This is a genomic window from Paraburkholderia sp. J67 (assembly GCF_905220265.1).
Lineage (GTDB): Bacteria > Pseudomonadota > Gammaproteobacteria > Burkholderiales > Burkholderiaceae > Paraburkholderia.
In genome coordinates this window covers 55,644-113,314 of sequence record NZ_CAJMZK010000009.1, presented here as the reverse complement: position 1 = coordinate 113,314, position 57,671 = coordinate 55,644, and the positions used below count along the sequence as shown (strand labels likewise).

General features: G+C 64.5%; 48 protein-coding genes and 2 pseudogenes (2 of these 50 cut by a window edge). 26 read left to right on the top strand and 24 right to left on the bottom strand.

Annotation, left to right across the window (positions count from 1 at the left end; all coding sequences use genetic code 11):
- On the bottom strand, positions 1–1,120 hold the 5' portion of the coding sequence (gene betB / locus U5782_RS18595; RefSeq protein WP_322045330.1) for a betaine-aldehyde dehydrogenase. It extends 350 nt beyond the left edge of the window; the window shows 1,120 of its 1,470 coding nt (coding positions 1–1,120); it begins with the start codon at positions 1,118–1,120; the stop codon falls past the left edge of the window.
- A gap of 17 nt (positions 1,121–1,137) precedes the next feature.
- Positions 1,138–1,758 (bottom strand): transcriptional regulator BetI, encoded by a 621-nt coding sequence (gene betI / locus U5782_RS18590; protein ID WP_322045329.1) that lies wholly within the window; start codon positions 1,756–1,758, stop codon positions 1,138–1,140.
- A 272-nt stretch (positions 1,759–2,030) separates the two neighbouring features.
- Here betI and U5782_RS18585 point away from each other — a divergent pair, with 272 nt between their 5' ends.
- From U5782_RS18585 to fdhA, 8 genes are all read left to right on the top strand, one after another.
- Positions 2,031–3,173: a porin gene (locus U5782_RS18585; RefSeq protein ID WP_322045328.1), complete on the top strand. Its 1,143-nt coding sequence runs from the start codon at positions 2,031–2,033 to the stop codon at positions 3,171–3,173.
- Between the two features lie 786 nt (positions 3,174–3,959).
- Positions 3,960–5,345 (top strand): L-serine ammonia-lyase, encoded by a 1,386-nt coding sequence (locus U5782_RS18580; protein WP_322045327.1) that lies wholly within the window; start codon positions 3,960–3,962, stop codon positions 5,343–5,345.
- A 28-nt stretch (positions 5,346–5,373) separates the two neighbouring features.
- Positions 5,374–6,618: a sarcosine oxidase subunit beta family protein gene (locus U5782_RS18575; RefSeq protein WP_103706664.1), complete on the top strand. Its 1,245-nt coding sequence runs from the start codon at positions 5,374–5,376 to the stop codon at positions 6,616–6,618.
- A gap of 31 nt (positions 6,619–6,649) precedes the next feature.
- A complete protein-coding gene (locus tag U5782_RS18570; RefSeq protein WP_322045326.1) occupies positions 6,650–6,955 on the top strand; it encodes a sarcosine oxidase subunit delta in 306 nt (101 codons plus the stop codon).
- Entirely contained in the window at positions 6,952–9,960 is a 3,009-nt protein-coding gene (locus U5782_RS18565; protein WP_322045325.1) for a sarcosine oxidase subunit alpha family protein, read from the top strand. The genes U5782_RS18570 and U5782_RS18565 overlap by 4 nt, the downstream gene beginning before the upstream one ends.
- Positions 9,950–10,594, top strand: coding sequence for a sarcosine oxidase subunit gamma (locus U5782_RS18560; RefSeq protein WP_322045324.1), 645 nt, complete (start codon positions 9,950–9,952; stop codon positions 10,592–10,594). The genes U5782_RS18565 and U5782_RS18560 overlap by 11 nt, the downstream gene beginning before the upstream one ends.
- Complete coding sequence (locus U5782_RS18555; protein ID WP_322045323.1) at positions 10,591–11,037, top strand: dihydroneopterin aldolase; 447 nt, start codon at positions 10,591–10,593, stop codon at positions 11,035–11,037. The genes U5782_RS18560 and U5782_RS18555 overlap by 4 nt, the downstream gene beginning before the upstream one ends.
- A gap of 37 nt (positions 11,038–11,074) precedes the next feature.
- On the top strand, positions 11,075–12,271 hold the full coding sequence (gene fdhA / locus U5782_RS18550) for a formaldehyde dehydrogenase, glutathione-independent (protein ID WP_322045322.1): 1,197 nt from the start codon (positions 11,075–11,077) through the stop codon (positions 12,269–12,271).
- Positions 12,272–12,347: 76 nt separating this feature from the next.
- Here the strand turns inward: fdhA and U5782_RS18545 are convergent, their stop codons facing one another.
- Positions 12,348–13,370 (bottom strand): GlxA family transcriptional regulator, encoded by a 1,023-nt coding sequence (locus U5782_RS18545; RefSeq protein ID WP_322045321.1) that lies wholly within the window; start codon positions 13,368–13,370, stop codon positions 12,348–12,350.
- Between the two features lie 475 nt (positions 13,371–13,845).
- On the opposite strand from U5782_RS18545, the gene U5782_RS18540 reads away from it, so the two are divergent.
- The 14 genes and pseudogenes from U5782_RS18540 (at position 13,846) to U5782_RS18480 (ending at position 29,588) form a co-directional block, all read left to right on the top strand.
- Positions 13,846–15,120, top strand: coding sequence for a serine hydroxymethyltransferase (locus U5782_RS18540; RefSeq protein WP_322045320.1), 1,275 nt, complete (start codon positions 13,846–13,848; stop codon positions 15,118–15,120).
- Between the two features lie 22 nt (positions 15,121–15,142).
- Positions 15,143–16,114 (top strand): dipeptidase, encoded by a 972-nt coding sequence (locus tag U5782_RS18535; RefSeq protein WP_322045319.1) that lies wholly within the window; start codon positions 15,143–15,145, stop codon positions 16,112–16,114.
- 34 nt (positions 16,115–16,148) lie between these two features.
- Positions 16,149–16,691, top strand: a complete 543-nt coding sequence (locus U5782_RS18530; protein ID WP_322045318.1) for a DUF5943 domain-containing protein — start codon at positions 16,149–16,151, stop codon at positions 16,689–16,691.
- Between the two features lie 123 nt (positions 16,692–16,814).
- Positions 16,815–18,878, top strand: a complete 2,064-nt coding sequence (locus tag U5782_RS18525) for an NADH:flavin oxidoreductase (protein ID WP_322045317.1) — start codon at positions 16,815–16,817, stop codon at positions 18,876–18,878.
- A 3-nt stretch (positions 18,879–18,881) separates the two neighbouring features.
- Complete coding sequence (locus tag U5782_RS18520; protein WP_322045316.1) at positions 18,882–20,816, top strand: (Fe-S)-binding protein; 1,935 nt, start codon at positions 18,882–18,884, stop codon at positions 20,814–20,816.
- A 4-nt stretch (positions 20,817–20,820) separates the two neighbouring features.
- Positions 20,821–21,990: an electron transfer flavoprotein subunit alpha/FixB family protein gene (locus U5782_RS18515; protein ID WP_322045315.1), complete on the top strand. Its 1,170-nt coding sequence runs from the start codon at positions 20,821–20,823 to the stop codon at positions 21,988–21,990.
- Positions 21,987–22,775 carry an electron transfer flavoprotein subunit beta/FixA family protein gene (locus tag U5782_RS18510; RefSeq protein WP_322045314.1) on the top strand — a complete coding sequence of 263 codons (789 nt, stop codon included), beginning with the start codon at positions 21,987–21,989 and terminating at the stop codon, positions 22,773–22,775. Before U5782_RS18515 ends, U5782_RS18510 begins: the two co-directional genes overlap by 4 nt.
- Before the next feature lie 93 nt (positions 22,776–22,868).
- Positions 22,869–24,146: an aromatic ring-hydroxylating dioxygenase subunit alpha gene (locus tag U5782_RS18505; protein WP_322045313.1), complete on the top strand. Its 1,278-nt coding sequence runs from the start codon at positions 22,869–22,871 to the stop codon at positions 24,144–24,146.
- 1 nt (position 24,147) lies between these two features.
- A pseudogene (locus U5782_RS18500) lies at positions 24,148–24,982 on the top strand (FAD-binding oxidoreductase); the annotation flags it as partial.
- Between the two features lie 56 nt (positions 24,983–25,038).
- A pseudogene (locus U5782_RS41650) lies at positions 25,039–25,287 on the top strand (2Fe-2S iron-sulfur cluster-binding protein); the annotation flags it as partial.
- Between the two features lie 136 nt (positions 25,288–25,423).
- On the top strand, positions 25,424–26,281 hold the full coding sequence (locus tag U5782_RS18495; protein WP_322045311.1) for a glycine betaine ABC transporter substrate-binding protein: 858 nt from the start codon (positions 25,424–25,426) through the stop codon (positions 26,279–26,281).
- Positions 26,282–26,397: 116 nt separating this feature from the next.
- Complete coding sequence (locus tag U5782_RS18490) at positions 26,398–27,567, top strand: glycine betaine/L-proline ABC transporter ATP-binding protein (RefSeq protein ID WP_322045310.1); 1,170 nt, start codon at positions 26,398–26,400, stop codon at positions 27,565–27,567.
- Entirely contained in the window at positions 27,560–28,456 is an 897-nt protein-coding gene (gene choW / locus U5782_RS18485; RefSeq protein ID WP_322045309.1) for a choline ABC transporter permease subunit, read from the top strand. The genes U5782_RS18490 and choW overlap by 8 nt, the downstream gene beginning before the upstream one ends.
- A 121-nt stretch (positions 28,457–28,577) precedes the next feature.
- Positions 28,578–29,588 (top strand): GlxA family transcriptional regulator, encoded by a 1,011-nt coding sequence (locus U5782_RS18480; protein ID WP_322045468.1) that lies wholly within the window; start codon positions 28,578–28,580, stop codon positions 29,586–29,588.
- 23 nt (positions 29,589–29,611) lie between these two features.
- Here U5782_RS18480 and U5782_RS18475 read toward each other — a convergent pair whose 3' ends face one another.
- Entirely contained in the window at positions 29,612–30,694 is a 1,083-nt protein-coding gene (locus tag U5782_RS18475; protein WP_322045467.1) for a GlxA family transcriptional regulator, read from the bottom strand.
- 309 nt (positions 30,695–31,003) lie between these two features.
- On the opposite strand from U5782_RS18475, the gene U5782_RS18470 reads away from it, so the two are divergent.
- On the top strand, positions 31,004–31,279 hold the full coding sequence (locus tag U5782_RS18470) for a hypothetical protein (protein WP_322045308.1): 276 nt from the start codon (positions 31,004–31,006) through the stop codon (positions 31,277–31,279).
- A 22-nt stretch (positions 31,280–31,301) separates the two neighbouring features.
- Here U5782_RS18470 and U5782_RS18465 read toward each other — a convergent pair whose 3' ends face one another.
- The 6 genes from U5782_RS18465 to U5782_RS18440 form a co-directional block, all read right to left on the bottom strand.
- Positions 31,302–32,183, bottom strand: a complete 882-nt coding sequence (locus tag U5782_RS18465; RefSeq protein ID WP_322045307.1) for a formyltetrahydrofolate deformylase — start codon at positions 32,181–32,183, stop codon at positions 31,302–31,304.
- Positions 32,184–32,489: 306 nt separating this feature from the next.
- Positions 32,490–33,011 (bottom strand): hypothetical protein, encoded by a 522-nt coding sequence (locus U5782_RS18460; RefSeq protein WP_322045306.1) that lies wholly within the window; start codon positions 33,009–33,011, stop codon positions 32,490–32,492.
- A gap of 874 nt (positions 33,012–33,885) precedes the next feature.
- Entirely contained in the window at positions 33,886–35,028 is a 1,143-nt protein-coding gene (locus U5782_RS18455) for a hybrid sensor histidine kinase/response regulator (protein ID WP_322045305.1), read from the bottom strand.
- Positions 35,029–35,042: 14 nt separating this feature from the next.
- Positions 35,043–35,693, bottom strand: coding sequence for a chemotaxis protein CheB (locus tag U5782_RS18450; RefSeq protein WP_322045304.1), 651 nt, complete (start codon positions 35,691–35,693; stop codon positions 35,043–35,045).
- Between the two features lie 55 nt (positions 35,694–35,748).
- Positions 35,749–36,633 (bottom strand): CheR family methyltransferase, encoded by an 885-nt coding sequence (locus U5782_RS18445; protein WP_322045303.1) that lies wholly within the window; start codon positions 36,631–36,633, stop codon positions 35,749–35,751.
- A gap of 4 nt (positions 36,634–36,637) precedes the next feature.
- On the bottom strand, positions 36,638–40,246 hold the full coding sequence (locus U5782_RS18440) for a response regulator (protein ID WP_322045302.1): 3,609 nt from the start codon (positions 40,244–40,246) through the stop codon (positions 36,638–36,640).
- A gap of 388 nt (positions 40,247–40,634) precedes the next feature.
- Here U5782_RS18440 and U5782_RS18435 point away from each other — a divergent pair, with 388 nt between their 5' ends.
- Positions 40,635–41,048 (top strand): lysozyme inhibitor LprI family protein, encoded by a 414-nt coding sequence (locus tag U5782_RS18435; protein WP_322045301.1) that lies wholly within the window; start codon positions 40,635–40,637, stop codon positions 41,046–41,048.
- 28 nt (positions 41,049–41,076) lie between these two features.
- On the opposite strand, the gene U5782_RS18430 is transcribed toward U5782_RS18435, so the two are convergent.
- From U5782_RS18430 to U5782_RS18370, 13 genes are all read right to left on the bottom strand, one after another.
- Positions 41,077–42,132, bottom strand: a complete 1,056-nt coding sequence (locus U5782_RS18430; RefSeq protein ID WP_322045300.1) for a methyl-accepting chemotaxis protein — start codon at positions 42,130–42,132, stop codon at positions 41,077–41,079.
- A gap of 243 nt (positions 42,133–42,375) precedes the next feature.
- The gene (locus U5782_RS18425; RefSeq protein WP_322045299.1) at positions 42,376–44,226 is read right to left on the bottom strand and encodes an alpha/beta hydrolase family protein; all 1,851 of its coding nucleotides are present in this window, start codon (positions 44,224–44,226) and stop codon (positions 42,376–42,378) included.
- The gene (gene pqqE / locus U5782_RS18420; RefSeq protein ID WP_322045298.1) at positions 44,192–45,376 is read right to left on the bottom strand and encodes a pyrroloquinoline quinone biosynthesis protein PqqE; all 1,185 of its coding nucleotides are present in this window, start codon (positions 45,374–45,376) and stop codon (positions 44,192–44,194) included. Before pqqE ends, U5782_RS18425 begins: the two co-directional genes overlap by 35 nt.
- Positions 45,369–45,653 (bottom strand): pyrroloquinoline quinone biosynthesis peptide chaperone PqqD, encoded by a 285-nt coding sequence (pqqD, locus tag U5782_RS18415; RefSeq protein ID WP_322045297.1) that lies wholly within the window; start codon positions 45,651–45,653, stop codon positions 45,369–45,371. Before pqqD ends, pqqE begins: the two co-directional genes overlap by 8 nt.
- Complete coding sequence (pqqC, locus tag U5782_RS18410; RefSeq protein ID WP_322045296.1) at positions 45,650–46,399, bottom strand: pyrroloquinoline-quinone synthase PqqC; 750 nt, start codon at positions 46,397–46,399, stop codon at positions 45,650–45,652. The genes pqqD and pqqC overlap by 4 nt, the downstream gene beginning before the upstream one ends.
- A gap of 70 nt (positions 46,400–46,469) precedes the next feature.
- Entirely contained in the window at positions 46,470–47,381 is a 912-nt protein-coding gene (gene pqqB / locus U5782_RS18405) for a pyrroloquinoline quinone biosynthesis protein PqqB (protein ID WP_322045295.1), read from the bottom strand.
- Between the two features lie 86 nt (positions 47,382–47,467).
- Complete coding sequence (pqqA, locus tag U5782_RS18400; RefSeq protein ID WP_084162062.1) at positions 47,468–47,539, bottom strand: pyrroloquinoline quinone precursor peptide PqqA; 72 nt, start codon at positions 47,537–47,539, stop codon at positions 47,468–47,470.
- Between the two features lie 298 nt (positions 47,540–47,837).
- Positions 47,838–49,133, bottom strand: coding sequence for a citrate synthase family protein (locus U5782_RS18395; protein WP_322045294.1), 1,296 nt, complete (start codon positions 49,131–49,133; stop codon positions 47,838–47,840).
- A 172-nt stretch (positions 49,134–49,305) separates the two neighbouring features.
- On the bottom strand, positions 49,306–50,748 hold the full coding sequence (locus tag U5782_RS18390; RefSeq protein ID WP_415914367.1) for an amidohydrolase family protein: 1,443 nt from the start codon (positions 50,746–50,748) through the stop codon (positions 49,306–49,308).
- 17 nt (positions 50,749–50,765) lie between these two features.
- The gene (locus U5782_RS18385; RefSeq protein WP_322045466.1) at positions 50,766–51,551 is read right to left on the bottom strand and encodes an ABC transporter permease; all 786 of its coding nucleotides are present in this window, start codon (positions 51,549–51,551) and stop codon (positions 50,766–50,768) included.
- Positions 51,552–51,619: 68 nt separating this feature from the next.
- Positions 51,620–52,420, bottom strand: coding sequence for an ABC transporter ATP-binding protein (locus tag U5782_RS18380; protein WP_322045292.1), 801 nt, complete (start codon positions 52,418–52,420; stop codon positions 51,620–51,622).
- Between the two features lie 2 nt (positions 52,421–52,422).
- The gene (locus tag U5782_RS18375; protein WP_322045291.1) at positions 52,423–53,457 is read right to left on the bottom strand and encodes an aromatic ring-hydroxylating dioxygenase subunit alpha; all 1,035 of its coding nucleotides are present in this window, start codon (positions 53,455–53,457) and stop codon (positions 52,423–52,425) included.
- A gap of 41 nt (positions 53,458–53,498) precedes the next feature.
- A complete protein-coding gene (locus U5782_RS18370) occupies positions 53,499–54,515 on the bottom strand; it encodes an ABC transporter substrate-binding protein (protein WP_415914359.1) in 1,017 nt (338 codons plus the stop codon).
- Positions 54,516–55,188: 673 nt separating this feature from the next.
- Here U5782_RS18370 and U5782_RS18365 point away from each other — a divergent pair.
- Together U5782_RS18365 and U5782_RS18360 are read left to right on the top strand one after the other, a co-directional pair.
- Positions 55,189–56,046 carry a transporter gene (locus tag U5782_RS18365; protein ID WP_322045290.1) on the top strand — a complete coding sequence of 286 codons (858 nt, stop codon included), beginning with the start codon at positions 55,189–55,191 and terminating at the stop codon, positions 56,044–56,046.
- A 193-nt stretch (positions 56,047–56,239) separates the two neighbouring features.
- The gene (locus tag U5782_RS18360) at positions 56,240–56,530 is read left to right on the top strand and encodes a DUF4148 domain-containing protein (RefSeq protein ID WP_322045289.1); all 291 of its coding nucleotides are present in this window, start codon (positions 56,240–56,242) and stop codon (positions 56,528–56,530) included.
- A 130-nt stretch (positions 56,531–56,660) separates the two neighbouring features.
- Here U5782_RS18360 and U5782_RS18355 read toward each other — a convergent pair whose 3' ends face one another.
- Positions 56,661–57,671, bottom strand: the 3' portion of a protein-coding gene (locus U5782_RS18355) for a porin (protein WP_322045288.1). 168 nt of this gene lie beyond the right edge of the window; the window shows 1,011 of its 1,179 coding nt (coding positions 169–1,179); the start codon falls outside the window, past its right edge; it ends in the stop codon at positions 56,661–56,663.

Here is a 57,671-nt window from a genome sequence, read left to right as displayed (position 1 = left end):
TGAACACCGTGGGCTGCACGAACTGGCCGCGTGCAAACGCGCCATCTTCGAGTCGTGCGCCCCCGGCGAGCAGCCGTGCGCCTTCGCGCTTGCCGCTGTCGATGAAACCGAGCACCTTGTCGAGCTGCGCGGCGCTTGCGAGCGGCCCGAAGTTGGTCGCGGGATCGCTCGGCAGGCCGACACGGATACGCGCAACACGTTCGATCACGCGGGCTTCGAACGCGTCGCGCACCGCACGATGCACGAATACGCGCGTGCCGTTGGTGCAGACCTGGCCGGCGCTGAAGAAGTTGGCCGTGACGGCGATATCGGCGGCGCGGTCGAGATCGGCGTCCTCGAACACGATGAGCGGCGACTTGCCGCCCAACTCCATCGTTACTTCCTTGAGCGATGAAGCGCCCGCGGCGGCCATGACCTTCTTGCCCGTTTCGACACCGCCCGTGAACGAAATCTTTTCGATGCCGGGATGCGTGCTGAGCAGGGCGCCCACGCGCGCATCGCCTTGCACGACGTTGAAGACGCCTGGCGGCACGCCCGCTTCGATATAGATCTGGGCGAGGCGGGACGCGGACAGCGGCGTGACTTCGCTCGGCTTGAAGATCATCGCGTTGCCAGCGGCGAGCGCGGGCGCGGACTTCCAGCAGGCGATCTGCAACGGATAGTTCCAGGCGCCGATGCCCGCCGTCACACCCAGCGGCTCGCGCCGCGTATAGACGAACGAGCTTTCGCGCAGCGGAATCTGCTGGCCTTCTAGTGCGGGCGCGAGACCCGCGTAGTACTCGATCACATCTGCGCCGGTGACGATGTCCACGCTGCGCGTTTCGGCGATCGGCTTGCCGGTGTCGCGCATTTCGAGTTCGGCGAGTTCATCGTTGCGCTCGCGCAGCAACTCGACGGCGCGACGCAAAATGCGCGAGCGCTGCATGGCCGTCATGGCGGCCCAGACACGCTGGCCCGCACGCGCGGACGCGACCGCGCGATCGATATCGGCGGCGCTGGCCTGCTGCACGGTGGCGAGCGTTTCGCCCGTGGCCGGATCGCGCGTGTCGAAGGTTTCGCCGCTGGTGGCGTCGGTATAGGCGCCGTCGATGAAGAGGCGTTCGAGGGAGAGGGAAGTCATGCGGGTGTCGCTCCGGATCAGGCGCGCTGGCGCGCACGCGGTTTGGCGGATGAGGCGTGCGTGTCCAGCAAAAGGTCGATGTAGTCGTTGGCAAGGCGCAATGCGGCTTGAGTGTCGAACGGCTCGCCGGTGGTCGCGCCGCGCAGCCACAGACCGTCGATCATGGCGGCGAGACCACTGGCGGCTCGGTGCGAGGCCGCGTGCGGCATGACCTTGCCGAATTCCGCGCAGAGATTCGAATAAAGCCGCCGCGTGTTGACATGCTGTAAGCGCCGCAGCGCAGGCACATGCATGCTTTCGGCCCAGAACGCGAGCCAGGTTTTCATCACGGGACCGCTGACCTGCGAAACGTCGAAATTCGCGGCGACGATCGCACGCAGACGCGCACGCGCCTGCGGCCGGGCCGCCTTCAGACGACGCTGCGCGGCCGCGCCGAGATCGCGCAGCACGTGACGCATGGTGGCTTCGAGCAGCGCATCCTTGCCGCCGAAATAGTGGCTGACGATGCCGGTGGAAATCCGCGCGCGCTGCGCAACGGTGGCGAGCGTCGTGCCGGACAACCCCGCCTGATCGATGGATTCGAGGGTCGCATCGATGAGCTGGGCGCGGCGGATTTCGCGCATTCCTAACTTGGGCATGGTGACTCTTGGGGCATGCGAACAGGGCTTCACTCTAGGTTTTTTTTATTGAACGATCAATCAATAAAAAACCTGGTACGCCCTTTATGACGGATTTGGGCAGATGCGCGACGGATTCGCGATGATCGAGACCACCCATGTCGCATCAAGCCTGGCGCCCGTCGTTTGCGCGCAAGTCGGGGGAGATTTGGACTTATACGTTTTGCAGGACCGTGCGCTGTATGCAGCACGCGGCCCTTCAACCGTAGTGCGAGTCTGGAGAGACCGACACCATGAAAAGAACGAAAACGGCGGCACTGAGCGCCATTGCACTGGCGACGATGTTGATCTCGAGCGCGAGCCATGCACAGAGCAGCGTGACCCTCTACGGCATTATCGACGGTGGTGTGACGTGGGTGAACAACGCTGGCGGCTCGCATCAGGTGAAGTTCGATGATGGCATCTCGTATGCGAACCGGTTTGGCCTCAAGGGTACTGAAGACCTGGGCGGTGGCCTCAAAGCCGTGTTCGAACTGGAGAGCGGTTTTCACCTGGGGAATGGGCAGATCGCCAATGGGGGATCGTTGTTTGGGCGCGCGGCTTATGTGGGGTTGCAGGGCGATTGGGGTACGCTGACCCTCGGCAATCAGATCGACATGACACAGGAGATGGTTTATCTCTACAACATCTCGGCGTGGGCGAGCGGTTATGCCATCAATCAGGGCGACTTCGACCGCATGAACGGGGATCATCTGCCCAATGCCATCAAGTTCATGTCGAACACGTATGGCGGCTTCCAGTTTGGCGGCATGTATTCGTTCAGCAATACGCCTGGGGATTTTCATACTGGCAGTGCCTGGAGCGTGGGCGCGCAGTATCAGAATGGGGCGTTTTCCATGGGGACCGCCTATACCCAGTTGAATAATCCATCGGGGATCTATGCGTTCGATCCTTATGCCATGCTCGGTGTGCACACGTTCTTTGGTCGGCCTACCGTGAGTGTGGACTCCTCTACGGGTGCTGTTACCGATCTCTATTCAAGCGAGTCTTTTCCTGTCGATAAGCAGGGGACTTTCGGCGTTGGCGCGAGCTATGTGATTAATACGGTTACGCTTTCTGGTGATTTCACTTATACGCAAATCAAGGCGTTTGGGGAGAGCGAACATATGCTCGTCGCCGAAGGCGGTGTTAACTGGCAAGTCACGCCTGCGTTTAGTGCGATTGGCGGCTACCAGTACACCCATTTCGATGGGCATCACTGGAATCAGCTTTCCGCTGGGCTTCACTATCTGCTTTCCAAGAATACCGATGTTTATATCTCCGGGGATTGGCTCAAGGCTTCGCAAGGTGTCGATGCTGTGATTGGTTATAGCTTCACGCCTTCTTCTACGACTACCCAAGCCGATGTGCGGATCGGGATGCGGCATTCGTTCTGATTTTCTTTTGTTGTTTTTTTGTTGGCATTTTCTTGTTTTCTCGTCGGTCTGCCAGCGTTGCCCCTGTGCGGGGCGGCACCTACTTTTCTTTGCCGCGGCAAAGAAAAGTAGGCAAAAGAAAGCCGCTCAAACCGCTAGTGTGACGAAGTCGGCAAACCGCCTTTTAGGGGGAAAGGTATAGGAGCATCCGTCACATCGCACCACTAAACAAAGTGACAAAGCCATCATACCTCAGGGGGCGCTACGCGCCCCGTGGGGCATAACCGGCAAACCGCAGGTTTGCCAGAACTCACGGGTAAGCCCTGAGTACCGTTGTTTTCCCTCGCAGACCCGACCGCTGTGCGCGTAGCGCGCAGCGGGATGAATGAGTCCTTTGTCACTCCGCTTTGTGGTGCGAGGTGGCAGACGCCCCTATACCTTTCCCCCTGTACGGCGGTTTGCCGACTTCGTCACACTGGCGGTGTGAGCGGCTTTCTTTTGCCCACTTTTCTTTGCCGCGGCAAAGAAAAGTGGGTGCCGCCCCGCACAGGGGCAACCCTGGCATACCGACACCAAAACAAGGAAATGCCAACAAATCAAGCCCCGCCAAAAAAAACAAACCCCCAACCCCCGACTATAAGAAAACCGCCAAAAACCATCGCCAACCCGCACAGAAAAAGCGCCGCGAGGCGCCCATGACGCCACTATCCCGCGACGATGCCGCTTTTGTTCTATCAGCCGAAGGCCCAATTTTGATCTACTGCTGACATCGCCGCACCAAAGCGGCCCCCTTCAAAAGGAAGCCAGATGAACGTCAGCGTCTTCGACCTGTTCAAGATCGGCATTGGACCGTCGAGCTCGCACACGGTTGGCCCGATGATTGCCGCTTGCCGCTTCGCATCGCATATCGAGGACGCCAATCTGCTCGGCTTCGTGCGCCGGGTGAAGGTGGAGCTGTACGGTTCGCTCGGTGCCACCGGAAAAGGCCACGGCACAGACAAGGCGGTGCTGCTCGGCCTGGAAGGCCACCTGCCGCACGCGATCGACCCCGACAGCATCGAACCACGCCTCGCCGCAATCCGCAGCGAGCGCACACTCGTGCTACTCGGCAAGCAGCAAGTCCGCTTCGACGAGCGTGAATGCATCGCCTTCTATCGCAAGACGATGGGCGGCGCAAACACGCTGCACTCGAACGGCATGCGCTTCCAGGCCTTCGACGAGCAGGGCCAGTTGCTGGTGGAGAAGGAGTATTACTCGGTGGGCGGCGGCTTCGTCGTGAACCGCGAGGGCGATCGTGTCAACGGCGTGCGCGGCGCGCAAGAAGTGCCCTGGCCGTTCCGCACCGGCGACGACTTGCTGCGCGTCTGCCGCGAAAGCGGTCTCTCGATCGCAGAAGTGGTATTCGCCAACGAATGCGCCTCGCGCTCGCCGGAATCGGTTCGTGAAGGGCTGATGGCGATCTGGCACGCCATGGCCGCCTGCGTCGAGCGCGGTTGCCGCATGCACGGCCAATTGCCCGGCCCCATGCAGGTGCGCCGTCGCGCCGCCGATCTCTGCGCAAATCTGCGCGCCCGCTCGGAAGAGTCGCTGCGCGATCCGCTCTCGATGCTCGACTGGGTCAATCTCTACGCAATGGCCGTGAATGAGGAGAACGCCGCGGGCGGGCGTGTCGTTACGGCGCCTACCAACGGTGCCGCAGGCGTGATTCCCGCGGTGCTTCATTACTACGTGAAATTCACGCCAGGCGCGAACGACAAGGGCATCGTCGACTTTCTGCTCACGGCCGCCGCCATCGGCATCATCTATAAGGAAACCGCCTCGATTTCCGGTGCCGAGGTGGGCTGCCAGGGCGAGGTGGGCGTGGCCTGCTCGATGGCCGCCGCCGCGCTCGCCGCCGTGATGGGCGGCACGCCCCTGCAAGTCGAAAACGCCGCCGAGATCGGCATGGAACACAACCTCGGCATGACCTGCGATCCGGTGGGCGGCCTCGTGCAGATTCCCTGCATCGAGCGCAATGCGATGGGTGCAATCAAGGCGCTCAACGCTTCGCGCATGGCGCTCAAGGGCAACGGCGAACACTACGTCACACTCGACAACGTCATCAAGACCATGCGCGAGACCGGCGCGGATATGAAAACCAAATACAAGGAAACGTCACGCGGCGGTCTGGCCGTGAACGTCATCGAATGCTAATGGAAACGCGCAACGAAGGAACCGTGAAATGAGCCGCTATTCGATATTCAGTCTGTTCCGCAACGGGTTGTCGTATCACGAGAACTGGGAGCGGCAATGGAAGAGCCCGGAGCCGAAGAAGGAATACGACGTGGTGATCGTCGGCGGCGGCGGGCATGGTCTGGCCACGGCCTATTACCTCGCGAAAGAACACGGCGTGAAGAATATCGCCATTCTGGAGAAGGGCTGGATTGGCGGCGGCAACACGGCGCGTAACACCACCATCGTGCGCTCGAACTATCTCTGGGACGAATCGGCCGCGCTCTACGAGAAGGCCATGAAGCTCTGGGAAGGGCTCTCGCAGGACCTCAACTACAACGTGATGTTCAGCCAGCGCGGCGTGCTGAATCTCGCCCACACGCTCCAGGATGTGCGCGACACCGAACGGCGCGTGAACGCGAACCGCCTGAACGGCGTCGATGCCGAATTCCTCACGCCCGCACAGATCAAGGAAATCGAGCCGACGATCAACCTCAACAGCCGTTACCCCGTGCTGGGCGCATCGATCCAGCGCCGTGCCGGCGTGGCGCGCCACGATGCCGTCGCTTGGGGCTTCGCACGCGGCGCGGACCGCCTGGGTGTGGACATCATTCAGAACTGCCAGGTGACGGGCATTCGTCGCGACGGCGCGCGCGTCACGGGCGTGGATACGGTGAAGGGCTTCATCAAGGCGAAGAAGGTCGCCGTGGTGGCCGCAGGCAACACGTCCACGCTCGCGGATATGGCGGGTGTACGTCTGCCGCTCGAAAGCCATCCGCTTCAGGCGCTGGTGTCCGAGCCGATCAAGCCGGTGGTCAACACGGTCATCATGTCGAACGCCGTGCACGCGTACATCAGCCAGTCCGACAAGGGCGATCTGGTGATCGGCGCGGGCGTGGACCAGTACACGGGTTTTGGCCAGCGCGGCAGCTTCAACATCATCGAAGGCACCTTGCAGGCGATCGTCGAGATGTTCCCGGTGTTCTCGCGTGTGCGCATGAACCGGCAGTGGGGCGGTATCGTCGATGTCTCGCCCGACGCCTGCCCGATCATCAGCAAGACCGACGTGAAGGGGCTGTATTTCAACTGCGGCTGGGGCACGGGCGGCTTCAAGGCCACGCCGGGATCGGGCTGGACGTTTGCCCACACTATCGCGAACGACGAGCCGCACCCGCTGAATGCGCCGTTCTCGCTCGACCGCTTCTATACGGGCCATCTGATCGACGAACACGGCGCAGCCGCTGTTGCGCACTGAATCCCACACGGACCTGCAAGGAGAACACATCATGTTGTTGATCGAATGTCCGTGGTGCGGCCCGCGTGCCGAAGCGGAATTTAGCTGTGGCGGCGAGGCGGAAATCGCCCGCCCGCTGGAGACCGAAAAACTCTCGGACAAGGAATGGGGCGACTACCTGTTCATGCGCCATAACCCGCGCGGCGTGCACAAGGAGCAATGGCTGCACACGCAGGGCTGCCGCCGCTGGTTCATGGTCACGCGCGACACCGTGAGCTACGAGATTCACGGCTATGAGACTTTCCGCACGGGCGCTACGGGCGCAAACGAAAAGACCACACAAGGGGGCAAGGCATGAGCCAGAAAAATCGTCTGGGCGCAGGCGGGCGCATCAACCGCGCGATTCCCTTGACCTTTACGTTCAACGGGCGCACGTATCAGGGCTATCAGGGCGACACGCTGGCTTCGGCGCTGCTCGCCAACGACGTGCATTTCGTCGCGCGCAGCTTCAAGTACCACCGTCCGCGCGGCATCGTCACGGCGGATGTGGCCGAACCGAACGCGGTCGTGCAACTGGAGCGCGGCGCACATACGGTGCCGAATGCACGCGCGACCGAAATCGAGCTGTATCAAGGCCTCGTGGCAACGAGCGTGAACGCCGTGCCGAACCTGGAAAACGACCGCATGGCCGTGAACCAGAAGTTCTCGCGCTTCATGCCTGCGGGCTTCTACTACAAGACCTTCATGTGGCCGCGCAAGTTCTGGCCGAAGTATGAAGAAAAGATCCGCGAGGCAGCGGGTCTGGGCAAGGCGCCCGAAGCGCTCGACGCCGACCGCTACGACAAGACCTTCGCGCATTGCGACGTGCTGGTGGTGGGCGGTGGCCCGGTCGGTCTGCTCGCAGCATTGACCGCAGGGCGCAGCGGCGCGCGCGTGATCCTCGTCGACGACCAGCGCGAACTCGGCGGCAGCCTGCTCTCGGGCAAGACCGAGATTGAAGGCCGCCCCGCGATTCACTGGGTCGAAAAGATCGAAGCCGAACTCGCGAAATTGCCCGACGTACAGATTCTTTCGCGCAGCACGGCGTTTGGTTATCAGGACCACAACCTCGTGACCGTGACGCAGCGCCTGACCGATCATCTGCCGGTCTCCACGCGTCAGGGCACGCGCGAGTTGCTCTGGAAGATCCGCACGAAGCGCGTGATTCTCGCAACGGGCGCGCACGAGCGGCCCATCGTCTTCGGCAACAACGATCTGCCGGGGATCATGCTGGCCTCGGCGGTGTCGAGCTATATCCATCGCTACGGCGTGCTGCCGGGCCGCAACGCCGTGGTGTTCGCGAACAACGACGCGGGCTATCGTTGCGCGCTGGATCTGAAGGCTTGCGGCGCGGCCGTCACGGTCGTCGATCCGCGTGGCCAGGGCACGAGCGAGTGGCAGTCCGCCGCGCGCCGTCAGGGCGTGAAGATCATGAACAACGCCGCAATCATGAGCGCACGCGGCAAGCTGCGTGTGAATTCGGTCGAAGTCGTCGCCTGGAACAAAGGCCAGACCGGCGCGAAGCAGGCCGATCTGCCCTGCGATCTGGTGGCGATGTCGGGCGGCTTCAATCCGGTGCTGCACCTGTTCGCACAGTCCGGTGGCAAGGCTGCATGGAGCGAGGCGAAGTCGTGCTTCATTCCGGGCAAGCGCGTGCAGCCCGAAGTGAGCGCGGGCGCGGCAGTGGGCGAGTTCAGCCTCGCGCGAGGCCTCACGCAGGCTGTGGACGCAGGCGTCGATGCCGCGCAGTCGCTGGGTTTTGCGGTGACGCGTCCGGCCGTGCCGAAGGTCGTCGACCACGCTGAAGCGCCGCTGCAACCGCTCTGGCTGGTGGGCAGCCACGCGGCGGCGGCGCGCGGGCCGAAGCAGTTCGTCGACTTCCAGAACGATGTGGCGGCGGCGGACATTCTGCTGGCCGCACGCGAAGGGTTCGAATCGATCGAGCACGTCAAGCGCTACACGGCGATGGGCTTCGGCACCGACCAGGGCAAGCTCGGCAACATCAACGGCATGGCGATCCTGGCCAACGCGCTCGGCAAGTCGATTCCCGAAACGGGCACCACGACGTTCCGCCCGAACTACACGCCGGTCACGTTCGGCACCTTCGCGGGCCGTGAGCTGGGCGACTGGCTCGACCCGATCCGCAAGACCTGCGTGCATGAATGGCATGTGGAGCATGGCGCGCTGTTCGAGGACGTGGGCAACTGGAAGCGTCCGTGGTACTTCCCGAAGAAGGGCGAGGATCTGCACGCGGCGGTCAAGCGCGAATGCCTGGCGGTGCGCAATAGCGTGGGCATTCTCGATGCCTCGACGCTTGGCAAAATCGACATCCAGGGTCCCGACGCCGCGAAGCTGCTCAACTGGGTCTATACGAACCCGTGGAGCAAGCTCGAAGTAGGCAAGTGCCGCTACGGCCTGATGCTCGACGAAAACGGCATGGTGTTCGACGACGGCGTGACGGTGCGCCTTGCCCCCGAGCACTACATGATGACGACCACGACCGGTGGCGCTGCGCGCGTGCTCACGTGGCTCGAACGCTGGTTGCAGACCGAGTGGCCGGACATGAAGGTGCGTCTCGCCTCCGTGACCGACCATTGGGCGACGTTTGCCGTGGTCGGCCCGAAGAGCCGCAAGGTGCTTCAAAAGGTGTGCGCCGACATCGACTTCGCCAATGCGGCGTTCCCGTTCATGTCGTATCGCAACGGCACGGTGGCGGGCGCGAAGGCGCGCGTGATGCGCATCAGCTTCTCGGGCGAACTGGCCTATGAAGTGAACGTGCCGGCCAATGCGGGCCGCGCCGTGTGGGAAGCGATCATGGCGGCGGGCGCGGAATTCGACATCACGCCCTACGGCACGGAAACGATGCACGTGCTGCGCGCGGAGAAGGGCTACATCATCGTCGGTCAGGACACCGATGGATCGGTCACGCCGTTCGATCTGGGCATGGGCGGGCTGGTTTCGCAGACCAAGGACTTTCTGGGCAAGCGCTCGCTCTCGCGCTCGGATACGGCGAAGGAAGGGCGCAAGCAGTTCGTGGGCTTGCTGACCGAGGACGCGCAATACGTCCTGCCCGAAGGCGGCCAGATCGTGGCCCCCGAGACGCGCACCGGCGCGGACGGCACGACGGCGATGATCGGCCACGTGACGTCGAGTTATTACAGCCCGATCCTCAAGCGCTCGATTGCGCTCGCGGTGGTGAAGGGTGGTTTGGGCAAGATGGGCGAAAAGGTGGTGGTGCCGATGGCCGATGGCCGTCGCGTGACGGCCACGATCGCCAGCCCGATTTTCTATGACACGGAAGGGGTGCGTCAGCATGTGGAATGAAACGAGAGAACCGATGCCCCTCGCTGAGCGCGTGGCCACTGTGAAACTGGAGTCGCCGTTCGTTGGCTCGGCGGACGTGATGAAGCCGCACACCGCGCGCACGTCGAAGGCGTTTGCGATGCGCGAGTTGCCGTTTCGCGATCTGGTCAACGTGCGCGGGGAACCGGGCAATGCGGGCTTCGCCAGCGCGTTCGCGCAGGCCGTGGGTTGCGGCCTGCCCTTGAAGCCGAACACGCGCTCGCAAGGTGCGGACTACGACGTGCTCTGGCTCGGCCCGGACGAATGGCTCGTGCGTTCGGCTGGCCCGGTCGAAGCCGGCGTGCTCGAAGCGAAGCTCACGGGTGCATTGAGCGGCAATAGTGACGCGTGGGCGTCGGCGGTCGATGTCGGCAGCGGCTTTACGGTGGTCGAGTTGACCGGTACGCGCGTGCGTGAAGTGCTCGCGCGCGGCTGCCCGCTGGATCTGCATCCGCGCCTCTTCAACGAAGGCCAGTGCGCCCAGAGCTTCTTTTTCAAGGCCTCGATCGTGCTGATCCCGACCGGCGCGGATCGCTATGAAGTGGTCGTGCGGCGCAGCTTCGCCGATTACTTCTGCCGCATCCTGCTCGACGCCGCCGCGCCGCTGATGTCATGAAGATCGTCGACGAAGGCATCGTCCAGGCCTATGCGCCGCGAGACGCATGGGCCGGCCGGGGCCGCGGCTGGAGCGTGTTCGTCGAAGCGTTGAGCGTGCCGGTGCGCGTGGGTATCCATGCGCACGAGCATGGCGCACCGCAGCCCGTCGTGATCGACGCACAACTGGGCTACCGTTGCGCGCCCAACGAAAGCGGCGAGTGGATCGATTACGACGGCTACTGCACGCGCGTCGCCGACTGGCTCGCACACAAGCCGCATACGCGGCTGCTCGAAACGCTGGTCGCCGATCTCGCGGCGCTGTCGTTCCGCGAGTGGCCCGCGCTCGAAACGCTCACGCTCGCCGTGCACAAACCCAAGATCCGCCCCGGCACGCGCCGCGTGGGCGTGGCGCTCGACTGGACGCGCGCCGACTACCTCGCATGGAGCAGTGACATGAAGTAGCAGCAAGACATAACCCATCACAAAGGAGACAGCAGCGATGAGCAACAATCGAGGCGTGGTGTATCTCGGAGCGGGCAAGGTCGAAGTACAGAATATCGACTACCCGAAGATGGTCGATCCTTCGGGACGCGCGATCGGTCACGGTGTGATTCTCAAGGTTGTCAGCACCAATATTTGCGGCTCGGACCAGCACATGGTGCGCGGCCGCACGACGGCGCCGGTCGGTCTGGTGCTCGGCCACGAGATTACGGGCGAAGTGGTCGAAGTGGGCCGTGACGTCGAAACGCTCAGGATCGGCGATCTCGTGTCCGTGCCGTTCAATGTGGCATGCGGGCGCTGCGCGATGTGCCGCGAGCAGAACACGGGCGTGTGCCTCAACGTCAATCCCTCGCGCGCGGGCGGCGCGTATGGCTATGTGGACATGGGCGGCTGGATCGGCGGACAGGCCGAGTACGTGCTCGTGCCTTACGCCGATTTCAACCTGCTCAAATTCCCCGATCGCGATCAGGCCATGTCGAAGATCCGCGATCTCACCTGCTTATCGGACATCCTGCCGACGGGCTATCACGGTGCCGTCACAGCAGGCGTGAAGCCTGGTTCGACCGTCTATATCGCGGGGGCGGGGCCGGTCGGCATGGCGGCGGCTGCTTCGGCGCGCCTGCTTGGGGCGGCTTGCACGATCGTCGGCGACATCAACGCCGAACGCCTCGCGCATGCGAAGGCGATGGGCTTCGAAGTGGTCGATCTCTCGAAGGATGCGTCGCTCGGCGAGCAGATCGAGCAGATTCTCGGCAAGCCCGAGATCGATTGCGCGGTCGATTGCGTCGGTTTCGAGGCGCATGGTCATGGCGCGTCGGGCCACGCGGAAGAAGCGCCCGCGACGGTGCTCAACTCGCTGATGGAGATCACGCGGCCCGCGGGCATGATCGGCATTCCCGGCCTCTACGTGACCGACGATCCGGGCGCGACCGACGTAGCCGCGAAGCACGGTAGCCTGAGCATCCGCTTTGGCCTGGGCTGGGCGAAGTCGCACACCTTCCACACCGGGCAGACGCCCGTGCTCAAGTACAACCGTAATCTCATGCAGGCGATTCTGTTCGACCGCTTGCCGATCGCGAAGATCGTCAATGTGACGGTGATTTCGCTGGAAGAAGCGCCCGAAGGCTACAAGAAGTTCGATGGTGGCGCGCCGCGTAAATTCGTTATCGACCCGCATCGGATGCTGGCGGCGTAACGTTATTCACGTGCAATAAAAAGGCAGCCCGTGGTTGGGGCTGCCTGTTTGCGTTGCTGCCTGCCGATGTGCGCTTTCAGGCGTGAACCGGTAACGCAGGCAGATGCCGCAGCGGCGCATCCACGCCGGCCATTGGCGCGACACGCTTGCGGCGCTCGCCCGTGGGCGCGATGGCGAACGCGTCGCGATAGCTCTTGCTGAAATGACAGGCCGACTGAAAACCGCAGGCCATCGTGATCTGCATGATCGACATATCGGTTTGCAGCAGCAGCTCGCGCGCACGGCGCAGGCGCAGTGTGAGGTAGTAGTGCGTCGGCGTCATGCCGAGGTGTTCGTGAAAGAGCCGTTGCAACTGGCGTTGCGACATATTCGCGAGACGTGCCAGTTCCTCGCGCGAAAGCGGCTCTTCGATATTGCTCTCCATCAGCGAGATCACTTCGAACAGCGACTTGTTGGCCGACCCGAGCCGCGCGACGAGCGGCATGCGCTGCTGCGCGCTGGTGTCGCGAATATGCTCGACCACGAACTGCTCGGCGATCTGCGTGACGCGCGCCGTGCCCACGCGCGGCGTGATGAGGTGCAGCATCATGTCGAGCGGCGCCACGCCGCCCGTGCAGGTCACGCGATCGCGGTCGATCACGAACAGTTCTTTGAGAAAGCGCGTGGCGGGAAATTCTTCCTTAAGCGCCGACATATTCTCCCAATGGATCGCGCAGGCATAGCCCGCGAGCAGGCCCGACTTCGCGAGCGCATAGGTGCCGGTGCAGAGGCTACCCAGCGCCACGCCCATGCGCGCGAAGCGGCGCAGCGTATTCAGATAGGCGGGCGTGGTGACGTGCTGCACGTCGACGCCGCCGCACACGAACACGATATCGGGCTGCCCGGCGCATTCGGCCGGCCCCGTGTCGAAGCCGATACCACTGCTCGACGTCACGGTGCCGCCTTCGGGACTGATGATCGACCAGCGATAGAGCGGCTGCCCGCTCAGATAATTCGCCATCCGAAGCACTTCGATCGCGTTGGTGAAGGCGATCATCGTGAAGTTCGGCAGCGGCATGAACGCGAAATGCGCTAGCGACGCGGTGCGCTCGGGAGACATGGGGAACCATTCCTTTTATTCGATGGCGGCGCTCGGGGCGCGACCAGGCTACGGCATTCTGGAGGCGGCCCCCGGGGTCTGCCATGCGGCAAAACCCTATAAGCCACCGTCCTTACAACGAGCTTCAGGTCTTTCCCCTGAGGAAACGACTGTGCTATTCGGCACGCATCAAACACGTGGGATCGCGCTTGAATGGGCAGCTCTACACATCGGGGAATGGCCGTTCCGAGTGTACGAGAAATTTATTCGGATCAGAAAGAATTTGGAGGCGCTGCGAAAGGGGGGAGGTTGCGCCAGGTAGCACCTGGCGGGACTTGTGAAAAACGGACGCCGATGGCGGAAAAGGAAAAGAACGCGTCTGAATTCGGATATCGATCAAAAAGCCGAGCGACAAGAATAGAGCCGTTGGAAGCCACGCAAGCGCCGCGTTGCGCGGCGTGGCCAGCCACCCCCAATCTCTCGTCATGGACGCCCTATGTCGAACTCGCAAGCCTTCTTTTCGCAACCGCTCGCCCAGCGCGACTCTGCGGTGCGCAGCAGCCTTCTGAAAGAACTGGAACGCCAGCAATCGCAGGTGGAAATGATCGCCTCGGAAAACATCGTGTCGCGTGCGGTGCTGGAAGCGCAAGGCTCGGTGCTCACCAACAAGTATGCCGAAGGCTATCCCGGCAAGCGCTATTACGGCGGCTGCGAATTCGCCGATGAAATCGAATCGCTCGCCATTGACCGCCTCAAGCAGCTTTTTGGTGCAGGCTTTGCCAACGTGCAGCCCCATTCCGGCGCACAGGCCAACGGCGCCGTAATGCTGGCGCTCGCCAAGCCGGGCGACACGGTGCTCGGCATGTCGCTGGATGCGGGCGGCCACCTCACGCACGGTGCGAAGCCGGCGCTTTCGGGCAAGTGGTTCAACGCGGTGCAGTACGGCGTGAATCGCGACACGATGCGTATCGACTACGACCAGGTCGAGGAACTCGCGCAGCAGCACAAGCCGAGTCTCTTGATCGCGGGCTTTTCCGCTTATCCGCGCGAACTGGACTTTGCGCGCTTCCGTGCCATCGCCGATAGCGTGGGCGCGAAACTGATGGTGGACATGGCGCATATCGCGGGCATCATCGCGGCGGGCCGCCATGCGAATCCGGTCGAGCACGCCCATGTGGTGACGTCGACCACGCACAAGACGCTGCGCGGCCCGCGCGGCGGCGTGGTGCTGAGCAACGACGAGGAGATCGCGAAGAAGATCAACTCGGCCGTGTTCCCCGGGCTGCAAGGCGGCCCGCTCATGCACGTGATCGCGGGCAAGGCGGTGGCCTTTGGCGAAGCGCTCGACGCGGGCTTCAAGACCTATATCGACAACGTGCTGGCCAATGCGCAGGCGCTAGGCGAAGTGCTCAAGGCGGGCGGCGTCGATCTGGTCACGGGGGGCACCGACAACCATCTGCTGCTGGTCGATCTGCGCCCCAAGGGTCTCAAGGGCAACCAGGTCGAACAGGCGCTGGAGCGCGCCGGCATCACCTGCAACAAGAACGGCATTCCCTTCGACGCGGAAAAGCCCACGATCACGTCCGGCATTCGACTGGGCACGCCCGCGGGCACCACGCGCGGCTTTGGCGTGGCGGAGTTCCGCCAGATCGGCACGCTGATTCTCGAAGTATTCGACGCGCTGCGCGCGCATCCCGAAGGCGACGCCGCCACCGAACAACGCGTGCGCCGCGAGATCTTCGCGCTCTGCGAGCGCTTCCCCATCTACTGAGACCCCACGGAGCTTAACCACGATGAGCACCCTGCACGACAACAGCATCATCATCGACGGCCTGAACATTTCGAAGTTCGAACGCTCCGTGTTCGAGGACATGCGCAAGGGCGGCGTCACCGCCGTCAATTGTACGGTCTCGGTCTGGGAAGACTTTCAGAAGACGGTCGACAACATCGCGGAGATGAAGCAGCAGATCCGCGAATACAGCGAAATCCTCACGCTCGTGCGCACCACCGACGACATCGTGCGCGCGAAGAAAGAGAACAAGACCGGCATCATCTTCGGCTTCCAGAACTCGTACGCGTTCGAGGATAACCTCGGCTATATCGAGGTGTTCAAGGAACTGGGCGTGAACGTGGTGCAGCTTTGCTACAACACGCAGAATCTCGTGGGCACGGGCTGCTATGAAGCGGACGGCGGCCTCTCCGGTTACGGGCGCGAAGTGATCCAGGAGATGAACCGCGTGGGCATCATGGTCGATCTCTCGCATGTGGGCGGCAAGACCTCGTCGGATGCGATCGCCGTGTCGAAGAAGCCGGTCACGTATTCGCATTGCTGCCCCTCGGGTCTCAAGGAGCATCCGCGCAACAAGAGCGACGAGCAGCTCAAGGAGATCGCCGACGCCAACGGTTTCGTCGGCGTGACGATGTTCGCGCCGTTCCTCAAGCGCGGCGCGGACGCCACGGTCGAGGACTATCTGGAAGCGATCGAATACGTGGTCGATCTGATTGGCGAAGACCGCGTGGGGATCGGTACGGACTTCACGCAGGGCTACACGACGGAGTTCTTCGACTGGATCACGCACGACAAGGGTCGTTATCGCCGTCTGACGAACTTCGGCAAGGTCGTGAACCCGGAAGGCATCCGCACCATCGGCGAGTTTCCGAACCTGACCGCCGCGATGGAGCGCGCGGGCTGGAGCGAGTCGCGCATCAAGAAGGTAATGGGCGAGAACTGGCTGCGCGTGTTCGGCGAAGTCTGGAACGTCTGAAGCCCCTACGAAATCTACGATCAGGAAGACCACGATGCAACCGCAACTGCCCATCGACGTGAACCCGGAAACCGGCGTCTGGACCACCGACGCCTTGCCGATGCTCTACGTGCCGCGCCATTTCTTCACCAACAACCACACGGCCGTGGAAGAAGCGCTGGGCCGTGACACCTACGCCGAAATCCTCTACAAGGCGGGCTACAAGAGCGCGTATCACTGGTGCGCGAAGGAAGCCGAAAAGCACGGCATCGAAGGCATGGCCGTGTTCGAGCATTACCTCAAGCGCCTTTCGCAGCGCGGCTGGGGTCTCTTCACGATTCTGGAAGCCGACCCGGCGAGCGCGCATGCGCGCATCGAACTGCGCAATTCGTCGTTCGTACTCGCACAGCCCGAGAAGAACGGTCAGGACGACAAGCTTTGCTACATGTTCGCCGGCTGGTTCGCAGGCGCGATGGACTGGGTCAACGACACGACGCCCGGCGGCAAGAACGCGCCGCGCGCCCAGTCGCGCGAAGTGCGCTGCGCCGCCGGATGCCACGCGCACTGCGTGTTCGAGGTGTCGCCGCTCACGGCCTGAGCTGGGGGCCTGGAATCTGAGAGCCCCGGCGCGAATACAAATAAGCATGCCGAATTAATTCAATGAATCGGCCAGCCGCCCCGTCTGACCGCAATACCTATTGAACACCCGAGGTCGTCCGCGATGCGTTATCCCAATCTGTTCAAGCCCCTGACGCTCAACAAGCTCACGCTGCGCAACCGCATCGTCAGCACCGCCCATGCCGAGGTTTATGCGGAGCCGGGCGGCCTGCCGGGCGACCGATATATCCGCTATTACGAGGAGAAGGCCAAGGGCGGTGTCGGTCTCGCCGTCTGCGGCGGTTCGAGCCCCGTGTCGGTCGACAGCCCGCAGGGCTGGTGGAAGTCGGTGAATCTTTCTACCGACCGCATCATCGACCCGCTCTCGCGTCTGGCTGAAGCCATGCATCGCCACGGCGCGAAGATCATGATCCAGGCCACGCACATGGGCCGCCGCTCGGCGTTTCATGGCGAACACTGGCCGCATCTGATGTCGCCCTCGGGCATTCGTGAGCCGGTGCACCGTGGCAACGCCAAGATCATCGAAGTCGAGGAAATCCGCCGCATCATCGGCGACTTCGCGACGGCCGCAAAGCGCGTGCAGGACGCGGGCATGGACGGCATCGAAATCTCGGCGGCGCACCAGCATCTGATCGACCAGTTCTGGAGCCCGCGCACCAACTTCCGCACCGACGAATGGGGCGGCTCGCTCGAAAACCGTCTGCGCTTCGGCGTCGAAGTCTTGCAGGCCGTGCGCGAAGCGGTGGGCAAGGACTTCTGCGTGGGCCTGCGCATGTGCGGCGACGAATTCCACGAAGACGGTCTCGATCACGAGCAGTTGAAGGAGATCGCCCAGGCGATGTCCGAAACCGGCCTGATCGATTACCTCGGCGTGATCGGATCGGGCGCGGATACCCACAACACGCTCGCCAACTGCATGCCGCCGATGGCGCTGCCGCCCGAGCCATTTGTGCATCTCGCGGCGGGCATCAAGTCGGTGGTGAAGCTGCCGGTGATGCACGCGCAGAGCATTCGCGACGCGGGCCAGGCCGAGCGTCTGCTGGCGACCGGCATGGTCGATCTGGTGGGCATGACGCGCGCGCAGATCGCCGACCCGCACATGGTCATCAAGATCCGCGACGGCCGCGAAGACGAAATCAAGCAATGCGTGGGTGCGAACTACTGCATCGACCGGCAGTACAACGGCCATGACGTGCTGTGCGTGCAGAACGCCGCGACCTCGCGCGAAGCGACCATGCCGCACGTGATTGCGCGCACGCGCGGCCCGAAGCGCAAGGTGGTGGTGGTTGGCGCGGGTCCGGCGGGGCTGGAAGCGGCGCGCGTTGCGCGACTGCGCGGCCATGACGTCGTGCTGTTCGAGAAGGGCGACGCCGTGGGCGGGCAGATCCTGCTGGCCGCGAAGGCGCCGCAGCGCGAACAGATGGCCGGCATCGTGCGCTGGTTCGATATGGAAACGAAGCGCCTGGGTGTGGATCGCCGTCTGGGTGTGACCGCTGACGAAGCGACGATTTTCGCGGAACAACCCGATATCGTCGTGCTCGCCACGGGCGGGTCGAGCTTCACGCAGCAGGTTGCCGCTTGGGGCGTGGACGATGGGCTCGCCGTGAGTTCGTGGGACATCCTTTCGGGCCGTGTGGAGCCGAAGCAGAACGTGCTGGTCTACGACGGCGTGAGCACGCACGCAGGCGCGGGCGTGGCCGATTTCATTTCGAGCCGTGGCTCGAACGTGGAGATCGTCACGCCCGACGTAAAGGTGGCCGACGACGTGGGCGGCACCACCTTCCCGATCTTCTACCGTCGCCTCTACGCGCAGGGCGTGATTCACACGCCGAATTACTGGCTCGACCGCGTGTACGAGGAGAACGGCAAGAAGATCGCCGTGCTGCGCAACGAGTACACGGAGGAGCAGGAGGAACGCGCGGTCGATCAGGTGGTGATCGAAAACGGCAGCACGCCCAACGACGCGCTCTACTGGAAGCTCAAGCCCGAGTCGCTGAACCACGGTCAGGTGGACGTGCACAAGCTCTTTGCGGCGGAACCGCAGCCGTGTCTCTCGGAAGAACTCGGCAACGGCCGCTTCCTGCTGTTCCGCGTGGGCGACTGCATTTCCATGCACAACATCCACGGCGCGATCTACGACGCGCTGCGTCTCGTCAAGGACTTCTGAGCCATGAAGCCTGCCTACCTCATCACCGCGCTGTTGTGGCTCTCGATGGCGGGCCTCGCGTTCGCGGTCGCGAAGCGCGCCGCTTACTGGCGTCTTGGGCGTGCGGCGGTGCCGGGCGCCTATGGCAAGTTTGGCGTCGGCAATCTCTTCAGCATCCCGAAGCGTTATTTCGTCGACCTGCATCATGTGGTGGCGCGCGACCCGTATATCGCGAAGACCCACGTCGCCACGGCGGGCGGTGCGATTGGCGCGCTCGTGCTGGTGTTCATCAACTACGGGCTGGCAATCTATTCGCCGTGGCTCGACAAGCTGATCCTGCTCGCTGCACTGACGATGCTGGTGGGCGCGGTGTTCGTGTGGCGTCGCCGCCATGCGAAGCAGGTGCCAGCACGCCTCTCGCGCGGGCCGTGGAATACGCTGCCGTGGATGCTGGGTGCCTTTGCGCTGGGTATCGCGTTGTACACGGCCGTGCCTGCGGGCGCGATGTCCGGCGCGTTTGCGCTGCTCTGCGCGGTGCTGATCGTGATCGGCGCCTACACGATGACGTTTGGCGCGGCTCAGGGCGGCCCGATGAAGCACGCCGTGGCGGGCCTGCTGCATCTGGCGTTCCATCCGCGTCAGGAGCGCTTCGATGCCAACCGCGCCGCCTGGACCGGCGAGGGCCGGGCCACGCCGCCCACGGCGCTCAAGCTGCCCGATATCGAGCAAAAGGAATATGGCGTCGCGAAGCCCGTCGAATTCCGCTGGAACCAGTTGCTGAGCTTCGACGCCTGCGTGCAGTGTGGCAAGTGCGAGGCCGCTTGCCCGGCCTTCGCGGCGGGGCAACCGCTCAATCCGAAGAAGCTGATTCAGGATCTCGTGATTGGCATGGCGGGCGGCACCGATGTGGCCTACGCGGGCAGCCCGACCCCTGGCATCGCCGTCGGTCATCACGGCGGCAAGCCGGACGGCCCGATCGTCGCTGGGCTGATCGAGGCGCAGACGCTCTGGTCCTGCACCACCTGCCGCGCCTGCGTGCAGGAGTGCCCGATGCTGATCGAGCATGTGGACGCCATCGTCGATATGCGTCGCAACCAGACGCTGGTGCACGGCACAGTGCCGGGCAAGGGCCCCGAAGTGCTGGCCAATCTGCGCGAGACCGGCACGATGGGCGGCCACGATAAGGCAGCGCGCTACGACTGGTCGGTCGATCTGGACGCGCCGCTCGCGCAACCGGGCAAGCCCGTCGATATCCTGCTGGTGGCGGGCGAAGGCGCGTTCGACATGCGTTATCAGCGCACGCTGCGCGCGCTCGTCAAGGTGCTCAACAAGGCGGGCGTGAATTACGCGGTGCTGGGCGAAAGCGAGACCGACACGGGCGATGTGGCGCGGCGTCTGGGCGACGAAGCCACCTTCCGCCAGATGGCGCGTCAGATGATGGGCACGCTCAATGCGCTTCAATTCAAGCGCATCGTTACCGCCGATCCGCACGTCATGCACAGCCTGCGCAACGAATATCGCGCACTGGGCGCGCGCTACGAGGTGCTGCATCACACGACGCTGCTCGCGGAACTGGCCGATAGCAAGCGCATCGAGCCCAAGGCGCTCGACGCGCTGCGCGACAAGCGCACGACGTACCACGATCCCTGCTATCTGGGCCGCTACAACGGCGAGACCGAAGCGCCGCGAAAGCTGCTCAAGACCATCGGCATCCGCGTGGTGGAGATGGAGCGCAACGGCATGCGCGGACGTTGCTGCGGCGGCGGAGGCGGTGCGCCGCTCACCGATATCCCGGGCAAGCAGCGCATTCCCGATATCCGCATCGCCGACGCGCGCGCCGTGGGCGCGGACGTGGTAGCGGTCGGCTGTCCTAACTGTACGGCCATGCTCGAAGGCGTCGTGGGCCCGCGCCCCGATGTGCTCGATGTGGCCGAACTCGTCGCCGCGGCGCTGGAGTGAACCGATGAACGCTATCAAACGAATCGATCCGCGCCGGCCTTTCGTCATCACCGTCGACGGTCTGCGCCGCATCACGCTGGGCGAGCAGGGCAGCGCCGACCCGGCCGCCTTGCAGCGCGCGGGCCACGCGCACGGCGGCACGGCAGCGAAGCCGCGCCGCGAAGTGCGCGAGCGCAAGCACGTGATCCTGGCGGTCGCGCACAGCGAACGCGGCGCGCTCGACGAGCACGCCTGCCAGGCGATCGCCGCCGCCGCCTTGCTTGCCGACGCGCAGACCGAAGTGGCGCTGCTCGTGTTCGGCGAACTGAAAGAAGATGCCGCCGCGCGCGGCGTGGACAAGCTCATCGAATTGCCGGGTTTCGAGCGCCGCGCCTTTGCGCCGGAAAGTGAGTTGCGCGCGTTGCTGGCTTGTGCGGCCGCGCTGTCGCCCAAGCATGTGCTGTTGCCCGATAACGCCTATGGTGACGGCGATCTGGGTCGACGCTACGCGGCCGCTGCAGGAGCGAGCGTCGCCACGCATGTGGTCGAAATCGACGCGCAGCATGTGGGCGTCTACGAACAGGCGAAGCGCGCCTTCGCTACCCGCACGTTGCCCGATGTGATCTTGCTGGCGGCCAACGCCGTGGAAACGAAGCTGCCGTTCGTGGGCGCGGGCGAGCGTCTCGCGGGCGACTTCATTCGCCCGGCCAGCGCGCTCGCGCAGCCGTATCGCGATCTTGGGCTGGAGGAGATCGACGCGGCGCAGGTTGCGCTCGAAGAGGCGGATTTCATCGTCTCGGCGGGCAACGGCGTGGGCGATGTTGCCGCGTTCGAGCGACTCGCGGGCGTGTTCGGCGCGGCCATCGGCGCGAGTCGCGTGGCGGTCGACAACGGCTTTTTTACCCGCGACAAGCAGGTGGGCGCGACGGGCAAAACCGTGGAGGCGAGCGTCTATATCGCCTTCGGCATTTCGGGCGCCGTGCAGCATTTGCAGGGCATCAAGGACTGCCGCCACGTGATCGCCGTGAATACCGACGCCAGCGCGCCGATCGCGAAGCGCGCGAATCTCACCGTCGTGGGCGACGCGCAGGCGACCATCGCCGCGCTGATCGCGCAAGTCGAGGCCGCACGCGCGGCGCGCCAGCGTGGCGAGATCGACATGGAAGAACGCAACCCCGCAGGAGTGGCCGCATGAACGCCAACGCGAAACTGCAACGCATCGCCGTGCTGGTATCGACGGGACGCCATCCCGTGAGCGGCACGCCGCGCTATAGCCGCAACGATGCGGCCGCGCTCGAACTGGGCCGCAAGCTCGCGCAACGGCACGGCGCGCAACTCGACGTGATCCATGCGGGCGATCCCGCCGATCCGGCATTGCCCGAATATCTCGCGCTCGGCGCGGCCCAGGTCGAAGTGCTGACCTGCGCGGCAAGCGACGATGCCGCGAAGGCGCTCGCCACGCGCGTGCGCGAACACGATCTCGTGCTGACCGGCACGCGCGCCGAGGGCGCGCACGACAGCGGCATGCTGCCGTACCGCGTGGCGGCGCTGCTGGGCTACGCGCTGGTGGGCGCGGCGGTCGATATCGACGTCAAGGAAGGGCGCGCACAGGTGCGCCAGTTCCTGCCCAAAGGTCTGCGCCGTCGCGTGGAAGCGGCGCTGCCCGCCGTGGTGGCCGTCCATCCGCTCGCCGATGCACAACCCGCCTACGCCTACGCGCGGTTGCGTGCGGGTTCGGTCTGGCCCGCCAAAGTTGCCGCGCGCGCGGCCGACCCCGAAGCCGCCGCCTGGCGATCCGGCCCCGTCGAGCGCAAGCCGGTGAAATTCGCCGCCGCCGAGCGCCGTTCGGGCCACGCCCGCATGCTCGGCGCGACCACTACCGAAAGCCGGGGCGGCAACGTCGTAAATACGGGGACTTCGGTCGAAAAAGCACAAGTGATCCTTGCGTATTTACGCGAGCATCAACTCATCGATTACTGATTTCGCCGGGCGCTATCAGGCCCAACGGGAAAGGTCCGACGAATCAGCCAGGCACTCACTGAAGCACCAAGGACGCAGAATCCGGAGCACACGATGAACGTATCGGCAGACATTCGCTCGCTGGTGGAGCGGCGCAAAGCAGGTTACAGCCTCGAAGCGCCTTTTTATTTGAGTGACGAGATTTTCGCGCTCGATATGCAGGCGATTTTCCGGGAACACTGGATTCAGGTGGCCGTGGAGCCGGAAATTCCGGAGCCGGGCGACTACATCACGGTCGAACTGGGCAGCGACTCGATCCTGATCGTTCGCGACGACGACATGCAGGTGCGCGCGTTCCACAACGTATGCCGTCATCGCGGCGCGCGTCTGTGCAATGAGGAAAAGGGCTCGGTCGGCAATATCGTTTGTCCTTATCACAGCTGGACCTACAACCTGAGCGGCGAACTGATGTTCGCCGAGCACATGGGCGAGCAGTTCGACCGCTGCAAGCATAGCCTCAAGAGCGTGCATGTGCAGAACCTGGCAGGCCTGATCTTCGTCTGTCTCGCCGACGAACCGCCCGCCGACTTCGAATCCCTGCGCGCCGCGATGGAGCCGTATCTGCTGCCGCACGACCTGGCCGGCTGCAAGGTCGCCGCGCAAGTGGATATCGTCGAGAAGGGCAACTGGAAGCTCGTGATGGAGAACAATCGCGAGTGCTATCACTGCGTGGCGAACCATCCTGAGCTGACGATTTCGCTCTACGAATACGGCTTCGGCTATCAGCGCTCACCCGCCAACGCCGATGGTATGGACGCCTTCGAGCGCACCTGCGAGGAGCGCGCGCGCCAGTGGGAGCAAATGAATCTGCCGTCGGTGGAAATCGAAAAGCTGCTGGACGTGACGGGCTTTCGTACGCAACGCCTGCCGCTCGACCGCAGCGGCGAATCGCAGACGCTCGACGCCAAGGTGGCCTCGAAGAAATTGCTCGGCGAATTCCGCAACGCCGATCTCGGCGGTCTGTCGTTCTGGACCCAGCCGAATTCGTGGCATCACTTCATGAGCGATCACATCGTGTCGTTCTCGGTGATTCCGCTCTCGGCCGGTGAAACCCTCGTGCGTACGCGCTGGCTCGTGCACGCGGACGCGCGCGAAGGCATCGACTACGACGTGGCGAACCTCACGGCGGTCTGGAACGCGACCAACAACCAGGACCGCACGCTGGTGGAGTATTCGCAGCGGGGCGCGGCCAGCAGCGCCTACGAACCGGGCCCGTATTCACCCTTTACGGAAGGGCTCGTCGAAAAATTCTCGGCCTGGTATGTGGGTCGTATTGCCGCCGCGCTCGCGCGCAAGCGGACCATTCCCCTGCGCGTGGAAAGCGGAGTCTGACATGATGCGAGATGCGGCCCAATTCGATCCCGCGGATAGCCGCGTAACGCGCCCGGCGTTCTGGGGCGCGTTGCCGGAGAAGTGGACGAGCGACGTCGAAGAGACGCTGGAGTGCTGCCACGTACGGCAGGAAACGCACGACGTGAAGAGCTTTTTCCTGCGCTCGCCGCAGGGCCGCACGTTCTCGTTCGAGCCGGGCCAGTTCGTCACGCTCGAACTGGAGATCGACGGCGAGGCAATCAACCGCTGCTATACGGTGTCGTCGTCGCCCGCGCGACCACACACGATTTCCATCACGGTCAAGCGCGTGCCAGGCGGCAAGGTTTCGAACTGGCTACACGACAACCTCATGCCGGGCGCAACCATTCGCGTGCTTGGGCCTGCGGGCGAATTCACCTGCGCGCGCCACGCTGCGCCCAAATATTTGTTTCTTTCCGCGGGCTCGGGCATCACGCCGCTGATGTCGATGAGCCGCGCGTATCACGATCTGGCCGAAGACCGCGACATCGTCTTCGTGCACAGCGCGCGCACGCCCGACGACGTGATCTTCGCGCGCGAGCTCGAGCTGATCGCCGCGAGCCATTCGAGCTTTCGCACCTCGTTCGTCTGCGAGCGCGTGGGTGCGCGTACGCAGTGGTCGGGCGTGACGGGCTTTCTCACCTTGCCGCTGCTCAAGCTGATTGCGCCGGACTTCATGGAGCGCGAGATCTTCACCTGCGGTCCCGCGCCTTACATGAAGGCCGTGCGCGACCTGCTGGACGAAGCGGGCTTTGCGCGCGAGCGCTATCACGAAGAGAGTTTTTCGTTTGAATCGCTGGCTGCGAACGATGCGCCGCCAACCGTGGAAAGCGACGCCATCGAAGCGCCGAATGAAGCGGCCACTTTCAAGGTGACGTTTGCAAAGAGCCACCGCGAGATCGCCTGCGGCTCGCACCAGAGCGTGCTGGCGGCCGCGCGCGAAGCGGGCGTGCGCCTGCCCGCCTCGTGCACGCAGGGCATGTGCGGGACCTGCAAGGTCAAGCTCGTGTCGGGCGAGGTGGACATGAAGCACAACGGCGGCATTCGTCAGCGGGAAATCGATCAGGGCATGGTGCTGCTGTGCTGTAGCACACCGCGCTCGGATCTCGTCGTCGAGAAGTAAACCGGCATACAAGCCGGCACGACACCACCACGTCGCGGCTGAACAAGATCGCGTCGGAAAACAACGGTATCGGCCATTTGTGACGGGTGAATCTGGAGGTGTGGGGCGCTCGTTGCCCGTAACACAGGAGATGACCGTGAAGCTGCTAGCAAAACTGTTGGGCATGGGTGTGGTGTCGGTGGCCTTGAGCGCGGCGGCGCTCGCGGACAGCAAGCCGACGCTGAAAATCGGCTACGTCGAAGGCTGGGACGACAGCGTGGCGACCTCGAACGTGGCGGCGCGCATCATCGAAAAGCGCCTCGGCTATCAGGTCGAACTCGTGCCGGTGGCCGCCGGCATCATGTGGCAGGGCGTGGCGCGCGGCGATCTGGACGCCACGCTCTCCGCCTGGCTGCCGGTGACCCAGGGCGCCTACTGGGACCAGTTCAAGGGCAAGGTGGTCGATCTGGGCACCAATTTCCCGGGCGCGAAGATTGGCCTCGTCGTGCCGCAATACGTGAACGCCAAAAGCATCGACGATCTCAACGCGCAGAAGTCGGCGTTTGCCGGGCGCATTGTCGGCATCGACGCCGGTGCGGGCGTGATGTCGAAAACCGATCAGGCGATCAAGCAATACGGCCTGACCTACTCGCTGATGCCGAGTTCCGGCAGCGGCATGACGGCGGAACTGGCGCGCGCGGTCAACGCGAACAAGCCGGTGATCGTGACGGGCTGGGCGCCGCACTGGATGTTCGCCAAATACAAGCTGCGCTTTCTCGACGATCCGAAGAACGTGTTCGGCGCGGCCGAGCATGTCGATAGCGTCGCGAATCCGGCGCTCGAATCCAAGGCCCCGCCCGTGGTGGCCTTTCTCAAGAAGTTCCAGTGGAAGCCGGGCGAGATCGACAGCGTGATGCTGGCGATCCAGAACGGAGCCAAGCCCGATGCCGCCGCCGACAGCTGGATCGCCGCGCACGGCGAGCGTGTGCAGGACTGGGTGGCGTCTACGCAGTAAGCCGACGCAGCACATCGACACAATCAGGTATCCGAAACGTGTCGCCGCAGTGTGCGCCGGCATGCATGTTCAGACACAGTGCGGGCCGGCGCCTGCATCACGAGGAGATGGACTCGATGAAATCCCCCAAGATCGTGGTTGACGGGCTCTGCAAGGTGTTCGGGCCCAACCCCAAGCTCGCGCGAGAGATGTTGGCGAGCGGCGCGACCAAGGACGAACTGTTCCGCAAGACCGGTTACGTTCTGGGCGTCAACAACGCCAGCTTCGAAGTCCAGGAAGGCGAAATTTTCGTGCTGATGGGGCTGTCCGGCTCTGGCAAATCCACGCTGATCCGCCTGATCAACCGTCTGGTCGAGCCGACTGCGGGCCGGGTGGTGATCGACGGCCGCGATATTGCCGCCGTGCGTCGCTCGGAACTGGTCTCGCTGCGCCGCACCGACATGAGCATGGTGTTCCAGTCTTTCGCGCTGATGCCGCAACGCACCGTGCTGTCGAACGCGGCGTTCGGCCTCGAAGTCGCGGGCATGGGGCGCAAGGCACGCGAGCAACGCGCGCTGGAAGTGCTTGAACAGGTGGGACTCGCCGCCTTCGCCCACAAGCTGCCCGCCGAACTTTCGGGCGGCATGCAGCAGCGCGTGGGCCTTGCGCGCGCGCTGGCGGTCAACCCGTCGCTGATGATCATGGACGAGGCGTTTTCCGCACTCGATCCGCTCAAGCGCAAGGAAATGCAGAACGTCCTGCTGCACTTGCAGAAGGAGCAGCGCCGCACCATCATGTTCGTCTCGCACGACCTGGAGGAGGCGCTGCGTATCGGCACCCGCATCGCCATCATGGAGGGCGGGCGCATCGTGCAGATCGGCACGCCGCGCGAGATCATCAGCAATCCCGCCGACGACTATGTGCGCGCCTTCTTCGATGGCGTGGACACGAGCCGCTACCTCACGGCCGGCGACCTCATGCAGGCCGAACGCGTGCCGCTGGTGCGCTCGCTCGACGCCACGAGCGTGGCCGCTTCGCTCAATGGCAGCGCCGACTACGCTTTCGTGCTGGACGCTGAACGCCGTATCAGCGGCTTCGTCACGCGCGACGCGATTGGCGTGGCCAAACCGCAGCTCAAGAAAATCGAATCGATCTCGCGCGGCGCGCCGCTCGAGCAGGTCGTGTCGCGCGTGTGCGCGAATCCGGTGGCGCTGCCCGTGGTCGACGACGAAGGCCGCTTCTGCGGCTCCATCGACAAGGCGGCCGTCCTCAAGGTCATGATGCGCAACGGGAGTCACCATGTCTGAGATCATTCCGCTTGGCCGCTGGGTGGACGAGTCGGTTCACTATCTGCTCGATCACGACGCCAACACCTTCGACACCATCGGCAAAGGTATCGAGAGCTTTGCGAGACTCATCGAGCAAGGGCTGCAAGGCATTCCCATGCCGCTCCTGATGGCGATCTTCGTGGTGGGCGGGCTTTGGCGCGTGGGCTGGCGCTTCGCGATGTTCGCGCTGGCCTCGCTGCTGCTGATCTATGCGACCGGCTTCTGGGATCAAACGGTCATCACGCTCGCGCTCACATTGTCTTCGACGCTCATCAGCCTCGTGCTGGGCGTGCCGCTCGGGATCTGGACCGCCAAGAGCAAGCTCGTGCAGACCATCGTGCGGCCGATTCTCGACCTGATGCAGACCATGCCCGCTTTCGTCTACCTGATTCCGGCGGCGATGCTGTTCGGGCTCGGACGCGTGCCCGGCATTCTCTCGACGGTGATCTTCGCCATGCCGCCCGCCGTGCGTCTCACGAGCCTCGGCATCCGTCATGTGAACCGCGAGATCGTGGAAGCGGGGCAGGCGTTCGGCTGCACGCCGTGGCAACTGCTCTACAAGGTGCAGTTTCCCAATGCGCTGCCGTCGATCATGCAGGGCGTGAACCAGACCATCATGATGGCGCTCTCAATGGTCATCATCGCCTCGATGGTGGGCGCGGGCGGCCTCGGCAACGACGTGCTCGCGAGCATTCAGCGCCTCGATATTGGGCTCGGTTTCGAAAGCGGTCTCTCGGTCGTGCTGCTCGCGATCATTCTGGACCGCATCACCGAGAGCTTTGGGCGTGCGCCCGGCGCGGTGAAGGCGCCGCTGTTCTCGGGACTCAAGCAGGTGTTCCGGGTGCGAGCCGTGCCCGCCGAGGCTTGATCGTGCGCGTGTAAATGTAGGTGGCGAGCGCAGGCGGCTCGCCAATCTTTGTCTCCAGACGTCTCCCTACAAGGGGCGCAATGTGACTACCGGCATCGCCGAAGCGGTTCGAACGCAGCGCCTGGACTATGCGCGCGCAGCGGTTCCAGCGAAGTCAGCAGACCCGGTCTCCAGCCAGGCATCGTCGTTCAGGCATTTCGGGTTCCTGACTTTGCCGCATTTCTCGATGATCGCGTTTTCCAGCGCGGTCGAAGTGCTGCGCATGGCCAACTATGTTGGCGACGGCGAGCACTATCGCTGGTCGATCTACTCGCTGGACGGCCAGCCCGCGCGCGCAAGCAACGGCATCACCGTGCGGCCTACGCAGGCGCTCGACCCCGAAAGCCTGCCGGACGTGATGATCGTGTGCGGTGGCATCCGCATTCGCGAGGTGGTGGACGACACCGTGCGCGCGGCGCTCGCGCAGATCGCGCAAACCGGTCGGCCGCTCGGCGGCATCTGCACGGGGGCTTATGCGCTCATGTCGAGCGGGCTGCTCGACGGTTATCGCTGCGCGGTGCATTGGGAGAGTCTTTCGGCGCTGCACGAAGAATTCCCGCGCGTGCATTTCGCCGATGAGCTTTTCGTGGTCGATCGCGACCGTTTGACCTGCACGGGCGGCACCGCGCCGCTCGACCTGATGCTCGATCTGGTGAGCGCGCGCCTCGGGCAACCGCTGGCCGCGAAGGTTTCCGAACAGTTCATCCTCGAACGCATTCGCGGCGCGAGCGATCTACAGCCGATTCCCGTCGATGCGCGTGTGGGCTTCTCGCGCGCGGAACTCGTAGAGGTGGTGCGGCTCATGGAAGCCAATCTCAAGGAGCCGCTCTCGCTCGAAGAACTCGCGCGTCTGGTGCGGCTCTCCCAGCGGCATTTGCAGCGCATGTTCAAGGCGTATCTGAACATTTCGCCCGCGCACTACTATCTGACCTTACGTCTCAAACGCGCGCGTGAATTGCTGCGCACGACCGATATGTCGGTGGCGCACATCACGTCGAATTGCGGCTTCAATTCGCCTTGCCATTTCAGCAAGGCGTATCGCGTGCAGTTTGGCCATGCGCCGAGCTTCGAGCGGCGGGCCGGGCGAGCCTAGCGAGTCTGGAGAGGCGGAGGGGCTCAGTCGGAATCGACTTCGAGCGGTGTGACGGCGGCCGGCTTGCTGCTGCGCAGGAAGTCGTCGAAGGCCTCGATGCTCACCTCCTCCTGGCCGCTGCGCTGCTCGCGGAACATCATCGGCGGCACGCCAAACTGCTTGCGGAACTCGCGCCCGAGATGCGAGGCATCGGAAAATCCGCAACTCGACGCAATATCGGCCACGGTGCGATCCGAACTGGTCAGCAGCCACGCGGCGGTGCGCAGGCGCAGGCCGTTAGCGAACGTACGCGGGCTCTTGCCCGTTGCGGCCTTGAAGAGCCGCTCCAGCTGACGCGGCGAAAGATTGAGCTTGCAGGCCAGCTCCTCGAGCGGCACGTTGCGCCCGACATGCTGTTCCATCAGCAGAATGGCGCGCTTGACCTTGGGGTGCGTGGCCGGATCGAGCCCCGGCGGATGCGGCTGCGGCGCGTTGCCTTTCTGCATCTCGCCGACCAGCAGGATGCGCAGCGCCTTTTGCACGGTCGCGTGGTCGAAGTGGCGCAGCAGGATGGCGGCGGCCACGTCGATCGAGGCGCGCCCGCCCGAACAGGTGATGCGCCGCCGGTCGATGACGAACAGACGGTCGGCGACGAGCGCATCGGCATTGACGTTCGGAAAGCGCTCGATGAAATCCCAGTAGTGAAACCAGCTCACGCAGACGCGATGGCCGTCGAGCACGCCCGCGCGCATCAGCGAGAAGGCGCCCGTGCAGATGCCGACCAGCGTGGCGCCGCCCTGGGCGGCGTTGCGGATGAAGCGCAGCGTCTCGTCGCTGGCCTGCGGCCCCGAGTGCAGCAGACCGCCTACCACGACCACGTAATCGAATTCGCCGGCTTCGGCAAACGTCTCCCACGGCGCGATCTGGATGCCGCAACTCGCTCGCACCGGCGCGAGCGTTTCACCGACGATGCGCCACGAACAGCGCACCGGCTTGCTGTAGTCGCCATCGTCGGCGGACAGGCGCAGCATGTCGACAAAGCCCGAGAAGGCGGTGAGCGTGAAGTTCGGCAGCAGCACGATGCCGAAGCGGATGCGGCCCTCGGACGGTTCGGCGGGCGAGGGCATGGGCGACGCAGCAGGCGCAAAGGAGTCGACGGGCATGGTGGTGTGTCGGTGCAGCACAAGAAGCACGAAGGAAGCACAAAAGGGGGCGCAACGGGCGCAATGAGCACAGCGACGTTGGCGAACCGGGGACAAAGCCCGCAGCCCAAGCGTCGCCGATCCGGCGCGCGCGCATTTGTCATTTTGCGCCAACAACCATCGCAAAAGCGCTCAGCGGCGGCGCGATTCCACCGCGATGCCGCGCGTGTTCTATCGTAGCCGCCCTGGCCGCGCCATGCTGAGGGCATCGAGACTTCGATTTTGCCTCTTCCCATGAACGACGGCTTGCCCGCCCGTGTCCGGGCGCTGACCATCGAACTGACCGAACGCGCCGCCTCGGGCGACGCGCAGGCCGCGCTCGCGCTGCTGGAGCACAGCATGGCGCGCGGGCATCGGCGCATTGCGCTGCTGCGTTATCTGCATGCGGAACATCTGCGCGCGCCCTTGCAGGCGCACCATCACGATTATGTGCGGCGCGTGGCCCAGCGCCTGAGCGCCGACACGCTGGCAGGCCTCGCCGCCGAGGCCCGGCGGCGGCGCGGCACCTGAACGCGCCGCCCAGGACGCCTGCTTACAGCACGACCGTTCTCGCCCCATTGATAAACACGCGGTGTTCCAGCACGGCCTTGAGCGCGCGCGCCAGCGTCACGCACTCGAGATCGCGCCCGACTGCGAGCAGACGCTGCGGCCCGAAGGCGTGATTCACGCGTTCCACCTCCTGCTCGATGATCGGGCCTTCGTCGAGATCGGCGGTCACGAAATGCGCTGTCGCGCCGATCAGCTTCACGCCGCGCGCGTGCGCCTGGTGATAAGGCCGCGCGCCCTTGAAGCCGGGCAGGAAGGAGTGGTGGATGTTGATCGCGCGGCCCGCGAGCTTCGCGCTGGTGGCGTCGGAGAGAATCTGCATGTAGCGCGCGAGCACGACCCACTGGGCGCCGCTGCTTTCGACGAGATGCAGCAACTGCGCTTCCTGCTGCTCGCGCGTATTGGCATCGACGGGCAGATGATGAAACGGCAGACGATGCTGCTGGGCAATCGATTCGAAGTCCGGATGATTCGAGACGATGCCGGCGATGTCCATCTCCAGCTCGCCCACCCGCCAGCGGAACAGCAGATCGTTCAGGCAGTGTTCGAGCTTCGAAACGAGGAGCAGCACCTTGGGGCGCTGACGCAGATCGTGGATGGCCCAGTCCATGCCATGCGCGCGGCCCGTGGGCGCAAAATCGTCGCGCAGCGCGGCGAGGTCGAGCGAACCCTGGGTGCCGTCGGCGACGACTTCATGGAACACGCAGCGCAGGAAGAAGCGCTCGCCATCGGCGTCGTCGAACACGGTTAGCTCGTCGATATAGCAGCGGTGGCGGTCGAGAAAGCCTGCTACGGCAGCGACCTGACCCGCCGCACTCGGGCAGGACAGGGTGAGGGCGAAAGCGTGCGAGCGTTCGGTCGCGGTCATGCGGTTCTCCTGGTGTCGTCGTGGCGGCGCGGCGCGCGGCATGACTGGCACGGTAAGGGAGAGACCGGGGCGGCGCATAGAACGATCGCGCTAACTTGCCGGTACGCGCGCGCCACGCGTGGCCGGGCGGTGGGCCGCGTCGCATTCAGGAAGGTTCTGGTCGGGTTGGCACGACTCGAAGCGCTTTGGGCGGCCGATCATGGCGGCCGAGCCCCGGGTTGCGGCGCGGGCAGGCCGGGCCAGCGTCGGGCGCTTCATTGCGTTAGACGAAGGCGTGCAGGCCGGTCGCCTGCGCGTTCCGTGGTGTCAGAAGCCGTGCCGGACAGTGAGCGTCGCGCCGGAATCGTGCGAATGCAGCACGGCCACGCGCGCTGTGCCCGAGAACACCCAGTCGTCGACGGTCAGCGAGAGCCTGCGCTGCGGGGCCGCGCCGAGCGCCGTATTCGAAGTCGGCAACTGGACGATGGAAATCTGCGGCGCGGTCGATGGGCCGGTGGCGAGGAATTGCGCGGACTGCGCGGACTGCGTGGGCGCACTTGAGGGGGGCGCGTGTTCCGTCACATACGTGTACGTGTGGCCTAGCTGGGCACTATAGAACTGACTGATCTGCGAGTAGAAAGGCGTGGTCTCGCTCGCCTGATATTGCATCTCGTAGTGATGCAGATAGCTTTGCGTTTCGGGGATGGTCGAGACGACCTCTGGCGGCAGCGGCGCTATGTTGGCAACCGTCATTTCCTCGGGCACATCGCCGGCGGGACCGCCCGCGAATGCATAGCCGCTTAGCAGGAGCAAAGCAGCGCCGACCATCCTTTCGTTCAGGCACGTCATGGGCATGCCTCCAGTGAAGGAATCGAAACGTCACAAGGGCGGTGATTACGTCTGAACTGACCGACTGTGCAGTGCGGCCTTGCTGCGTTGCATGCACCAACACATTGTAGTCAGTGAATCGCGACGTGCTACGTGAATGTGCGCATCTTGCCGTGGATGCGCGATCGCGATGGCGTATGTGTGGATGAAGTGGATAGGCCACACAAGCTTCATGAAGGGACGCTGAAAACGATGTCCAGGCAACCTGACGGATGCATTCGGGACGCATTTCTGGGCGCTTCGCTGCAGGACTTTTTTTGGCATTTCCTTGTTTTCTTTTCGGTTTGCCAGGGTTGCCCCTGTGCGGGGCGGCACCTACTTTCTTTGCCGCGGCAAAGAAAGTAGGCAAAGAAAGCCGCTCACACCGCCAGTGTGACGCAGTCCACAACCAGCCGCCAAGGGGGAATGGTATAGGGGCGTCTGCCACCTCGCGCCATCCAACGAAGTGACAAAGGGCTCATTCATCCCGCTGCTCGCTACGCTCGCAGCGGAAGGGTCTGCGAGGGAAACCCCTTACTAAAGGCATTTTCGCGAGCTCTGGCAAACCTTCGGTTTGCCGGTTATGCCCCACGGGGCGCGTAGCGCCCCCGGAGGTATGACGGCCTTGTCACCAGGTTTGGTGGTGCGAGATGACAGACGCTCCTATACCTTTCCCCCTGTACGGCAGTTTGTGGACTTCGTCACACTGGCGGTGTGAGCGGCTTTCTTTGCCTACTTTCTTTGCCGCGGCAAAGAAAGTAGGTGCCGCCCCGCACAGGGGCAACCCTGGCAAACCGACAAGAAAACAAGGAAATGCCAAGGCACTCCTAATCAGTCAGTATTCCAAAATTCAAATTCAAGCGAGCCCAATTTCAAACACCTGGCCCCCGCCCAAAGGCTTCCGCGGCAACCGAATAGTAAAAGCGGTCCCGTCCGCCGAATTAGAGGTCACAGTGACATCCCCCCCATGCGTCCTGGCGATGAGCCGAACAATATGGAGCCCGAGCCCAAGCCCGGACCCTTGCCGCTCGGCGCGCGTCGCGGTACTAAAAGCGGCAAACAGCATAGGCATGACATCGGCAGGAATCGCGCCGCGATTAGCCACCGTCACGAGCACCTCGACTGGCGACTCACCGCTGACCCGCAATCGCACGGGCGCATCGGCTTCCCCATGCGTAAGCGCATTGATGACGAGATTGGCCACCGCCTGCGCGATCAGATCCGAGTCCCACAGTCCGGCAAGATCGCCCTGCGCTTCAAACACCAGCCGCCCGCCGGCAACAATAGCGGCATTCGCCGCAAACTCCTCGATCACGGCCTGGCAAAGCGCATCGAGTTGCACCTCCGAGCGCCGCAGTGGCAACCGCCCGCCTTGCAGCCGGGCCAGGTTCAGCAACTGCTCGACCATACGCGTCATGCGCCGCCCGCAATGCTCAATGCGCCGCCCCACGGCAACGATCTTTTCGTCGCTGGAAGCGCGCGTGAGATATTCCGCCGAACTCATCACCGCCGAGAGCGGCGAGCGCAGATCGTGGCTCAGCACCGCCATCAGCATTTCGTTGGCTTCGAGCATCTGCCGCGTGGCCGCGAGTTGCTCCGCAAGCTGGCGCTTTTGCAGTTCGAGTTGCACGAAGATGCTCACCTTCGACTGCACGATGCGCGGCTCGATGGGCTTGTAGAGGAAGTCCACCGCACCGGCTTCGTAGCCCTGGAAGGTGCGGATCGCGTCCTGCGAGGTGGCCGTGAGGAAGATGATCGGCACGTGCGCGGTGCGCGGGCTGCCGCGGATCAGCGAGGCCAGTTCGAAGCCGCTCATGCCCGGCATGTTGACGTCGAGGATCGCCACGGCGACGTCGTGTTCGAGCAGCAGTTCGAGCGCCTCGACCCCGGAGCGGGCCACGAGCAACCGCACGTCGGGCTGCGCGAGCAGGGCCGACAGCGCGGTGAGGTTGTGCTCGATGTCGTCGACGATCAGCACATTGACGGTGGGCAGGTTCATGCGGTTTATCCGGGTCAATCCAGTTTCATCTCCGGCCATGCGGCCAGCCGTGCGCCGAGTTGGGCGGGTGTCATCGTTTCATTCACTGCGCCAAGCGCGATAGCCGCTTCCGGCATCTGCGGCGCGGTCGCCGTCGCGGGCGTCTGTGCCCAGGTCGTGCCGCCCGCCGCGCGGATCGCCGCGAGGCCGCGCGCGCCGTCGTCGTTCGCGCCCGAGAGCAGCACGCCCAGCAGGCGCGATCCGTACACCGGTGCCGCCGATTCCATCAGCACGTCGATCGAGGGACGCGAGTAACGCACCGGCCCGGCAATCGACAGCGCAATGCTCGCGTCGGTGTCCACCAGCATGTGGTAGTCGGGCGGCGCGATATAGACGTGGCCGCGCTCGATCGGCTCGCCTGCGTCGGGTTCGGCCACCGGCAGCGCGCAGCGGTCGGATAGTGCGCGCACCAGGAAGCTTGGCGAGGCGGGCGGCAGGTGCAGCACGATCAGCACGGCCGCGCCGAAGTGCACGGGCAGTTTCGGCAGGATCTGGCCTAGCACATCCACGCCGCCCGCCGACGCGCCGATCACCACGGCGTCGAACGGGCCCGCCACGGCGCGCGCTGCGCGTGAGGCGGGCTGGCTGGCGGTGGCCGGGTCGTGTTGAGGGCGGGCGGCGGGCATGGCGCTATGCGATGGGTGGGTGGTATTGGGCGGTGAGGTTCGGGTTCGCTGGGGCTCAGCGCTTCTGGTAGATGCGTTCGGCGGCGCGGAATTCGTCGAAGGCTTCATGGCGTTTCGAAAAGCGCAGGTTCTCCTTGCTGCCGAGGCCAAGAAAGCCGCGCCGCACCAGCGCGCGCTCGAACAGGCCAATCGCGCGGTCCTGCAGCGGCCGGTCGAAGTAGATCAGCACGTTGCGGCACGACACCAGGTGCGCTTCGAGGAACACTTCGTCGGTGGCGAGGCTGTGGTCGGCGAATACCACGCGCTCTTTGAGCGTGCTGGACAGGCGCGCGCCGCCGTAGGCCGCGTGGTAGTAGTCGGACAGTGTGCGCCGTCCGCCCGCCGCCAGGTAGTTCTGGCTGAAGCCCGCGAAGCGGTCGACCGGATAGATGCCCGATTCCGCGCGCTCCAGCGCCTGCGGGCTGATGTCGGTGGCGTAGAAGATCGTGCGCTCGGCGAGTCCTTCTTCTTCGAACAGGATCTTGAGCGACCAGAGTTCCTCGCCCGAGCTGCAACCCGCCACCCAGACCTTGAGCGACGGATAGGTCTGCAGGACCGGCAGCACGTGATGGCGTAGCGCCAGAAAGTATTCCGGGTCGCGGAACATGTCGCTCACCTGGATCGTCATGTAGCCGAACAGGCGCGAGAAGTCGTCGGGGCTGCGCAGCACGCGGTCCTGCAACTGGCTCAGCGACGCCACGCCGAAGTCGCGCCGCGCTTCTTCGAGCCGGCGGCGCAGCGAGGGCAACGAGTAGTGGCGGAAGTCGTGCTGGTAGCGCAGGTAGATCGCTTCGAGCAGCAGGCGCAACTCGATGTCGAAGACGCTCAGCGCCGGCCGCGCGACGTGCAAGGTCGAGGGCGCGCTGGCGGGCGCGTTCGCGGGTTGGGTGGATTCGCTCATGATCTTACTTGCGCAGCCAGACGCGGCACAGCGATACCAGCTTGTCCACGTCGATCGGTTTGGAAACGTAGTCGTCCGCGCCCGCTTCCAGACAGCGCTGGCGGTCGTCGGCCATCGCCTTCGCGGTCAGCGCGATCACCGGCAGGCCGGCAACGCGCGCAAAGCGCGGATCGCCGCGCAGCGCGCGCATGGCGGCGAGGCCATCCATTTCCGGCATCATCACGTCCATCAGCACGAGGTCCACCGGCTCGGTGCCGCCCAGCAGGTCCAGCGCCTCGCGGCCGTTGCGCGCGATCAGCAGCTTCGCGCCCAGCGGTTCGATCACATGCGACAGCGCGAAGATGTTGCGCACGTCGTCCTCGGCCAGCAGGATGGTCTTGCCTTCGAAGGTGTCGTCGCGCTGGCGCACCGCGCGCAGCATGCGCTGCTGCTCGGGCGCGAGCGACGATTCCACGCTGTGCAGGAACAGGGTGACTTCGTCGAGCAGGCGTTCCGGCGAGCGCGCGCCCTTGATGATGATCGATTTCGAGTAGCGGCGCAGGCGCTGTTCGTCGTCGTCGGAGAGCATGCGGCCGGTGTACACGATCACCGGCAGGGGCGCCACGCCCGCTTCGCCCGCGAGCTTTTCCAGCAGGTCGTAGCCGGTGCCGTCGGGCAGCGTGAGGTCGGTGACGATGCAGTCGAAGGCGCCTTGCGCGATCTGCGCGTGGGCGTCCGCGAGCGTGCCGACGGCGACGATCTGCACGCCGTCGCCCACCAGCAACGCGCGGATGCTTTCGCGCATCGCGTAGTCGTCCTCGATCACCAGTACGCGCTTCACGCGCTGTTCCAGGCGCGATTCGAGCCGGCGGATCGCTGCTTCGAGCGTGCTGCGCGCCGTGGGCTTGAGCGTGTAGCCGATCGCGCCCAGGTGCAGCGCCTTGTCGGCGTGGTCGGTGGCCGAGACGATATGCACGGGAATATGGCGCGTGAGCGGGTCGCCCTTGAGCCATTCGAGCACGGAGAGGCCGGAGCGGTCGGGCAGGCCCACGTCCAGCAGCACGGCCACGGGCGCCTGGTCCTTGACCATCGCGTAGCCGCTCGCCGCGTCCGCCGCGTGCAGGAAGTCGAATTTGAGTTCGCGCACGAGGTCGCGCAGGATTTCGGCAAAGGGCAGGTCGTCCTCGATGACGAGGATCGCGCGGTTGCCGGTGCGATGCGCGCGGTCGTCGGCGATCGCCGCGGCGGCTTGTGAGGCGGCGGCGCTCGCCGCGACGATGGCCTCGCCGGCCCGCTCGGCCGCATTGAGCGGGGTCGCCGCTTCCAGAACCGGCGCGCCAGCGGGCGATGCGACTTCAGCGCGCGGTGCGCTTGCCCTGGCATGAGTTGTCCCAGCATGGACCGCCCCGGTATGGACCGCCCCGGTGTGGACCGCCCCGGCGATCACCGCCTGGGCGGCGTCTTCGGCCTGGGCGAGCCGCGCGGCGGCGGTGCTGTCGAGCGGCAGCCAGAGCGTAAACACGCTGCCCACGCCCGGTTCGCTCGCCACGCCGATCCGCCCGCCCAGCAGACGCGAGAGCTCGCGCGAGATCGACAGCCCGAGCCCGCTGCCGCCGTACTGGCGGCTCGTCGAGCCGTCGGCCTGCTGGAAGGCTTCGAAGATCATCTCCAGTTTGTCCGGAGCGATGCCGATGCCGGTGTCGCGCACGTCGAAGCGCACGACATTGGCGTCGACCGGCGAGACCGTGAGCGAGACTTCGCCGCGCGCCGTGAACTTCAGCGCGTTCGACAGCAGGTTGCGCAGGATCTGCAACACGCGCTGGCCGTCGGTCGTGAGGGCATCCGGCACGCCGGGCAGGCGGTCGATCGTGAGCGCGACGTGTTTTTCGCGCGCGAGCGGCGCGAAGGTTTCGTGCAGCGAGCTCGTCACATCGTCGAGCTTGATGGTCTCCAGCATCAGTTGAACCTGGCCCGCTTCGACCTTGGAGAGGTCGAGGATGTCGTTGATGAGCGCGAGCAGGTCGGTGTTCGAGGCATGGATCGTGGCCGCGTAGCGCACCTGTTCCTCGCTGAGGTTGCCGGTGCGGTTCTGCTGGAGCAGCTTCGCGAGGATCAGCGAGCTATTGAGCGGCGTGCGCAACTCGTGCGACATGTTGGCGAGGAATTCGGATTTGTAGCGGCTCGATTGCGCGAGGCGCTCGGCGTTGCGCGTGAGTTCGCCCTGGGCGCGCTCCAGTTCGCTCTTTTGCGTTTCGAGGCGGCGGGCGTATTCCTCCAGTTGAACATTGGTCTGTTCCAGCTCGACCTGTTGCGCTTCGAGGCGCGTTTGCGAATCCATCAGCGCGCGGCCGCGTTCCTCCAGCCCTTCGTTGGCCACGCGCAGTTCTTCCTGCTGCACCTGGAGTTCGTGGTTGAGTTGCTGCGCGTCGCCGTAAGCGGCCTGGAGCCGTTCGCGCGAGATCGCGGCTTCGACCAGATCGCCCATCGTGCCCGCCACGCGCTTGAGAAATTCGCTGTCGCGCGGCAGCAGCGCGCGCATGAAGGCCAATTCCACGACGCCGTTGATCTGGCCGTTGGTGTCGATGGGCGAGATCAGCAGCGAGGCGGGCGCGGCCGAGCCCAGCCCCGATTCGACCTTCAGATAACCGGCCGGAGCATCGCGCAATTCGATCACGCGCCGTGAGGCGGCGGCCTGGCCCACCAGCGTCTGGCCGTCCTGGAGGATCGGCACGTTGTAGCCGCTTTCGTCGCCGAAGCCGAAGGTCGCCACGCGGCGCAGCGCGAAATCGTGGGCGTCGCGCACATAGAGCGTGGCGACGCTCGCGCTCAGATAGCCCGCAAGGCAGTCGAGCATCGCGCCGGCCACTTCGGCGAGCGCTTCCTTGCCCATGCCGCTTTCGGCGAGCAGGCGCTGGCCCGAGCGCAGCCACACTTGCTCCCCGAGCGCTTCGGCCTGTTCCGCCTGGCTGCGCAGCGCGTCGTCGTAGGTGGCGGAGAGCGCGGTCATCTCGCGGCGGCCGAGCCACGCGAGCAGACCGTTCACGAGCACGGTGAGCGCGAGAAATACCGCAACGGTCGTGATGGTCAGGCTGCGTGCCGCCGATGTGCGATCCTGGCGCAGCCGCGTTTCCTCGGCGAGGAAATCGGCGAATTCGCGCTGGAGGGCGTCGGCGTTGGCCTGGCCGTTGTCGTTCTGGACCGTCGCCAGCACGGCGTCATGATTGCGGCGCAGCCGCACGGCCTCGCTCGCGGATTTGTCCCATTGCTGCCCGAGCGCGAGGATGCGCTTGAGCCGTTCGACCTGCGGCGGGTTGTCGGCGACCAGCCCGCTCAGGTTCTCGACCTGTGCGGCGAAGCGGGGGCGGCCGGTCTCGAAGGGCGCGAGCATGCGCTCGTTGGCGTCGAGCAGATAGCCGCGCAGGCTCGATTCGCGGTCGGCCTGCACGCGCATCAATTCGTACGCTTCGCCGATCACGCGCTCGGAGTGCTCGGCCCAGTTCATCGTCGAAACCAGGTAGGCGATCAGCGCGACGAAGGCTACGGCCGTCGCGATTCCGGCGAGCAGCGGCAGCGCGACGTTTCTTTGAATGATGCGTTTGAAGCGCAGCGGGTCGATCGCGTTCAGGGCAGGCATTTTTTTCCGATTCTTTGCGATGGTTCGGGGTCGATACAGGAAGGACGGGAATATCGACCGGTTTTTCACGCTGCTGACGCTAAACAGCGCGCCCTCTACGGGGCTAAGTGGCTGAAATTGATGCAAATGCAATCATACAAAAAGGTTGCAGATCGCGTGCGAGGTGGCCGCGCGTCTACGTGCGCGGGTGAACAGTCGCGTCGATCCGTTGCGTCAATGAGCCGCCGATGGATTGCCGTAGCAAGCCGCGTGCCGCGTGGCCGAAGTTTGTCGTTGACGCGAAAAGCAAGGGGCGTGTGCTACAGAGACAGGCGAATGACGGGCTGCATTGGGTGTTACAGCGCGTATGGCATAGTCTTGCTCCGTCACCGTTATGGAGTGCCATCGCATGCGTTTTTTCTCGCGTTTTTCCAGGCTTTACGCGGGTGTGCTGCTACTCGCGAGCGCCTCGTCGTGCTTCGCCGCTCAGCCCGAGTGTCTGAACAACGCGCCCACGCAACTGGCGATGGACGACTGTGTGGGCCGCACGATGAAGGCATCCGACCAGCGGCTCAACGACACCTATCGCGCGCTGCTCGCAAAGGTGAGCAAGGATGGCGCGGATCATCTGCGCAAGGCCCAGCGCGCGTGGCTCGCGTGGCGCGACGCGCAGTGCAGCTTCAATACGATGGGCACGAGTGGCGGCAGCATCAATTCGTCGATGTACGGCCTGTGCATCGACGAACTCACGCAGGAGCAGACAAAGCGCCTGGACGCGCAGCTTCACTGCAAGGAAGGCGACCTTTCCTGTGGTGGGCAGTGACGCCGCGCGATAACGTTCAAGCCAAAACTTATTCGGCCTGCACGGGCTTCTGGCAGATCACCCCGTACCAGCCGAGACCCCGATAGGTTTCGTAACCGGGCGTCGCGGCAAACGAGACCACCGAGCCGTCGAGCGCGGCATAGAAGCCCGCCTGCTTGCCATCGGCCTGAAGCCGGAAGCGCTCGGTGAGAATGCCTTTGTCGTCGGACGCGGCAATCACGCGAAACGATGAATCGAGGATCATGCAGCGCGTGCGGGTCCATTCTTCCTCGCTCAAACGCACGCCCTTGACGACCGCGCCCGCCTGCGGCGCCCAGTCGAAGAAGATCACGAGCGCGCCCAGCACGCGGCCATTGGCGCGCCCGCCTTCGCGGATCGCGGTGGCGTAGGTCGCAACTTGCGCATGACGCAGCGGGGCCAGCGTTTCGATGTCGGCGGCGATATAGTCCGCGCCCGACTTCGTTTTCATCGCCGATTTGAACCACGCGGTCTCGCCGACGTTATGGCCGCGCACCGGATACTGCGCGTGGCGTCCATTAGCGACCACCACGCCGTGCTCGTCGACCACCCAGAGGTCGCGATACACCGTGTAGCTGTCGAGAATCACGGAAAGGCGCTCGGCCGCGTGCGCCGCCGTGGCCGACGCATCGGCGCCGTCGCGCGCGGCGAGGCATTCGACGACCGCCGAATCGGTCGCCCACCAGCGTACGTCGCAGGAGCGCTCGTAGAGATTGCGGTCGATCACGTCGATCATGTTGAGCGCGAGGTCGGCGCAACGCTGGCCGTCGTGCGAGCGCAGCCGGTCGATCATGCTGTCGCCCAGTTGCGTGAGCGTGGACAGCGAGCCCGCGAGATCCTTGTTCAAGGTCGACGTGATCTCGGAGATGCGTCGCGAGACGTGCTTGACCTGATTCGCGACCACGGCGAAGCCCTTGCCCGCGTCGCCCGCGCGCGCCGCTTCGATCAGCGCGTTCAGCGCGAGAAACGTGGTTTCGCGATTGATGTCGTTGATGTCGCTGATTTTGCTCGTGGCGAGGCGTTTGACTTCGTGGGTGAGATCGACGATGGCTTGCGGATTCGACATGCAGGGTTCCGTGACATGAATGTGAACATGACGGTGCAGGCATGCAAGGTTCGGGCCTGTCGATTGCCTCGGGATTGTTGCGCGCGCAAACGATCGCAAACGTTTTACGTTTGCGTATGCGTGCTGGGTGTTACGCCACGCGAGTCAATGCGCGCAGGCACGCACCAGCGTGGCCCATGAGCGTGCTCGTTTCATGCACGCTTATGGGCTTACCGGGGCTTACTGACGCTTACTGACGCGCGATCAAAGTGGCGTTTGACCGAGAACGCCGCAATAGAAGGCGTATTCGGCCTGTAGTGCGTGAGCCTGATTGACGGCCTTGCGAAAGCCGTGACGCTCGTCGGCGTAGTAGTGGGCCTCGGTGGCGATGCCGTTGGCCTGCAACGCGCTCACCATGCTGCGGGTCTGGTCGGGCGTCACCACCGCGTCCAGCTCGCCCTGGAAGAACGCCACGGGCACGCGGATCTGGTCGGCATGCAATAGCGGCGTGCGTGCGCGATAACGTTCGGCGTCGGCCACGGCGTCGCCGATCAGCCAGTCGAGATAGTCGGCTTCGAACTTGTGCGTGTGCTGGCCCAGCGTGAGCGGATCGCTCACGCCGTAGAGGCTCGCGCCGCCACGGAATACGTCGCGGAAGGCGAGCGCGCACAGTGTCGTGTAACCGCCCGCACTGCTGCCGCGAATGAAGGCGCGCGCGGGATCGATACGCTGTTGCGCGGCCAGATGCGCGACCACGTTGCAGGCGTCGTCCACATCAACCACGCCCCAGCTTTCGTGCAGCGCCTGGCGGTACGCGCGTCCATAGCCGGTGCTGCCGCGATAGTTGAGATTGACGACGGCGAAGCCGCGCTGCGTCCAGTACGGAATGCGCGGATCGAACACGGGATAGCAGGCCGAAGTCGGGCCGCCGTGAATGAATACGACGACGGGCGGCGGCGCTTGCCTGCTTTCAATGCTTGGCGGTGCATAGAAATAAGCGTGCGATTCGGCGTCACCGCTCGCAAAGCGCAGCCGCTCGGGCACAGGAATGCGCTCGACCGGCATCATGGGCGAGACATCGGCGAGCACCTCGATGCGGTAATCGTCGCGACGGATCGCGAGTACCGCAGCGGGGCAGGTGGGCGATGCGGCGAGGCAGTAGAAGTGCTCGTCGTCCGCCGCGAGATTGCGAAAGCGGCTGTATTCGGGCGCGAGTGTATGCAGTGCGCCGTCGGCCGCGCGATGGCCGAGTACGCCCCAGCCTTCGTCCGTCCATGTGGCGAGGCTCGAACCGTCGTCGAGCGCGATCCAGTTGCGAGCGCCCAGTTGCCACGGCGCCGCTGCATGATCGGCCGACGCGGCAGGCAGTGCTTGCAACGCATCGCCCTGTTCGCGCCACGGCTGCCAGAAACCGCCGCGATCGCTCAGGCAATACAGCGTGCCGTGCGCGTCGAACTGCGGTTGCTGCAACGCATCCTCGATGTCGTCGCCCGCGAGCGTGTGCGCGGGCAGCCATGCGCCGCTCGCGTCGCGCTCGCTGCTGCGCAGACGGGTGGCGGTCCACGGTTGATGCGGGCGCTGCCATTCGATCCACGCGAGACGCGCGCCATCGGCACGCAGGCAAGGGCTTGCATAAAAGTCGGCGCCTTCTACGAGCACCGTACGCGCGCCGTCCGCGAGCGCGATCGAGACGATGCGGTGCGTGCCGCTGTCTTCCTCGACCGCAAGCACCAAACCGTCGCGGTAGCGCAGATCGCCGTAACGCAGGCCCGCTTGCGTGAGCGCTACCGGCGCGGCTTCGCCCTCTACGGGCTGGCGGTATAGTCGCTGATCCTTCTCGTTGGCGAATACTACGGCATCCTCAGCAAGACAGAAGGAGCCGCCACCGTATTCGTAGACGCGCCCGCGCACGCTGAAGCCATCGGGCGTGAGGCAACGCGCCGCCGAGCCGCTGCGCCACTGCCAGAGGCGGGTGGCGGCATCGGCGGGATCGTAGGCAGTCCAGAATACGCCGCGCGCCGACGCGGCCAGTTCGCCAAAGTCCTTGCCGGCGGCGACGGCCTGTTCGGCGCTGACGCGCTCAGGGCTTGCTGAGTTCGCGGGAGTTCCTGTCATTGCGGAAGATCAGTTTCTGGATCGGTTGCACGGGTTGCGCGGCTTCGCTGCGGGCCTGCACGATGATGCGATGCTCGGGCGACTTGCCGCATACCGGGTCGGTATTCGCGGCGTCGCCGGTCAACATGAAGGCCTGACAACGGCAGCCGCCGAAGTCCTTTTCTTTCTCGTCGCACGAGCGGCACGGCTCGGGCATCCACGCGTTGCCGCGAAAACGGTTGAAGCCGAACGATTCGTACCAGATGTGGCGCAGATCGTGATCGCGCACGTTGGGGAAGTCGATCGGCAGCATGCGCGCGCCGTGGCAGGGCAGAGCGGTGCCGTCCGGCGTGACCGTGAGAAAGAGCGCGCCCCAGCCGCCCATGCAGGGCTTCGGGCGTTCCTCGTAATAGTCAGGTGTCACGAAGATCAGCTTGCAGGGGTTGCCGCTTGCTTCCAGTTTCTCGCGATACTCGTTGGTGATGCGCTCGGCGCGTTCGAGCTGCTCGCGCGTGGGCAGCAGCAGCGCGCGGTTGAGCTTGGCCCAGCCGTAGAACTGGGTGGTTGCGAGTTCGACGAAATCCGCTTCGAGCGCAATGCATAGCTCGATGATGCGGTCGATCTCGTCGATGTTGTAGCGGTGCGTGACGAAGTTCAGCACCATCGGATAGCCGTGCGCCTTCACGGCGCGCGCCATCGCAAGCTTTTGCGCGAATGCCTTGCCCGAACCGGCGAGCATGTTGTTCACTTCTTCGTCGCTCGACTGGAAGCTGATCTGGATGTGATCGAGGCCGGCGCGCTGGAAATCCGCGAGCTTTTGCTCGTTCAGGCCGATACCCGAGGTGATGAGGTTCGTGTAATAGCCGAGCCTGCGGGCCTCGGCGATCAGTTCCGCCAGATCCTTGCGCACCAGCGGCTCGCCGCCGGAGAAGCCGATCTGCGCGGCGCCCATCTGGCGCGCCTCGGTCATCACGCGGATCCACTGCTCGGTGCTCAGCTCCTCGCCCTGGCGCGCGAAGTCGAGCGGGTTAGAGCAATAGGGGCATTGCAGCGGGCAACGGTAGGTCACCTCCGCGAGCAGCCACAAGGGCAGGCCCACGGCGGGTTGAGCGTTACCCGGCGCGGCGGTTGCAGCAGGTGCCGCGCCAGTCGTGAGGCGTTCGTCAGACAAGATCGATCCAGTGCTTTTCGCGCGCGACGAGCATGAATTGCTCGACGTCCTCGCCCAGTTCGGGCACGCCCGGGAATTGCGCGTCCAGATGCGCGACGATGGCCGCGACGTCGCGGGTGCCGTCGATCAGCCCGCCGATGGCGGCGGCGCTATCGTTGAGCTTGATCATGCCCTCGGGATAGAGCAGCACGTGCGCGTTCTGCGCGGGCTCGAACTGGAAGCGGTAGCCGCGTCGCCAGACGGGTTTCAGATTGCGGTCGAAAGGCGTGGTGCTCACAGTGCGATCCCCTTGTGCCAGACACGTTCGTTCGTGACCGTATGATACGGCGGACGACCCAGTTCGTAGGCCATCGACATCGCATCGAGCATGGTCCAGAGAATGTCCAGCTTGAATTGCAGGATTTCCAGCATGCGTTGCTGGCTCTCCCAGGTCGTGTAGTGCTGCAGCGTGATCTGCAGGCCGTGCTCCACGTCGCGGCGCGCCTGGCCAAGGCGCGAGCGGAAATACTCGTAGCCGCGCGGATCGATCCACGGGTAGTGCGTCGGCCAGGTGTCGAGGCGCGACTGGTGAATTTGCGGGGCGAACAGTTCGGTGAGCGAACTGCTGGCCGCTTCCTGCCAGCTCGCGCGGCGCGCGAAATTCACATACGCATCCACGGCGAAACGCACGCCCGGCAGCACCAGTTCCTGCGAACGCAGTTGATCGGGATCGAGCCCGACGGCTTCGCCCAGACGCAGCCACGCCTCGATGCCGCCATCCTCGCCCGGCGCGCCGTCGTGATCGAGCAGACGCTGGATCCAGAGCCGGCGCACTTCGCGGTCGGGACAGTTGGCGAGGATCGCCGCGTCCTTCATCGGAATGTTGACCTGGTAGTAGAAGCGGTTCGCCACCCACCCCTGGATCTGTTCGCGGGTCGCGCGGCCTTCATACATCGCCACGTGATACGGGTGGTGGATGTGATAGAACGCGCCCTTGGCGCGCAGGGCCTGTTCGAATTGCTCAGGAGTGAGGGCGGCCTTCATGTTTCTGTCCAATGTCTGCTGCGGGAGGAGTGCATGACGTGCGCGTACGGAACGCGCACGTCATGCGGTGTTACAGGTCGATGCTCATGCCGTCGAAGGCGACCTCGACGTTGCGGCGAGCGAGTTCGGCGCGCTCGGGCGAGTCTTCGTCGAGGATCGGATTCGTGTTGTTGATGTGCGTGAGGATCTTGCGCGCGTGCGGGAACTGATCGAGCACTTCCAGCATGCCGCCGGGGCCGCTCTGCGCGAGATGGCCCATCTGGCGGCCCGTGCGCGTGCCGACGCCGCGACGCTGCATTTCGTCGTCGTGCCAGAGCGTGCCGTCGACCAGCAGGCAATCGGCTTCGTGCATGCGCGCGAGCAACGCTTCATCGACTTCGCCCAGACCCGGCGCGTAGAACAGTTTGCCGCCCGTGCGCGTGTCCTCGATCACGAGGCCGATATTGTCGCCCGGATGCGGATCGTGCCGATGCGGCGAATAAGGCGGCGCTGCGCTGCGCAGCGCGAAAGGCGTGAAGCGCAGGTTCGGGCAGGCGGGAATCGTGAAGGCTTCGCCCGAAATGATCGGGTTCCAGCGCAGGCCGCCGTTCCAGTGCGTGAGCATCGGGAAAAGCGGGAAGCCCGTGTTGAGGTCCTCGTGGACCATGTCGGTACACCAGACATCGTGCGGGCAGCCTTCGCGCAGGCTCAGGAGGCCGGTCGTGTGGTCGATCTGGCTGTCCATCAGCACGATGGCCGCGATGCCGGTGTCGCGCAGCGCGCGGCCCGGTTGCATGGGCGCAAAAGCCTGCAATTGCGCGCGGATATCGGGCGATGCGTTGCAGAGAACCCAGGACTCGCCATCGTCCGAGACGGCGATCGACGACTGCGTGCGCGCCTTCGCGTTGAGGCGGCCGTTACGAAAGCCCGCGCAGTTCGCGCAATTGCAGTTCCACTGAGGAAAACCGCCGCCGGCCGCGGAGCCGAGAATGTGAATGTGCATGCTTGCTGAAGAAGGCAGCGGCTAGACCGCGCCAGAGAAATAGCCCCGGCTGGCCGGGGCTATGGGGATGATGCTGACGCTACGGATTAACGGTTCGAAATGTACATCGTGATTTCAAAGCCGAAACGCAGGTCGGTATAAGCGGGCTTGGTCCACATGGCGGAACTCCTTAAAAATGGATGGGCAGGCGGACGTCCGGCAAAGCGGACACACCGGATAAAGCGGGAAATAGAGGCCGATGCGAACAGGCGGAATGAACTGCACGCCTGACACGCTACGCGCCGCCATTCTCCTCGCGCGTATCGTATCAAATTTGGGCGCGGCACGACGGTTCGCGCGCACGCAATTGGCCCTGAAAAACCGTATCAAACGCCAAATCGGCGGCTAGAAACACTCTATTTCGTATGCCGCAATACTCAGGCGGTAAAAATGGCCTGAAATACGGCTATTCGAAAGCTACGTAATCTTGAACAACGTGGTGAACATGTCCGGTCCGGGCGCGGCATCGGCGGGCGTCGCGTGCTTTGCGCCGCGTCGGCGTGTGCCGGGCGGCGTGGCGTCGATCTCGCGTTCTGGCGGCGGCTTCCCCGTATAAACGGCGCGCGGGCGGATCAGGTGCGGATGCTGGCGCTGCTCCAGGCCGTGCGCGATCCAGCCTGCCGAGCGGCCCAGCGCGAACAGTCCGAACGCGGCGCCCAGTGGTAGCTGCAAATGGCGGCGCAGCGCCACGAGCGCGAAATCGAGGGAGGGACGCTGCCCGACCAGCGTGCTGCCCAGATCGACCAGCGTCGTCCATTTCGGATGGAGCGGCAGCACGCGCGAGAGCAGGGCCGCCGCGCGTACATCGCCATCGGGATAGAGCGGATGGCCGAAGCCCGGCAGATCGTCGCCGCGCGCGAGGCGCTCGCGCAAGCGGCGCTCGGGTTCGTCTTCGCCGAGTTCGTCCCAGAGCGCCTCGTCGCGTGCGGTGGACGCGCCATGACGGCCGCCCGACAAACCCGCGAGACCGCCGATCACCACCGAGCGCAGGCTCGCGTCGGTGGAGGCGACGCAGCGCGCGGTGAAGCTCGACGCATTCAGTTCGTGATCGGCGCATAGCACCAGCGCCATGCGGATCAACTCCGCGCCCGCGCGGCCGACGCCCCAGGCGCGTGCGCATTGCAGGTGGATCGGCGCGGTATCGGGCGGCGTGCCCAGCAGGCAGGCGGCGAGCAGGCGCACGAGATCGCCGCAGCCCTGGGCCAGATGTTCGGCGCTGGGTTGCCAGATGGCCGTGGGCGTATCTTCGCTCGCGACGGAAAAGAGCGGCAGCAGCGCGTCCTCGGCGCGCCGGTCGCGGTAGTGCGCGAGCAGCGCCTGCAAGACGTCCGGCGCTTGCGGCGCGCGCGGCGTGAAGGCCGCTGCGGCGTCGCATTGCCAGAGCAGCGCGGCCACGTCTTCGAGGCTGGCGTGCGCGGCCAGCTCGAGTGCATCGACGCCCCGATACGAGAGCCGCCCGCCCTCGATCAGCGTGATGCCCGATTCGAGCACCGGCGCGCCCCAGTCGAGCGCTGCGCGCGCCACTTCCTTCGGCTTGCGTGCGCGGGCGCGTTGTCCGGCGAGACGATCGACGTCGGTCGCGAGATAGCGGCTTTCGCGCGAGTCCGGGTCGCTTTCGGCGCGCAGCAGTCCGCGGCTCACGTAAGCGTAGAGCGTTTGACGCGAGACGCCCAGGCGCGCGGCGGCCTCGGTCGAGGTGAGGTAGGTCGGCATGATGGCGGGCAGCGATTCGGTCGCAGATCGCCCAGCATAATCAACGTCGACGATTCCTGTGCGCGAGGGGACAAACGGGCTGCGACGGCCACGCCCGCTGGCGATGGTCATCGACAAGCCGTGCCGGTGGAAGGGGCGGGACGTGTGCCGGTCCCGCCTGCCAGCAAGTCGATCAGCCTTGAACCTGATCGAGCATGGCCTTGACCGCTGCACGGGCCTCGTGCGCGATTTCGGCCAGATCGACATCGGGGAGGGCGTCGTCGGTCACGATGCGCTGGCCGGCCGAAAACAGCGCCTTGAGGCTCGGGCGTCCGCCGCTCGCCACCGGCCCGATCGCCGGATCGTGCAGACCGAAATAGCGCGGGTCGTCGAGCTTGTAGATCGCCAGATCGGCGCTGTAACCCGGCGCGATGCGTCCCACCTCGCCCAGTCCAAGCACGTTCGCGCCGCCCGCCGTGCCCCAGTGAATCACCTCCTCCACGCTCGCCGCGTGCGCGCCGCCCTCGAACTGGCCGCCGCGATACGCGGGCTGCGCCACCATGCCCACTCGCGCGCGCTGCGCGAGCCACGTCATGTGGACCTCGGAGATCATGTCGGCGGCTTCGTTGGAGGCCGCGCCATCGACGCCAATCGACACCGGCACGCCTGCCGCCGCGAGTTCCGTCACCGGACAGATGCCGCTGCCCAGCCGCCCGTTGCTCTGCGGGCAATGCGCGAGGCCCGTGCGGGTTTCGCCGAGCAGCGCGATTTCGTCGGCGTCGAGCTTGACGAGGTGCGCGTACCAGACGTCCGGGCCGAGCCAGTCGTTTTCGCCGCAAAACGCCACCGGCGACATTCCATGCATCGCCCGCGCGCTGTCCTGGTAGGACACGGTCTCGGACAGATGGCTATGCAGACGCAAGCCGAGCCGCCGGGCCAACGCGGCGCTCTCGCGCATCTCTTGTGGCGAGATCGAATAGAGCACGGTGGTCGGCGCAACCGCCACTCGTTGCATCGCGCGCGCGGAGTCATCGTGATAGCGCGCGGCCAGGCGTTCGATATCGGCGAGATAGTGGTCGAAGGATTCGGGGCGCAAGGCGCTCGGCAATTCGGCTTCGAGTTGGCGCGTGCGGGTAGCGCCGCCGCGCAGCAGCACGAAGCGCAGGCCCAGGCGATCGGCTTCCTCGAACAGGATCCCCGAGCTGTCGAAGGGCATGTCGGGATAGTAGAGGTAGTTGTGATCGGCCACGCTCGCGCAGCCCGAGCGCGCCAGCTCGATCAGGCCGATGCGTGCCGCGAGCCGGAAGCGCCGTTCGTCGAATAGCGCGCGAAAGCGATAGGGCGTGGCCGCGAGCCAGGGCGTGAGGCTCGCGTTCAGTCCGCCTGGGTCGCCTTTGAGCAGCGACTGGAACAGATGGTGATGGGTGTTCACCCACGCTGGATACACTACGCAATCCGAAGCATCGACGGTCGTTTCGCCTGGGCGCGGCGTGAGCGCGCCGATCGCTTCGATGGTGTCGCCGCGCAGGCGGATGTCGGGGCCGGCGAGGCGCGTGGCTTCGCCTTGGCGCCCATCGCCGCCGGTCATGATGGCTGTTGCGTTGCGGATCAGGGTGGTGGTTGTGTTCGTGGTCATCGTGCTCGTCATGGTGTTCATAGCGCGCTCTCATGCCAGCCGCGCAGGCACGCGCGCGAAAGCGCCACGGTCAGCCCGAACAGGACCACGCCTGTCACGGTGATCAGGAGCAGGGCCGCGAAGAGGCGCGGAATGTTGAGTTGAAAGCCCGCTTGCAGGATCTGATAGGCGAGTCCCGCGCCGCTGCCGCCCGTGCCCGCCACGAACTCCGCCACGACTGCGCCGATCAGCGAGAGGCCGCTCGATATCCTCAGGCCTCCGAAGAAGTACGGCAGCGCGCTGGGAATGCGCAGGCGCACCAGCGTCTGCCAGCGGGTCGCGCGATGGATGCGGAACAGGTTCACGAGCCCCGGATTCACGCTGCGCAAGCCGAGCGCGGTATTCGAAATGACCGGAAACAGCGCGACGAGCATCGCGCACAGCACGAGCGCCGCCGTGGTGTCCTTCACCCAGATGATGATGAGCGGCGCGATGGCGACCACCGGCGTGACCTGCAACAGGATCGCATAGGGAAAGAGGCTGGCTTCGATCAGCGGGCTTTGCGCGAACAGCAGCGCGATGGCCACGCCCAGCACCACGGCGGCCGCGAACGCGAGCAGCGTGATCTTGAGTGTGGCCAGCAGGCTGCCGAACAGCAGCGGCCAGTCCGCGATCAGTTGCGTGAAGATGGCGGCGGGCGACGGCACGAGCCACGGCGGCACGGCCGCGAGCGTGCACCACGCCTGCCACAGCGCGAGCAGGATCACGCCCACGGCCAGCGGCGCGGCGAATCGGGCGACGCCGGGGCGATGCAGCAGCGGCAGACGCCGTGGCGCTCGCGTGCGCTTGATCGAGCGGGCCACGTCGGGCCCGGAGGTCAGGGTGTGGTCGTTCACGCTTGCACTCCTTCGTAGTGGTCGCCCTGAGCGGCATGGGCTTCGGATATCCGCGCGGATAGCGTGCTGCAATAGTCGATGAAAGGCGCCGAGACGCGCCAGCCCTCATCGCGTGATTGTGGGCCGTCGATGCCTACATCGGCGATCACGCGGCCCGGCCGCGCCTGCATGACGACCACGCGACTCGACAGATAAACGGCTTCGTAAATGCTATGCGTGACGAACACGACGGTCATGTTGCGTCGTTGCCAGAGCGTGCGCAAATCGCTGTCCAGCCGGTTGCGCGTGAATTCATCGAGCGCGCCGAACGGTTCGTCGAGCAGCAGCAGATCGGGCTCGGTCACGAGCGCACGGGCGAGCGATGCGCGCATCTGCATGCCGCCCGACAGTTCGCGCGGGCGCGCCGCGCCGAACTTCGCCAGACCCACGCCCGCGAGCGCCTCGCTCACGCGCGCATCCGCTTCGCGGCGCGGCACGCCGGCGAGATCGAGCGGCAGGCGCACGTTGTCGGCGACGCTCGCCCACGGCATCAGCGTGGCCTCCTGGAACACCATCGACATGCGCCGGCCCGGCGTGCCCACCGTCGAAAACGGGCCGCCCCACCAGCGCAGGTGCCCATGCGAGGGCGCTTCGATGCCGGCGAACATTTTCAGCAAAGTGCTCTTGCCGCAACCCGAAGGCCCGAGCAGCGAGACGAACTCGCCGGCTTCGATGTCGAGACGCACGTCCTCCAGCGCGACGGTGCCGTTCGGGTAACGCTTGTCCACGCGCTGGACAGCCAGCAAGGGCGTCGTCATGGTCAGATCTCCGTTTCGTTGCGGAACACTTCGCGCTCGCCGTGATCCGCGAGCAGTTTGAGCAGCATGCGCCGCATCAGCAGGCCAGGCTGGTCGGATTCCATGTGGCATTCCTGCTGGCGGCGCACGTCGATGCAGGCGTCGTAGTCGGTGGCCTCCAGGATATCGCGGTCCTCGTCGGTGATCGGGCGGTCCCAGTCGATCAGTTCCTGGGTGCTGCAGGCTTCTTCCGTGTCGTTGCGGTAGAGCCATTGCGACAGCATGATCGAGCGGTCGTCGATGGGCGTCGCGCAGTTGTAGATGATGTGGTGCACGCCGCTGGCCGGATAGACGCAGCCAAAGCGCCGCGCGAACGGCATGAACCAGCGGTTGAGCAGGTGGCGTTCCGTGACGGGCTCGCTCGTGCCGGTGATGCGGTGGCTCGCGGCGGGATTGCGCACGGGCACGTGGGTTTCGGCTTCGAAGCCCCAGTCGTGCGGACGGAATTCGTACTTCGACGGCTTGGGGCTGTTGAAGAGTCCGAAGTTGGCCTTGTGCACGAAGCTGAAGTGCGAGTTGTCGAAGGAGTTCTCCATCATGCGCAGCGGGCTGGTTTCCCAGCGTTCGTAGAACTGCAGGATGCGTCGATACTGCGGCGCGCTGTCTTCGGGAAACTCGGGGATGGGTTGCAGCGGCTCGTCGAGCGCGACCCATGCGTAGCCATAGCGCGCCTCGCAACGATAGGCGGGCACGATGGCGCGCGAGGGGATGGCCGAGCCGTCGCTTTGCGGGATCTTCACGCAGCGGCCGCTGCAATCGTAGGTCCAGCCGTGGTAGCCGCAGGCGATGTTGCCATCGTTGTCGACGAAGCCTTTGGAGAGTTTCGCGGTGCGATGGCAACAGCGATCGCGCAGCGCATGCGGCGCGCCGTCCGCGCCTTTCCAGAGCACGATGGGCTCGCCGAGCAGCGTGAAGGGCTGCGGGCCCGCATCGAGTTGTTCGAGCGGCATGATGGCGTACCAGAAGCGGCGCAGGACTTTTTGTTGGGTGACCAGCATGATTAGCGTTCCTTATTTATTGTGGGCGAGGGTCGGCCGCGTCAGGGCATGACCTTGAGGTTGTCGACGTACTTGAGCGTGTAGGCGGTGCGATAGTCGGCCGAGGCCTTGAGCAGGCCTGCACCCACCATGTAGTCGTAAGTGCGTTTCCAACGCGCATCGGTCATCGCGCCGATGCCGAGCTTCGTGGCGTCGCCGCCCGTCACCAGGCCGAGTTTCTTCAGTTGCGCGACGCCGTAGGCAAGCTGTGCATCACTCATCTGCGGATTGTCTTTCTTGATGAGCGCGTTGCCGGGCGCCGGGTCCGCAAGATAGCTGCGCCAGCCTTCCATCGACGCCTTCACGAAGCGCGCGACCACCTCGGGGCGGGCCTTGAGCGTGTCGCGCATCGTCACGATGGTCGTGTTGTAGGGCGGATAGCCGTCGTCGGCGAACAGGAAGAAGTGCGACTTGATGTGGGCCTGGTCCGCCTGGAAGGTTTCGGAGGTCGGGTAGGCCTGCATGGCGACATCGTGCTGCACGTAGAACGGTTGCAGGTTGAAGGTGTAGGGGCGGGTCTGGGCATCGTCGTAGCCGTATTTCGACTTGAGCCACGGCCACCAGCTCGTGCGGCCGGAACCGGCCACGAGTATCGTGCGCCCCTTGAGATCGGCGAGACTCTTGACGTCGTCGTGCGTGAGCATGCCTTGCGGATCGAACTGGAACGAGGCCGCCACGGTCACGACGGGAATGCCCGCCGCCACGGCCGACAGCACCTGGAAGTCGTAGCCGAGAATGAAATCGGCCTGACCGCCTGCGAGCAATTGCAGGCCGTTGACCTGCGGGCCGCCCATGCGGATCGACACGTCGAGTCCGTATTTTTTGTAGAGACCGGTGGCGAGCGCCTGATAGAAGCCGCCGTGTTCGGCCTGGGCATACCAGCTTGTCAGCAGCGTGACGTGATCGTCGGCGCGCGCGGCGACGGGCAGGCAAACGGCAAGACACAAACCAGACAGGGCCATCGCGCCCAGGGCACGGACGCGACGAAGCCCGCGCGTTGCGCGAGACAGGATCTTCATGAGCAAACTCCGCAAGGGAACGCACCGCGGCACATCATGCGGCGCAAGGGAACGCGAGCCTGCGCTTGCGCGCGGCCCGGCTGGAAAGGTCGGGAGACAATGAACTGCGGGATGAAAATCGAACGGGGTCATCGCATACGCTCCTTGTTGGCGGAACCCGGTCGGTTCCGTGCAAACGCCGATCGACGATCGACGTGGGCGCACGATGCGCCCCAAGAGCAATGCCCCGCGTGGCCGGCATGAAAACATGCGCCGGTCGCTAGCCGCTTCTACTCTGTGTGTAGCATTAAGCGAGCTTCGTGCCAGTTGGCTCGCTATGGTTCAAACGCCTGATTTTGTGGGGTTTCGTGTGCGTGGGATATCCGCGGACATCAACGCGCGCACAAAGGCGGGGAGACGTGGCACCAAAGCGGTGCCGTAGCGCAAGGCGAAGGGCCGGCTGGCACAACGCCATGTCGGTCGCTACGAACGCCGCGAATAGGCAAGGTGTTTTTTTGGGGGCGCAACGTACAGCGTTTCCCTTTTCGGGCAGGTTCGTTGCCCAAATCACCGATGGCGTTACTGGCGAGGCTGTGACAACTTCCGTAAGCGGTCGAGCATCAAATTCCCGGGCTTTGACGTCTAGCCGCATGATTGTGGATAACAGCGGCGCGCTCGCATATCGGAGGTTGCCTTGCTTCAACCGGATGAAGAAGGACGCGCCCGCGGGTATCAGGGCAAGCGAGCACGTCAAGTGACGGCGGAAGTCATTGCTTGTCTGACGATGCAATTCGCTGGTTGTTCACTCGCATTCGCGCAAAGCGATCAGGATCTGGCCAAGCAGTTGAGCAATCCCGTCGCCGCGCTGATCAGCGTCCCGTTCCAGTTCAATTACGACTCGAACATCGGGCCGGCGCGGGATGGCGATAAGTCTTACCTGAATTTTCAGCCCGTCATTCCGTTTCACCTGAATAGCGACTGGAACGTGATTTCCCGGACAATTCTTCCCGTCGTAACCCAGAACAGCGTCTCTCCTGGTTCTGGGTCGCAGACGGGCCTGGGTGATGTAGTCCAAAGCTTCTTTTTATCGCCGCAGAAACCCACCGCTAACGGCTTGATTTGGGGTGTCGGCCCTGCATTGCTTCTGCCAACTGCTACCGATAGTTTGCTTGGCTCGGAAAAGTGGGGGGCCGGTCCAACCGCTGTCGTGCTCTGGCAATCGAATGGATGGACATATGGGATGCTCGCGAATCATATCTGGTCGTTTGCTGGCAACAGTGATCGGTCCGGCGTCAGCTCGACCTTCCTTCAACCGTTTCTTAACTACACAACGCATGACGCGTGGACCTTCGGCTTGAATTCGGAGTCGACATACGACTGGAACCACCATCAGTGGTCGACGCCCATTAACGCCTCCGTGACGAAGCTTTTGAAATTCGGCACGCAACCGGTAAGTATTGGAGGTGGCGTTCGTTACTGGGCAGCGAGCCCTGACTCCGGGCCGCATGGATGGGGGGCACGTCTCATCGTCACCTTCCTTTTTCCCCATTGACCAATCACATCATTGCCCGGTTGCTGGACCTTCGTTGGGAAGTACAGCACGTGCGTGATGCGCCACCTGCGCAGCTACGCTCATCCCGTGGAATTAAAGAAAATTACATCTGGCCGATCATGTTCCCATACCCGCCATCACCTAAGCTGGGCGCACTTCACTACGAACCTGCAAACTCAACTGGAAGGCCCATATGGGAGCACACCTGCGATATCTCGCGGCACTGGCCGCGACGACCTTGAGCCTGGCTGCTTATGCCGGGCCGATCCTGACGCCGCATCAATGCGCCGATTACCCGTTCAAGCACGTGGCGGCAGGGAAGGTGACGCACGCCGAATTGATGAACGAACTGGGCGAACTGGAAGCGCGAGGCTATCAACCCGGTTCGGACGACGGCGTCTATCCGAGCGATCTGCAAGCCGCGCAAAAATCCCTGACCGCCGACTATCGCGCGGACTGCCTCAAGTTTCATCGCAAGACCTGAGCGCCGTTCACGCGCGGCGAGCGCGCATAAAAAAAGGCAGCGATACGAGGCGATACCTCGATTCGCTGCCCAACGTTTTGCGCGTTGCTGCTGCGCGTTGCTTGAAGACTAGAAGTAAAAGAACGCCGTCTTAGAACGCAATCGCGAGACCGAACATGGCGACGAACTGATTGCCCGTCGACGACGCCGACGTGTTCTGCGAATCGCCGACCATCGCTACCGCATCGACCACGTCGCCGCTGCCGTTCGCGCCCAGCGTCTTGCCCGAGGCATGCTGATACGCCTGAATGGTGTAGAGCGTCGTGCGCTTGGAGAGGTGATACATCTCGCGCAGCGAAATCTGCTGATAACGCGCCGCATCGTGAATGCCGTTCGCGGCGGACGCGCGCGTGTAGCTATAGCCGCCCGACACTTCGATCGGCGTGCTCACGCGGTAGCTCACCAGCGCGCCATACGAGTTGAACACGGCGGTATCGGTGAAGAGCGAATGGCTGCCCGGACGATAGACCACGTTCGAGTAGTTCACGCCGAACAGCAGATTGCCGAACGTGTAGGTTGCCAGCGCCGCCGCGTGCTGCACGTTGTTGGCCGACAGATAGCCGGTGTTGATCGTCGAGTGCGGGAAGGTTGCGCTCGCGTTCGGATCGAAGCCGCCCGAATAGCTCGTGTTGTTCATGCGCAGATAGCCCAGACCCACGGAAAGCGGGCCGCCGTCGTAGCGCAACGCCGCGCTGAACATGCTGCCGCTCTTCATGCTGCCCGCCACGCCACCGAAACCATACTGCACGCTGCCACGCAGCCCGTGGATCGAGGGCGAGGTGTAGGTCACCGAGCTATTCGCGCGAATGTCCGTATCGAAACCGTCGATGTCGCCGGGGTGCGCGCCCGTTGCGCCGGTCAGGTAGGTGACCGGGCCGAGCGTGCCGGCGAGCAGGTAGTACGGCGTGTACTGGCGGCCCATCGTCAGGGTGCCCAGATTGCTGTCCTGCAAGCCGACGAAGGCATAGCGATTGAACGCGAGACCCGCCGACTGCTGCGCGCCGGTGCCCGGATCGAAGCCTTCCTGCAAATCGAAAATCGCGTTGAGCGTCGAGCTCAGTTGCTCCGTGCCCTTGAAACCGAACTTCGACGCGTACAGGTT

What these genes read in the sequence shown, in the direction of transcription:
- U5782_RS18440 (WP_322045302.1), bottom strand. Translation starts at nt 40,246, where the DNA reads ATGCCTGCCCTGAACGCGATCGACCCGCTGCGCTTCAAACGCATCATT.
- U5782_RS18465 (WP_322045307.1), bottom strand. Translation starts at nt 32,183, where the DNA reads ATGACCGCGACCGAACGCTCGCACGCTTTCGCCCTCACCCTGTCCTGC.
- U5782_RS18475 (WP_322045467.1), bottom strand. Translation starts at nt 30,694, where the DNA reads ATGCCCTCGCCCGCCGAACCGTCCGAGGGCCGCATCCGCTTCGGCATC.
- U5782_RS18450 (WP_322045304.1), bottom strand. Translation starts at nt 35,693, where the DNA reads ATGCCCGCCGCCCGCCCTCAACACGACCCGGCCACCGCCAGCCAGCCC.
- U5782_RS18445 (WP_322045303.1), bottom strand. Translation starts at nt 36,633, where the DNA reads ATGAGCGAATCCACCCAACCCGCGAACGCGCCCGCCAGCGCGCCCTCG.
- U5782_RS18360 (WP_322045289.1), top strand. Translation starts at nt 56,240, where the DNA reads ATGGGAGCACACCTGCGATATCTCGCGGCACTGGCCGCGACGACCTTG.
- U5782_RS18470 (WP_322045308.1), top strand. Translation starts at nt 31,004, where the DNA reads ATGAACGACGGCTTGCCCGCCCGTGTCCGGGCGCTGACCATCGAACTG.
- U5782_RS18390 (WP_415914367.1), bottom strand. Translation starts at nt 50,748, where the DNA reads ATGACCACGAACACAACCACCACCCTGATCCGCAACGCAACAGCCATC.
- U5782_RS18560 (WP_322045324.1), top strand. Translation starts at nt 9,950, where the DNA reads ATGTGGAATGAAACGAGAGAACCGATGCCCCTCGCTGAGCGCGTGGCC.
- fdhA (WP_322045322.1), top strand. Translation starts at nt 11,075, where the DNA reads ATGAGCAACAATCGAGGCGTGGTGTATCTCGGAGCGGGCAAGGTCGAA.
- U5782_RS18580 (WP_322045327.1), top strand. Translation starts at nt 3,960, where the DNA reads ATGAACGTCAGCGTCTTCGACCTGTTCAAGATCGGCATTGGACCGTCG.
- U5782_RS18455 (WP_322045305.1), bottom strand. Translation starts at nt 35,028, where the DNA reads ATGAACCTGCCCACCGTCAATGTGCTGATCGTCGACGACATCGAGCAC.
- U5782_RS18395 (WP_322045294.1), bottom strand. Translation starts at nt 49,133, where the DNA reads ATGCCGACCTACCTCACCTCGACCGAGGCCGCCGCGCGCCTGGGCGTC.
- choW (WP_322045309.1), top strand. Translation starts at nt 27,560, where the DNA reads ATGTCTGAGATCATTCCGCTTGGCCGCTGGGTGGACGAGTCGGTTCAC.
- U5782_RS18490 (WP_322045310.1), top strand. Translation starts at nt 26,398, where the DNA reads ATGAAATCCCCCAAGATCGTGGTTGACGGGCTCTGCAAGGTGTTCGGG.
- U5782_RS18435 (WP_322045301.1), top strand. Translation starts at nt 40,635, where the DNA reads ATGCGTTTTTTCTCGCGTTTTTCCAGGCTTTACGCGGGTGTGCTGCTA.
- pqqC (WP_322045296.1), bottom strand. Translation starts at nt 46,399, where the DNA reads ATGAAGGCCGCCCTCACTCCTGAGCAATTCGAACAGGCCCTGCGCGCC.
- U5782_RS18460 (WP_322045306.1), bottom strand. Translation starts at nt 33,011, where the DNA reads ATGACGTGCCTGAACGAAAGGATGGTCGGCGCTGCTTTGCTCCTGCTA.
- U5782_RS18425 (WP_322045299.1), bottom strand. Translation starts at nt 44,226, where the DNA reads ATGACAGGAACTCCCGCGAACTCAGCAAGCCCTGAGCGCGTCAGCGCC.
- U5782_RS18505 (WP_322045313.1), top strand. Translation starts at nt 22,869, where the DNA reads ATGAACGTATCGGCAGACATTCGCTCGCTGGTGGAGCGGCGCAAAGCA.
- U5782_RS18535 (WP_322045319.1), top strand. Translation starts at nt 15,143, where the DNA reads ATGAGCACCCTGCACGACAACAGCATCATCATCGACGGCCTGAACATT.
- pqqB (WP_322045295.1), bottom strand. Translation starts at nt 47,381, where the DNA reads ATGCACATTCACATTCTCGGCTCCGCGGCCGGCGGCGGTTTTCCTCAG.
- U5782_RS18370 (WP_415914359.1), bottom strand. Translation starts at nt 54,515, where the DNA reads ATGAAGATCCTGTCTCGCGCAACGCGCGGGCTTCGTCGCGTCCGTGCC.
- U5782_RS18555 (WP_322045323.1), top strand. Translation starts at nt 10,591, where the DNA reads ATGAAGATCGTCGACGAAGGCATCGTCCAGGCCTATGCGCCGCGAGAC.
- U5782_RS18545 (WP_322045321.1), bottom strand. Translation starts at nt 13,370, where the DNA reads ATGTCTCCCGAGCGCACCGCGTCGCTAGCGCATTTCGCGTTCATGCCG.
- U5782_RS18575 (WP_103706664.1), top strand. Translation starts at nt 5,374, where the DNA reads ATGAGCCGCTATTCGATATTCAGTCTGTTCCGCAACGGGTTGTCGTAT.
- U5782_RS18585 (WP_322045328.1), top strand. Translation starts at nt 2,031, where the DNA reads ATGAAAAGAACGAAAACGGCGGCACTGAGCGCCATTGCACTGGCGACG.
- U5782_RS18565 (WP_322045325.1), top strand. Translation starts at nt 6,952, where the DNA reads ATGAGCCAGAAAAATCGTCTGGGCGCAGGCGGGCGCATCAACCGCGCG.
- U5782_RS18525 (WP_322045317.1), top strand. Translation starts at nt 16,815, where the DNA reads ATGCGTTATCCCAATCTGTTCAAGCCCCTGACGCTCAACAAGCTCACG.
- U5782_RS18375 (WP_322045291.1), bottom strand. Translation starts at nt 53,457, where the DNA reads ATGCTGGTCACCCAACAAAAAGTCCTGCGCCGCTTCTGGTACGCCATC.
- U5782_RS18510 (WP_322045314.1), top strand. Translation starts at nt 21,987, where the DNA reads ATGAACGCCAACGCGAAACTGCAACGCATCGCCGTGCTGGTATCGACG.
- U5782_RS18515 (WP_322045315.1), top strand. Translation starts at nt 20,821, where the DNA reads ATGAACGCTATCAAACGAATCGATCCGCGCCGGCCTTTCGTCATCACC.
- U5782_RS18540 (WP_322045320.1), top strand. Translation starts at nt 13,846, where the DNA reads ATGTCGAACTCGCAAGCCTTCTTTTCGCAACCGCTCGCCCAGCGCGAC.
- U5782_RS18570 (WP_322045326.1), top strand. Translation starts at nt 6,650, where the DNA reads ATGTTGTTGATCGAATGTCCGTGGTGCGGCCCGCGTGCCGAAGCGGAA.
- U5782_RS18380 (WP_322045292.1), bottom strand. Translation starts at nt 52,420, where the DNA reads ATGACGACGCCCTTGCTGGCTGTCCAGCGCGTGGACAAGCGTTACCCG.
- betI (WP_322045329.1), bottom strand. Translation starts at nt 1,758, where the DNA reads ATGCCCAAGTTAGGAATGCGCGAAATCCGCCGCGCCCAGCTCATCGAT.
- U5782_RS18530 (WP_322045318.1), top strand. Translation starts at nt 16,149, where the DNA reads ATGCAACCGCAACTGCCCATCGACGTGAACCCGGAAACCGGCGTCTGG.
- U5782_RS18520 (WP_322045316.1), top strand. Translation starts at nt 18,882, where the DNA reads ATGAAGCCTGCCTACCTCATCACCGCGCTGTTGTGGCTCTCGATGGCG.
- U5782_RS18430 (WP_322045300.1), bottom strand. Translation starts at nt 42,132, where the DNA reads ATGTCGAATCCGCAAGCCATCGTCGATCTCACCCACGAAGTCAAACGC.